The organism is Massilia rhizosphaerae, from assembly GCF_016093545.1.
In the GTDB taxonomy this organism is placed as follows: Bacteria; Pseudomonadota; Gammaproteobacteria; order Burkholderiales; family Burkholderiaceae_D; genus Telluria; species Telluria rhizosphaerae.
Map to the genome: position 1 here is coordinate 169,184 of NZ_JADKYX010000004.1, position 57,671 is coordinate 226,854.

Sequence of the window (57,671 nt, forward strand, 5' to 3'; positions counted from 1 at the left end):
ACGAAGTGGCGGGGCCGTTCGCGGGGAACATGGTCGTGTCCATGCGTCCCTTGAAGGCCAGGGACGCGATCCGGGCCATCCAGATCACGAGCCGCTATCCCGCAATCCACGGGGCGCCGGTGCACCTGGGCGATCCGCGCCTGATCGGCATCGCCGACCTGGCGCGTCCGGACTACGGCGACGCCGTCGAGGTGATGGCGGACGAGGTGCCCGTGTTCTGGGCCTGCGGGGTGACGCCGCAGGAAGCCATCCGCGCCGCGCGCCTGCCGTTCGTCATCACGCACCGCCCCGGCTACATGCTCGTCACCGACGTGCCGAACGCGGCGCTGGCGACGCTATAAGAAACACCTGACGTTAAAACAAGGAGACATCATGAATACCCAAGAGATCGTACAAGAGCGTGTGGACACAGGCCATTTCGGCTGGCTGCGCGAACTGACCAAGGCCGAGCGCCGTACCTTCATCGGCTGTAAGGTGGGTTATGCGCTGGACGCGATGGACACGCAATTCCTCAGCTTCGTCATTCCCACCTTGATCGCCACGTGGGGCCTGTCGAAGGGCGATGCCGGCTTGATCGGCACCGTCACGCTGCTCACGTCGTCGGTGGGCGGCTGGCTGGCCGGCATCCTGTCGGACCGCATCGGCCGCGTGAAGACGCTGCAGCTGACGATCCTGTGGTTCGCCTTGTTCACCGTCCTGAGCGGCTTTGCCCAGACCTTCGGCCAGCTGCTCGCGATGCGCGGCCTGATGGGCTTCGGCATGGGCGGCGAATGGACGGCCGGCGCCATCCTGATGGGTGAAGTCATCCGCGCGAAAGACCGCGGCAAGGCGGTCGGCATGGTGCAGGCCGGATGGGCGCTGGGCTGGGGCGCATCGGCGCTGCTGTACGCGCTGATGTTTTCGCTGCTGCCGGCCGAACTGGCGTGGCGCTCGCTGTTCCTGCTCGGGATCATCCCCGCCGCGTTCGTCATCTACATCCGCCGCTTCGTGGACGAGCCGGACGTCTTCATGGCCGAGCGGCGCCGCAGCGAGCACGCGGAACAGACGCGGTTCACCGAGATCTTCTCGGCGCGCATGATCTCGACGACGCTGCGCGCCGTCCTGCTGACGACCGGCGCGCAAGGCGGCTATTACGCGATCGCGACCTGGCTCCCCACGTTCCTGAAGACGGAGCGCCACCTGACGGTGCTGGGCACCGGCGGCTACCTGGCGATGGTCATCGTCGGCTCGTACATCGGCTACATCGTCAGCGCCTACCTGACGGACCGCCTGGGCCGCAAGCGCAACTTCGTCCTGTTCGCCGTGGGCTCGATGCTGATCGCGCTGGCCTACACCCGGCTGCCGGTGACGGACAACGTGATGCTGGTGCTGGGTTTCCCGCTCGGCTTCCTCATGTCCGGCGTCTTCAGCGGCATGGGCGCGTTCCTGACCGAGTTGTTCCCGACCCGCATGCGCGGTTCCGGCCAGGGCTTTTGCTACAGCATGGGGCGTGCGATCGGTTCGCTGTTCCCGTTCGGGATCGGCGCCGTCGGCCAATCGATCCCGCTGGGCCACGCCATCGGCCTGTTCGCGGCCGGCGCCTACGGCATCATGATCCTGGCCGCGCTGACCCTGCCCGAAACCCGCGGCAAGCGGCTCGAATCCTGATCCGGCGGCCGCCGCGGCCGCATCCCGATTTCACAGACAGTCACACGAGCGCCCTGCGCGCCAGGGCCGCGCTTTGCCCGCGCGCGCCCCGATATTTTGAAGAGGTAAGACCATGAACCAAGAGACCATCCACAACGACACGCCGCGCCCACGCTGGCAATTCTGGATCGACCGCGGCGGCACGTTCACCGACATCGTCGCGCGCAAGCCCGACGGCGCGCTGGTGACGGCCAAGCTGCTGTCCGAGAACCCGGAGCAGTACCGCGACGCCGCCGTCGCCGGCATCCGGCGCCTGCTCGGCATCGCACCCGACGCCCCGATCACGCCCGACCTCGTGGAAGCCGTCAAGATGGGCACGACGGTCGCGACGAACGCCCTGCTGGAACGCAAGGGCGAGCGCACCGCGCTCCTCATCACCCGAGGCTTCAAGGACGCGCTGCGCATCGCCTACCAGAACCGTCCGCGCCTGTTCGACCGCCATCCCGTGCTGCCGCAGCTGCTGTACCAACGCGTGGTCGAGGTGAATGAACGCATCGGCGCCCAGGGCGAGGTGATCGTTCCGCTGGACGCCGCCGCCGTGCGCGCCGACCTGGAGAAACTGCATGCGGACGGGTTCCGCTCGGTGGCGATCGTGCTGATGCACGGCTACCGCTATGGCGACCACGAACGCACGGTCGCCGCCATCGCCGCGGAACTGGGCTTCACCCAGGTGTCGGTGTCGCACCAGGTCAGCCCGATGATGAAGCTGGTGTCGCGCGGCGACACGACGGTCGTCGACGCCTATTTGTCGCCGATCCTGCGCCGCTACGTCGACCAGGTCGCGGCCGAGATGGAAGGCGTGCGCCTGCTCTTCATGCAGAGCAATGGCGGCCTGACGGGCGCGCACCGCTTCCAGGGCAAGGACTCGATCCTGTCCGGCCCGGCCGGCGGCATCGTCGGCATGGTCGGTACGGCGCGCAAGGCCGGTTTCGACAAACTGATCGGCTTCGACATGGGCGGCACGTCCACCGACGTGTCGCACTACGCGGGCGAACTGGAACGCGAATTCGAGACCCAGGTGGCCGGCGTGCGGATGCGCGCGCCGATGATGAGCATCCACACGGTGGCGGCGGGCGGCGGCTCGGTCCTGCATTTCGACGGCAGCCGCCTGCGCGTCGGTCCGGACAGCGCGGGCGCCAACCCGGGCCCGGCCAGCTATCGCCGCGGCGGTCCGCTCACGGTCACCGACTGCAACGTCATGCTCGGCAAGATCCAGCCCGCGCACTTCCCGGCCGTCTTCGGCCCGCACGCCGACGAGCCGCTCGATAGCGCCGTCGTGCGCGAGAAATTCACGGAGATCGCCGCGCGCATCGAACGCGAGACCGGCCAACGCCGCACCCCGGAGGAGGTGGCAGAAGGTTTCCTGGAAATCGCGGTCGGCAGCATGGCCAATGCCATCAAGTTCATTTCGGTGCAGCGCGGCCACGACGTGACGGACTACACCCTGGCCACGTTCGGCGGCGCCGGCGGCCAGCACGCGTGCCTGGTGGCCGACGCACTCGGCATGACCCGCATCTTCGCCCACCCGTTCGCCGGCGTGCTGTCCGCGTACGGCATGGGCCTCGCGAGCCAGACCGCGATGCGCGAGCGGACGATGGAAACGATACTGGCCAACGAAACGGCCGGGGCACTGCGCGTCGCGCTCGATGCGCTGGCGGGGGAAGCGACCGATGAACTGCTGGCGCAGGGCATCGAGGAGGAGGCCGTGCGCGTCGTCAAACGGGCGCACCTGCGCTACGAAGGCACGGATTCGGTCATCATCGTGCAGCACGACAGCGTGGCCTCGATGCAGGTGCAGTTCGAGGAGGCGTACGGCAAGCGCTATTCCTTCCTCATGCCGGACAAGGCGATCGTCGTCGAGGCGATCTCGGTGGAAGCGATCGGCGACACCGGCGCCGCCGCCGCCCGTCCCGCCGATCCGGCGCCGCGCACCGGGCCGCTGGCGCCGTCCGAAACGGTGTCCGTGTACTCGGGCGGCCAGTGGCACCGCAGCGCCTTGTACCTGCGCGCGCAGACGCGGCCCGGCGACCGCATCGCCGGCCCCGCGATCATCGTCGAGGCGAACGGCACCAACGTGGTGGAACCGGGCTGGGTGGCGGAGGTCACGGAGGACGACAACCTCGTGCTTCAGCGCGTCGCGCCGCGCGTGCGCCGCAAGGCCATCGGCACCGACGCCGATCCGGTCATGCTCGAGGTCTTCAACAACCTGTTCATGAGCATCGCCGAGCAGATGGGCCTGCGGCTGCAGAACACGGCGGTGTCGGTGAACATCAAGGAGCGCCTGGACTTCTCGTGCGCGCTGTTCGACGCCGAGGGCAACCTGATCGCCAACGCGCCGCACATCCCCGTCCACCTGGGCTCCATGGGCGCCAGCATCAAGACGGTGATCGAGGCCAACCGCGGCCGCATGCAGGCGGGCGACGTCTACATGCTGAACGACCCCTATCATGGCGGCACGCACCTGCCGGACATCACCGTGATCACGCCGGTATTCGACCGGGCCGGGACGGACATCCTGTTCTACGTGGCGTCGCGCGGTCACCATGCCGACGTGGGAGGCATCGCGCCGGGCTCGATGCCGGCGAACAGCCGCAGGGTCGAGGAAGAGGGCGTCCTGATCGATAACTTCCAGCTGGTGCGGGCGGGGCGCTTCCGCGAACGCGAGACGGCGGCCCTGCTGCTGTCGGGCGACTACCCGTGCCGCAACGTGGCGCAGAACATCGCCGACCTGCAGGCGCAGGTGGCCGCGAACCAGAAGGGCGTCGAGGAACTGCTGAAGATGGTGGACCAGTTCGGGCTCGACGTCGTGCATGCCTACATGCGGCACGTGCAGGACAACGCCGAGGAAGCCGTGCGCCGCGTCGTCGGCGCGCTCAAGGACGGCAGCTATACGTACCGGCTGGACAACGGCGCCGTGATCAAGGTGGCGATCCGCGTCGACCATGCCGCGCGCACGGCGGACATCGACTTCACCGGCACGTCGCCGCAGCTCGACAACAATTTCAACGCCCCGAGCTCGATCTGCATGGCGGCCGTGCTGTACGTGTTCCGCACGCTCGTCGACAACGACATCCCGCTCAACGCCGGCTGCCTGAAGCCGCTGAACGTGATCATCCCGGAAGGCTCGATGCTCAATCCGTGCTACCCGGCGGCCGTCGTCTCCGGCAACGTGGAGACGTCGAGCTGCATCACGAACGCCCTGTACGGCGCGCTCGGCGTGCAGGCGTCGTCGCCGGGCACGATGAACAACTTCACGTTCGGGAATGCGGAGTACCAGTACTATGAGACTATCTCGGGCGGCTCCGGCGCGGGCGAGGGTTTCCATGGCACGGACGTCGTCCAGACCAACATGACGAACTCGCGCCTGACCGATCCGGAGGTGCTCGAGTGGCGCTATCCGGTGCGCCTGGACAGCTACGAGATCGCACGGGATTCCGGCGGCCGCGGACGCTGGAACGGGGGCAACGGCGGCGTGCGCCGGATCCGCTTCCTGGAGCCGATGACGGCGTCGATCCTGTCGAACAACCGCATCGTGCCGCCGTTCGGCATGGCGGGCGGGGAGCCCGGCCGGTGCGGCCGCAACTACGTCGTGCGGGCCGGCGGCAAGGTCGAGGAACTGGGCTTCGTCGCGACCACGGAAATGCAGGCTGGCGACGTGTTCGTCATCGAGACGCCGGGCGGCGGCGGGTATGCGCCCGCTCCCCAGGATGCGCCGGCGGCGGTTGCCCGTCGCTGCGACGGCATCCCCGCATAAACAACCATAACGACATAACCTGAAAGAGACAATGATGAAAACAATCCTGTGTGCCAGTGCGCTGGCAGCGATTTGCACGAACGCCGTCGCCGCCGACAGCGCGGTCAACGTGTATGGCCTGGTCGACGTCGCCGTCGTGCGCGAAACCGGCGGCAGCGCCGGTGACGTCACCAAGATCACGAGCGGCGTGGGTGCCGGCTCGCGGCTCGGCTTCAAGGGGCGCGAGGACCTGGGCAACGGCCTGGCCGCGATCTTCCTGCTGGAGAGCGGCTTCCAGGCCGATACCGGCGCGCTGGGGCAGGGCGGGCTGCTGTTCGGACGCCAGGCCTATGCGGGGCTGCAGGGCGGCTTCGGCACGCTGACGGCGGGCCGCCAGTACACGCCGCAATACCTGACGGTGGTGATGGCCGATCCGTTCGGCTCCGGCTACGCGGGCGACACGAAGAACCTGATGGCCCCGACCGGCAACTCGACCAGCCGCATGGACAATTCGCTGAAATACGTGTCGCCCGGCGTCGGCGGCGTGAGCGCGGAAGTCGTGTACGGCGCCGGCGAAGTGGCGGGCGACAGCGCGGCGGGCCGGCAATTCGGCGGCGCGCTCGACTACAAAGCCGGCCCGCTGCATGCGCGGCTCGGCTACCACAACCGCAACAACGGTACGGCGGCGGTGCGCAACGCGGGCAATGCGAAGAACACGGTGCTGGCTGTCGTCTACGACTTCGGCATCATGAAGCTGCATGCCGCGTACGGCATCAATAAAGGCCCGAACAGCTCCCTGCTGCGCAACGGGGCGAACCCGTACGGCAGGGCGAGCGTGCCGGTCGCGTCGAGCGACAGCCGCGACATGCTCATCGGCGCCACGATCCCGTCCGGCCCGCACACGTTCATGGCGTCGTTGATCCACAAGGACGACCGCGGCGCCCTCGACCAGGACGCGACCCAGTTTGCGCTGGGCTACCGCTACGCGCTGTCGCGCCGGACCGAGCTGTATACCGCGATCTCGCACATCGTCAACCGGAACGGGGCAAGTTACACGGTCGGCGGCTCCATCGAAGGAGGATCGGGGAACGGGGCGGTCGACCTGGGGATCCGGCATGCGTTTTGATCGGTGATGCGTGCATGGTGGGCGCGGGGCGCCCACCCTACAGCAATCACTCGTAAGGTGGGCACCCCGTGCCCACCTTTTTTTTGCGTTGGCACAAAACGAACCTGACAACTTGGCATCCAACAAGATCAACCTTGCCAAAACCTGATGAGAATAGTACTGTATGTTTATACAGTATTTCTTCGCATCATACATGAATTGCTCAGGTTCAATATCTGCAGCGCCGGAGTCCGTGCATCCGTCGCTCTGGCTGGCTTCGCAGCTGGCACGCGGCGGCACGCGCTGCATCGATACCGGCCATCTCGCCCTGTCGGCGCACTTGCCCGGCGGCGGCTGGCCGGCCGGGACATTGGTCGACCTGCTGCTGCCGCAACCCGGCATCGGCGAGATGCGCCTGCTGCGGCCCGCGCTGGCGGCCGTCGCGCAGCGGCGCGTCGTATTGCTGCAACCCCCGCATCCGCCCCAGGCGCTGGCGCTGGCCACGCTCGGGGTGCAGCCTTCGCAACTGATCTGGCTGCGCGCCGACCGCACGGCGGACGCCTTGTGGGCGGCGGAACAAGTACTGAAGAGCGGCAGTTGCGGCGCGCTGCTGTTCTGGCAAAACCACGTGCGCGGCGAACATCTGCGCCGGCTGCACCTGGCGGCGCAGGCGGGGGAGACCCTGTTCTTCATGATGCGCCCGCTGGCGACCGGCCAGGACGCGTCGCCGGCGCCGCTGCGCCTGGCCCTGCGGCCGCAATCCGGCGGCATCGAGATCAGCTTCCTGAAACGCCGGGGGCCGCGCCGCGACGCGACCCTGTTCCTTCCCTTGACTTCCTACCTGCCCAATCGCCATGCGCCTGTGGATCGGACTACACCTGCCCCGGTTACCGCTCGAGGTCTTCACACCGAACTGGTGCACTGACACGGGCTGCGTCGTGCTCGAGCAGGAGCGCGTGCTGGCGGCTTCGCAGGCGGCGCTGGACGCCGGCGTGCGCACCGGCATGCGCCGCGGCGGCGTGCTGATGCTGCTGCCCGACGCGCGCATCCACGCGCGCGCGCCGGCGCTCGAGGCGGACGCGCTCCAGGCCGTGGCGCTGGCCCTGCTGCAGTACACGCCGCAGGTGACGGAAACCGAGGAAGCGACGCTGCTGATGGACGTGGGCGCCAGCCTGCGCCTGTTCGGCGGCATCCGCGCGTTGTGCCGGCGCGTGCATGCGAACGTGCGCGCGCTGGGCTTCACGGCCTCGCTCGCGTGCGCGCCCACCGCGCGCGGCGCCTGGCTGCTGGCGCGCGCCGGGGCCGGCCGCGCCGTGCGGATGGAATCGCTGCTGCGCCGGCTCGACCGGCTGGCCGTGCTGCTGGCGCCGCCCGCGCGCCCGTTCGCGGACTGGTTCGACGGCATCGGCTGCCGGACGCTGGGCGACCTGCGCCGCCTGCCGCGCCCCGGCCTGCAGCGGCGCTGCGGGCGCGACCTGCTCGACCTGCTCGACGCCGCCTACGGCCTGAAGACGGAGCTGCACGCGTGGATCGCGCCGCCCGACACCTTCCGCGCCCGGCTGGAACTGTACGACCGCATCGACGACGCCGCCCTGCTGCTGGCGGGCGCCCAATGCCTGCTGGTGCAGCTGACGGGCTGGCTGTGCGCGCGCCAGCTGGCGGTGGAGCGCATCGTCCTGCAACTGGAGCACGAACGGGGCCGGGTGGCGCGTGCGCCGACCGGCATCGAGATCGCGCTGGCCGAGCCGGCGTGGCGCGACGAGCACCTGGTGCGCCTGCTCCGGGAGCGCCTGGCCAAGCTGACGCTGGACGCGCCCGTGATCGGCCTCATGTTGGAAGCCCGGCAGGTGCGGCCGATGGCGCCGCCGAACGAAACGCTGTTCCCCGAACCGGGCGGCAGCGAGGAAGACCGCATGCGCATGCTGGAACTGCTGGCGGCGCGCCTGGGGCCGGAAAACGTCCTGCAGCCGCTGCCTCTGGCCGATTACCGCCCGGAGCATGCCAACGTCTGGGTGCCGGTGCGGCACAACGTCAGCGACAAGGCCCGCAACGCGCAACTGCCGCCCGACGTCATGAGTTTGCCGCGCCCGACGTGGCTGCTGGCCAGGCCGATCGCGCTATTGATGCGCGACCGCCGCCCGTTCTACGGCTCGCCCTTGCGCCTGGCCTCGAACCCGGAACGCATCGAGGCCGGCTGGTGGGACGGCCCGGAAACGCGCGATTATTTTATCGCCGAGGGACAGGATCACACGCTGTACTGGGTGTACCGGGAACGCCTCGGCACGGGCGAGGACGGGCCGAAGTGGTATTTGCACGGGCTGTTCGGGTGATCAGAAGCCATGATGAGACCAAGCCTGTTCACTGCCCAGGAGTGCGATGCCAAACGGAACAAGCTGGGCGATACGCTGCACGATCCTCATACCGAGGAAATTAACTTCGCACCGCAAGCGGTGAGATCGCTGTCATAGGCGTAGGCGCGCCCCTTGTGTTTGGCGCCGGCACCGTCTGGCTTGATAGGAAACTTTCCTTTGCATTTGGGACAGAAGGTGACATCGTCGGCAAGCGCCGCTTCAGTACCCATCACAATTGTGCCCGACGAAACGGAAATGACTTGGCCGCCATGGTCGGTTTTGTCATTCAAGCGAACTACGCCCCGCCCCTCATGCTTCATGTTCAATCACCTCCCGATGCTGATTGATGGCCGGCCTGCCGCAGTGCGCTGTCCAGAGCAACGGAGTTGCACGAGCGACCTTGCGACATGGCCAGTGTGAGTCATTTCTCCGTTGGCTTATCTACCTCCAGCAGGTGCCATTTCAACTCGGCACTGTCCAGCGGCAACATCCAGTCGCGCTTGGGATCGGGGAAGGATTGTCCGGCGGTCAGCCAGCGCTGCCGCCACGCTTGATTGACTTCCTGTTCCAGCGGATGGCCTGGCGCGAGCCATGGCTGCCAGGTTCCCGTGATCGGACAAACCTTGTTCCCGCTACATTCCACGGGCGGTGATAACCGTGGGACTTGCCGCGACAGCCTGAGCGCCGTGCGCGGCGCGACCATGCCGCCGTTGTTGTGGATGGTAAGCACGCGCTGCCAGACGATCCCGGCAATAGCTCCCCGTCCCGTGCCGCTCGGGTAGCGCGGCTGTTCGAATGCCTCGCCCCTGCTGTACAGGCCGGGCGGAATCGTGGCCAGGAAGGCGCGTACCTCGGCGGATTCCTTTGGCGCTGTCGGTTGCCAGTAGCTGGCGAAAGGCGCCTGGGGCGCGTCGGTCGTTTCCGCTACAGGGCGGAACGCATAGGCGCTGTCGAGGAAGTAGCGGCCCTTCCTGAGCGAAGCTTCGGTCGGTGCCGGCGTCTCTGTCGCGGGCACGACGGCCATGGCTGCGGCGAGCAGGCTTTCGCGGGTGCCGTCCCATGGCGGTAGCGGGGCCGGCGGCAGGGGCAGGATCTTGTCGAGGTTCGGGAAGCGGCGGTCGGGGTTGGACTCGAGTGCGTTGCCGAGCATGTAGTAACGTTGGGCGCGAGCCTTGTCGATGAAAGGCACGAACATTCTTTCGGTATGCATTGGATGGTCGAACTCGATCCACAAGCTGATAGCGCAGTTCTCGCAGCCGCCCTTCACCCCCTCGTGCAGGGCGCGCATCACACGATCTCGGGTTTGTGGAGTCGCCCTGCCGAGTTCCGAGCCATCCGGTGCCCTTGGCACGTCATACATAAATTCCAGTTCTTCGGCGGCCGGGCCGTAACCCTGGGCCAGCGCGCATTCGAACATCTTGATCGCAATTGGGATATTTCCCCAGTAGCCCGGTTTCAGGTTGTCCGCACCCGCATCCATTTTCTCGCCCAGGAAAGCCATCGCGTGTGGGCTGCCCATCGCTGCCGCCTTCTGGAAAAATGCGTAGGCCCGGTCGGGATCGCCATTCACGCCTGTGGCGTTGAGGTAATACGTACCCATCCTGTCGTAGGCGGCGGGCACGCCCAGTTCCATGGCCTCGGACACGAGGGCCACGGCCTCGGTCTCGCCACGCGGCGGGTCGTGTCTTTCCACGTACAGGCTGGCCAGGTTCAGCATCGCTTTCCAGTGATGCCGTTCGGCGGCCTGCCGGGTCAGCTGGACGACCTTCTTGTAATCCACGTCGATATAAAACGTTAGATCCTCCAACGCGCGTGCCTCGAGGAACCAGTCCTCGGCCTGGGCGTCGATCGGCGGTACCTTGCTCGCCTCGGTCTGGCATTCGAAAGAGGCAATGTGGGGATTGAACGGCGGCAGGGGTTGCATGTGGGGGGGAACCTTCGTCTTGTCCATATCGCAGGCCACCAGGAAAGTAAGAGTCATCAGAAAAATTGCCAAATTGCGGCAACGCCGTAGGGGAAAAGCGGCAGGGGCGCGCATGGTTCAACCGTAGCGGATGGTCGAGCTTCGGCCATCGTCCAGCGGGGCGATGAAACCTTCCATCTGTTTCTTTGCCGGGTCGGTCGACTGCGACTTCTGCCTTGCCTTGTTTATTTTCATGAGCGCTACCCAATGTTTAAAGGTTTGTTCGATTTCCTGTGGTGTAGCATTTCCGCCGTCATATTTCCCTCCGGTGAGCTGCGACCAGATTCTCTTCCGCAGAGCAGTCGCATGACGCGGATCGTTCGTGGCGACGTTGATCTCGCTATCCACCGCCATGCTGCGCTGGTTCAGGTTCGCGCTGCCGAGCGTGAAAAAGCCATCGTCAACCAGCAGCAGCTTTGAATGGATATAGATTTCGCGGTAACGCCACTGCCGCAGCGCCTGGTTGAATTCGCAGGCGTTGAGCACGGCGACGCATACGCGCAAGCCGAATGTGTCCTTGAGGATCGGTTCGGAAGGTTTGTTGATCGCGTTTGCAGCCGGAATCACATCTGTTAATGCTTGCGGCACGCTTGCCACTCTGTCAGCAACGTTTCTTAAGAACGACTGTTTTGACGCTGTTCCCTGAGCCCTGGCCCTTTCCTTTTCATTCGCTTCCTCGATCATCTTGACCTGGCCGGTCATGCCATTCTGCTGGCCCAGCGTCGCCAGAGTGTCGTAGGTGCGGGGAACCATCTGCGCCATTTCAGGTGCGGGAATGACGACGAAGACGTGCATGATCGGCAAGTCCTCGATGCCCTTGCCGATCTTCGCGCAGTTGCGCTTCCACCCTGCGATCACGTTTTTCCGGATCGCCAGCAAGTGCTCGGCCCAGTCCTGGTACTGGAAATACTGGTTTTCCAGGTACAGGTAGCCCGTACCCCCGGCGGCCACGCGGGTCGCATTGAAGTAGATGTCCTTGACCGTGAAGTCCTTTTCCTCGGGCTGGGTCCTCACGATCTGTACCGTCGAGTCGCCGCTTGCGGCTTTGCGCAGCAACGCGGACGGCGGCTTGTCGCAGATATATTGGCTGGCCTTCGTATCGCCACCCGCGCGCGCCCACGCCCGCTCGAAATTCTCATGGATCGGTATCAGTGCCCGGCCGCCTTCGATACGGCAGGCGTAGTCGCGGTAGGGCTTCAGGGTTTCGAAGTCGAAAAAGCCATCGACGCCCTGTGCATGCTCCTGTTTCGTCTTGGCGGCGCCTTGTTCTCGCAACGGATTCTCGACGCCATGTTCGGGGGTGTCCCAGTAGTCGGTCACGGAGTTCAGGCCCATGACGTAAGCGACTGCCTTCGAGCCGTCGTCATGGGCGAAGTCGATCAGGACTGGCTTTTGATGATGGGTCCCGGCACCTACCTCCAACCCGTACTCGATGGCATCGGGCTTTCTCGTCTCGTGGCCGAGCGACGCTGCGATGCTGCTGGAATCGCCGTCACGCGTGCGAATGGCGATGCCCTGCAGGCGTCCCGCAAATGCCGCTTTGTACCAGCTGCAGCAATACTCCTCCCTGGCCATGGCCGCGAGCTTGTCACCTGAAAGGTTCCATTCCTTTTTGTGGCGATTATCCCGGGCATGCTCGTGTATCAGTTGCACGCTGCGCTTGGAATCGATTTGCTGGACTTCCACATCACTGTCCAGGATGCGCCAAGGACTCGTCCCATGGGTATGCCCCGGCATATGCTTCTGCTTCTTGCCGCCGGAATAGCTGTACCAGACCAATAGCCGCACCTGCACGCCCCGTCGTCCCGCTGCAATCAAGAGATCGCCATACGTTTCGGCCCGTGGCCAGTTGTATCCATTTCGCACCAGTTCCATTCCAGGGTCGAAGCCCCAGCACACCAGGTCGATGCTGCCTTTCGCTTCCTGGATGTCCTTGGCGATGGCGGCGAAGCCCTCTTTGCCGCAGAAATGAAGGCTGAGCTTGTTATTGTGCGTAATGGGATGAGTGGCGTTTCCCTTCTTGTTCTTGTTTTCCGCAAACCACTGGATCGTGCTTGTGGCTGCGCAGCTGACTTCATCGATGTGAACCGTTTCGGTGCGCAGATAGTTTTCGGAGCTCATGAGGTTCCCCGTTCTATTCGTTGCCGTTTCAGGAGTGAATGCGGCCGTCTGTCGAATCATCGAAGGCGCGCGCGCCCTGGTTCGACAACACCTGCTCGTTGTGCAAGGCTTTGTCCTTGGGATCGAACTTCTCCCAAGCCTTGAGATCGAATTTTTCGCCGTTCCCCAGCTCCACCGTGTAGCCCGGTGTCCCGCGCGTATGCTCGATGGCGATACGTCCGAGGTCGTCGGTGATGCCTTCGTCGACCTGGCTGCCGTTCTTGTAGAGGGTGTAAGGCACGTTTGCAAACGGGCGTCCGTTCTCGGGGTGGGTTTGCAGCAAGAAGAGCAGCTGCTTCGGATCGTCCGGCGTCTTCGGCTCCGCAATGGTGACCTTGTGCTCCGTCGACGGTTGCGGCCGATTCTGGGGCGCGAGGGTTTCGAGGTTGCCGTGGAATAGTGCCGGCTTGGGTGCGAAGACCTGCATCCGGTCGGTGATCTCGACCATGCATTCGGGGCCGTGCAGCCGCACGCCTTTTTTCCCCTTCAGGTCGATCCAGTCGGTTTGGCTGATCAGGGACAGGACCTTGTTGGCGATGAGCTGGATGTCGTCGTCATGCGCCTGCACCGTGATCTTGCCGGCCGCCGCAATCAGCTTCATGCCCGCCTTGTGGACGAACAGGCGGAACGTTTGCTTGATGCTGGCGAACAGGCTGTCGCCTGTTGCGATCGAGATGCTGCGTCCAGCCGTCAGCGCCGTGTGCTCGGCGCTGGCGATATGGGTCGATTGTGCCGAGGTCGTTTCGATGCCCGCCGGGCTCGCCAGGACGAGATGGGGTTCGGAAAGCTCGGGAAATTTTTCACCGCTGCCGCGTACGGCGTCGTTTTGTGCTTTCAGCGAATCGGCCACGTCGTGCTGCTGTCCGCTTTCCTGCGCCAAACCTTGCAGTGCGGCTGTCGCCTGGTCATCGTGCAGCTTGTGCGCGGCATCCAGCCGGCTTGCCGTTTCGCCCATGTCCTTGATCGGCCCGCGCGCTGCCTGCCGCGCCTCGGTCGTGATCAACAGGCCCTTGGCAGCGCGTGCCACGCCGTGCCCATCCGTGCGCAGTTCCCAGCCTTCCCCGCGAGCGTCCTTGCGGCCCGCATTGTCCTCGATGCGTGTGATGTGGCCGAGCGACAGTTGACTGCACTGGTGATCGCTTTTCAGCTGTGCCTGGATTTTATCTGGCGTGTCATCCAGCACGAGATGGTTGCCGCGCGCCCCGCCGCCCAGCTCCCGGCTGCGCAAGCCAGCGAGCGTCTTCTGCTCTGGCAAGGACCACGGCGGCATATGCGTTTGGTTGTAGAGCGCACCAAGGATGAGTGGATGGTCGATATTTCCATTCGCGTACACAACGGCCACCTCCTCACCAACGCGGGGTAGCCGGATCTGTCCGAACTGGTCGCCGGCCGCCGGCGTCATCACCCGAATCCACGGCGAGCTATGTTCGTTGTAGTCCCCCAGCCGGTCCCAGTGGGACTGCAGCTTGACGCGCCCGTAGCCGTCCGTGTGGATGTCGGCGCCGGCCGGGCCGACGACGGTGGCCGTGTGCAGACCCGTGTAGGTAGCCGGTTCGCTGTTGTAGTTGCGGCCGGGACGCCAGCGGATGTCCTGGCGGATGCACGTGAAGCGATTCTCGTAGCGCGAGGGTGCGCCAGGGCCAGCCTGGTAATTGTTCGAAACCTCGTGGTCGGCGGACAGGATCAGGTAGTAACGATCTTCGATACTCTGGCGCGGTTCGGGGTCGTATTCACGCGAGCGCGGCTCGGCGCTGAAGTGGCCGCCGAGCTTGAACCTGCGGCCGGGCAGCACGAAGCGTTCGTTGCCCTTCGCCTCGAAATACTGCGTGTCCTTGTCCGCTTCCTCCATGCGCCGGGCCGCCAGCCGTTCGCCGTCGGCGCGCAAGCGAAAGCCATAGGAGCCGGTGTCCTCATAGACCTCGTAAGGGAAAATATCGCCTTGTTCGTTAACCGAATCGGCTTCGGCGCGTTGCGCCCCTGGATTCTTGTAGTCGAAAGTCGCCAGCGTGGTCCGGCCTGAACCCAGGCGCCGCGTTGCCGTCCACTCGTGAATGCCGTCGTCCTCGCGCGAGCCGCCCGTGTCATGGAACGAGATCACGTACATTTCCTCGTCGATGGGCGCGGCCAGGAAGCTGTTATCCGAAATCATGAGCTGGTGGCCATCGAACCTGTGCTCGTACCAGTAGTACAGGCCGAGCGCTTCCCAGCGCCGGTGCAGGTGGTTGTAGTCGGTCTCGTTGTACTGGTTGGCGACGGTCAGCTTCGACTCGTCGATCGGGTACAGCTGCCAGTCGGCCTGACGGTAGTGCCGCAGGGTTTCCTCGGTGATCTCCCGCACGTTCTTGTTGTGGAACGAGACGCAGTTTTTGCGCAGGCGTGCGAATGCGAGCCAGGGCTCGAGCACCATCTGGTAAAAGGCGAAGCCGCCATCGCTGCGCAGGAAGCGGAATTCGGTGATGTAGCCGTTGAAGTAGCGCAGCGACCCGTCTTCCCGGACCAGGGAGATCGTCACCAGCCGGCCCATCAGCATTTTCAGCGGGATGCGTGCGTCGTCCGACAGCACTTCGACATCGAAGCGGAAACTCCGCGAAACTTCCTCATGAGCGACCAGCTTGTTCGGCAGCAGGATCGCGGGCGGCCCATCCTTCAACGGAAAATCGAGCCGCATGAGCCGGTTGTGCTGGGATGCACCGCTGAACGCCGACCACGCGGCACCCGCCGCGATTTCCTGGCTTTCGCCCATTGCTTGCCTCCCGTTGCCCGTGGCCTTGGCCGAAGTGAAAAATGTTCAGCGAACACGTTACCCGGAGGCTGCCAAAAGGAACTTAATCAGTATCAATACGTTTCCCTGCGCCATACCTAAAGTCTTCCTGACATTTTTCCTGAGGGAGACCGGCAATGCCGAAAGACCTGAAGCGGTACGGACAAGCATGTGCCGCAAGCATGGTTGCCCAACAACCCGCACGGATGGATGGGTTCGTCAACATCAGACCGGCGTTGGTTCGCAGTCACGTGACGCGTTTCTTTGGCCGGCCCTATCCCATACAGTTCCGGGCACAGGGCGCGCTCGACGCTTGGGCGAATGCGCTCGGGAACACCGGGCTGTGGTCCATCTGGCAGGCTCCCGGCACGCTGTGCTGGCAGATCAGGCAGGAAATCCTCCGGCAACTGGAATGCGCTTTCCCCTCATTTTCAGTAGCTGGGCAGATAAGCGATGGGGATCGTCAGCGGCTTGCGTTCGAGGTCAGCACGAACCTCAAATACCATTTGAGTGATGGGACCGTGATCGAGGCCACGGCGGCGCTGGAAACGCTGCTGGCGAATTCGGATGTCGATCTCAGTCTTCCGATGAGCATGGTCGCGCCGCCCTACCGGGCTCAGTACTTGCGATTCGGAGAAGTGGCCACACGGTATCTGAAAGTGCCGGACCCGCAATCTCCCGATCACTGCTTCGACGGGGTTTTCTGTTTCCTGACCCGGCATGCCTCATCTGGTGCCCCAGAGGAGAAGTGCTGGACGCTGGAGCTCGTCTTCATCAGCAAGCGTCAGGACAGCCATGGTGGCCATGTCTCGCTGCTCGGCGAAACGGATCGCGGGGACACCACGGTCGGCGAATGGTTGGCTGAGATCCTCTGCAACGTCCAGGCGGCGGACGAGAGTGAAATCCATCGGTCGATGCACGCCGCGGTCAGCTACGTGGTACGTGTGTTTCTCTACATGGCTTTGAAGCAGGCACGCGTGACGCCGCATTGCGAATACGACGAGGCGCTACGCCGCGCTGCCGGCCTGGGGGAACGGAAGCGCGCCAAGCTGTTGCAGAGATCGGCCTCACTCTATAACGGCATCCTTGTCGGCCCCGAGTCATTACCGCCGGACGTTTCAGAGGGTGTAGCGGGAGCTGGCGTGGCGCCGCACTGGCGCCGCGGGCATTTTCGTATGCAGCCTTTCGGAGCAGGCAATCAGCAGCGCAAACTCATTTTCGTCGCGCCGGTCCTGGTTCATGCGGAGCAATTGCAGGGCGATCTGCCCGCACCGAAACCGTACCGAGCCGGCGCCGCTGTCGTTAGTACGGCTTGACATACTGACAGCCGCTGTCGAGTGTCTAGAAGAGCGGTGGCGATTCACACTGGTGTACCGGGAACGCCCAGCCACGGGCTGTTCGGATGACGCCTCACATCAGCAACTGAAAGCCCACGACGGCCGCGTTGTAGACCGCATGCACCAGCATCGGCGCCAGCAGGCCCTTGCCGCGCTCGTAGGCGAACGCCGTGCACAGCCCCACCACGAACACGGGCACCATCGACAACGGCGGGTGGACGATTGCGAACAGTCCGGCGGACAGCGCGGCCGCCGGCAGGAAGGCCATCGAGCGGCGCAGGCCGCCGAACAGCAGGCCGCGGAAGATGAATTCCTCGCACAGCGGCGCCGCGACCACGGTCAGCGCCAGCAGCCAGATTGCGTGGACGTGCGGACCGGCGGCGGCGGGCACGACGTGCGGCCACCAGGGCGTCCGGTGCAGGATCACCAGGTAGCCCAGGCCGAACGCGGCGGCGACCAGGCCGACGCCGAGCCCGAGGCCGAGCGTGGCCCCGGCCGGGCCGCCGCGCAGCGCCGGGACGCCGGCCGTCTTGGTACGCCAGTAGACCAGGCGCGCCAGCAGGTACACGATGGCGCCGGCCAGCGCGAACGCGATCAGCATGGCGGTCCGGGCATCCATTTTCAGCACGTACAGCATGAAAAAGACGCCGATGGCCTGCAGCACGAAGAACAGCATCACGGCGATCATGCCGTCCGCGATCGATACGCGCGCGGGCGGCGCGGCGGCCGGGTCGAGCAGGTAGGGCAGGGCGTCGCGCGCCTTTTGCCAGAAGGCCTGGGCCAGGCCGGCGGTCAGCACGAGCAGCACGAGCGCCTGCCACCAGACGCGCGTGTAGATGGCGTAGGCGTACAGGCTGGCCAGCAGCATGTACAGGTAGATGTAGTTGGGACGGATCCGGACCCGCGCGTCCTGCGCCAGCGGGTCGCTGGCAAACACGCCGAGCGCCACCGCGATCGTCGAATACAGCGGGACGCCGGCCAGGACCAGGGCAGCCATGCCCGCCATCTGCCAGTCCAGGTGGCGGGCCATGCCCAGGCCGATGCCGAACAGGACCAGCGGATAGACGAGGGCCAGCACGGCCCACAGCTTCGCCTTTTCCTTCAGGACCTGCTCGAGCGTCGTCGGGAACGTGTACAGCAGCCACAGCGCCTGGCCTTCGTTGTTGATGGTCTGGAAGGCCGACAGCATCAGCATGTAGGCACTGACGCCGAACGCGATCAGGCCCAGCGCGACGGCGCTGACGCCGGTCGTGGACAGCGAGCGCAGGCTGCCGTTGATCATCATCTGGCTGCCGGCGATCATGATCGGCATCAGGAGGCTCTGGACGAGGAAGTTGCGGTCGCGGCCGAGCAGGCGCAATTCGCGCCGCTGGACCGGGGAGCGCGGCAGCAGCGCGTGCCACGCGGGCGTGCGCACGGCCGCGGACGCGGCAGCCGGGGCGGTTTGCCGGCTTTTGCGCGTGCTCTCGCGCACGCCGTCGCCGACCACGCCAAAGCGCAGCTGGCGGCCCAGGATCGCGAGTCCGAGCGCGACGCCCGCCGCCAGCTCGGCCAGCAGCAGGCCGAGCGCCTGCGCCGCCGGGACCGGACCGGCGGCCGTGATGGCCGAGACGACCAGTCCGGGCGGCGTCCAGAAGAGCCAGCCCGGCGCCCCGGCCGCCAGCGGTTCCAGGAGGTCGCCGCCCGTCGGCATGCCGAAGCCCATGGCGAGATAGAGCAGCGGCAGGCACAGCACGCCGCAGATCGCCTGCAGGTTGCGCAGCTGCGAAGGCGGCAGGTTCATGCGCAGGCCGGTGTCGGCGATGGTGCGCAGCACCGCGGCGATCGGCAGCAGCAGCAGCGCCACGCCCAGCGCGACCAGCGGCGCGCTCCAGCGGCAGCCCGCGTACCAGGCGATCATCACGGACGGCGCCATGATGGCCATCAGGCCGGTCGGGTTGGCGACGCTGCGCTCGGCGATGCGCGCCGCGAGCAGCGTGCGGCGCCGCACCGGCAGCGTGACCAGCCATTCCAGGTCCCAGTCGGCGCTGGCCAGTTCCTTGCTGCCGAGCGGCATCACGAAACTGATCACGAACAGCAGCGCCAGCTGCAGCGCGAGCGCGCGCGCCACCGGTGCGCTGTAGCCGTCGCGTTCCAGCGCGCGCACCGCGAGCGCGTTGCCGTCGGTATCGCGGCCCGGCGTGGCCGTGGCGCAGACGTGGCCGGGCGCCAGCTGGCACTCCAGGGTGAGGACCGACTGGCGGCCGATGTTCACGAACGAGAACGACATCAGCGCCAGCATCAGGATGGAGAGAACGGCGCCGGCGCTGCGCTTGGCCGGCGTGGCGGCACGCACGGGCGTGTCCGTCTTGCGCCGGAAGCGCAGGGTGAGCATCAGGTTGGCCAGGCGCTGCAGGCGCAGGCGCGACAGCAGCCAGATCGCGCGCCAGGTGCCGACGGGGCTCATCGTTCCGTCCCGGCGGCTTCGTCGGTCATCTTGAGGAACACGTCCTCGAGCGAGCCGGTGCTGGCGGCGGCCGCGCGCACCTCGTCGACGCTGCCGGTCGCCGCCAGCGCGCCGCGGTGGATGATGCCGACCCGGTCGCACAGTTTTTCCGCCATGTCGAGCAGGTGGGTGGACACGAAGATGGTGGTGCCGCGCGCGGCCTCGGCCAGCAGACGTTCGTTGACGTCGCGCGTGGCGCGTGGATCGAGGCCGTTGATCGGCTCGTCCAGGATCAGCACCGACGGTTCGTGGATGAGGGCACAGGCCAGGCCCAGCTTCTTCTTCATTCCCAGCGAGTAGTTGACGGCGAATTCCTCGGCCGCCTCGTCCAGGTCGAATTCATCCAGCATGCGCGCGGCGCGCGTGCGGGCGTCGGCCTTGGAAAAGCCGTGCATCTCGGCGACGAATTGCAGGATCTCGCGCCCGCGCAGGAAGTCGTAGAAGATCGGCGCGTCGGGCAGGTAGCCGACATGCCGTTTGACCTCGGTTGCGTCGAGGTGGCAGTCGTGACCGTGGATCAGCACCCGTCCGGACGACGGCACCAGGATGCCCATCATCATGCGGATGGTGGTGGTCTTGCCCGCGCCGTTCGGCCCCAGGAAACCGAACACCTCGCCACGCCCGACTTGCATGGTCAGGTCCTTCACCGCGTCGAAGCCACCATAGGATTTGGTGAGCTGCTGGAATTCGATCATGTCGCTCGGGTAAAAAAAGAAGAAAAATTCATTTTAGCGATGCCAGGGCGAAACTTTTTCACTAAATTTCACATCGGCCGAACAGTTTTTCGTGACCGGTCCATGAGCAGGCGGCTCGTTGGGACAGGCCGGCACGGCATGCGGCAGCGACGCGGCCAGCGCGAACAAGCGGTCGCGCAGCAGCGGAACGCGCGCGACGTTGGCATCGATCCAGAGCTGGTACTCGCGCCGGCCGTCGAACCACGACAGCAGCGAGACCGCCGTTCCCGGCGCGGCTTCCAGCACGACCAGCCTGGCCGGCAAGCCGTTGATGCGCTCCGGTTCGTCCTCGGGCGCGCGCGAGCTCCGGCTGCCGTCGGCCGACATGTCGTGTTCGTACAGCGTGACTTGGTGCCCGTCCGGCATGCGGAAGCCGCGGTACAGGATCGACGGCACGCCGACCTCGAATTCGGCCTGGCCGCCCAGGCTCTCGAATTGCGCGAACGGCGTGTGCGCCAGGTCGACAGGCGTGAACGCCAGTTTGCGCACGCTGGATGCGAGCGACTCGAACGCGATGTCGAACCGCGCCAGATCGCCTTCGCAGACGCGCTCGAAGCCGTTCCTGCGCGTTTCGGCCGCGTGCGTCGCCCAGTTGCGGGACCGGTCGACGCTGCATTGGTATTCTTTGAGTCCGCTGCGCACGAGCGACGCGCAGGCGACGACGAAGACGATGCCGGCGCCGGCGAGCAGCCACCGTCGCGCGGGCGAGGGCGAGGGCGAGGGCGAGGGCGCGGCTGCGGGGAGCGTTCCCCGCAGGCGTTTCCCGACCGTCCGGCACGCCCAGGCCAGCGTCAGCGGCAGCACGGCCATCGCGGCGGTCATGCCCAGCGCGCCCAGGAGCGGGGCGTGCATCCAGACGACGACGCCGAACAGATAGACGACGGCCCCGAACACCGTCAGGACGTTGACGACGTGCCCGGCGAGCCACAGCAAAAGGCCGAGCGCATTCTTCATTGATTACAAGCCGCACAGCGGCCAGCTGTCCATTCCAGGAAAGCACTTCATCGCGTGTTCCACCGACGCGCAACCTGCAAGTCCCAGGCAGACGGCAACGAGGGCGACGAATAAAAACGTCGAGCGGCGCATGATCGACTCAGGCCCGCTGCCGCAGCGCGCGCTCGATCTTCTGGTCGGTTTTGTACTGGCTGAGCGAATACACGGCCCAGATCGCGGCGGGCAGCCAGCCGATCAGGGTGAGCTGCAGGATCAGGCAGATGATGCCCGCGAACGGACGGCCGATGGTGAAAAAGGTCAGCCACGGCAGGACCAGGGCAATGATGAGGCGCATGCGTTTCTCCTTGAATCGAGGGCCCCCAGCATAGCAACTTCGTGCCGCCGAAAGCTCACGCATTCCCACCGTTCCTGGCAAAGATGCGCGGCTTGTTCCACAATGCGCCTGTCAGCCACCGCAATCCACACCATGCACACCGAACGTATCGACTTCCCCGGCCCGCACGGCAAACTCTCCGCCAAGCTGGACGCCCCCGCCGGCACCCCGCGCGCCTACGGCATCTTTGCCCACTGCTTCACGTGCAGCAAGGACGTGCTGGCCGCCACGTACATCGCGCGCGGCCTCGCAAACCTCGGCGTGGCCGTGCTGCGCTTCGACTTCGCCGGCCTCGGGGCCAGCCACGGCGATTTCGCCGACACCAATTTTTCGTCCAACGTCGAGGACCTCGTCACGGCCGCCGACTACCTGCGCGCCAGATTCGCGGCGCCGCAACTCCTGATCGGCCACAGCCTGGGCGGCGCGGCCGTGCTGGCGGCGGCGCATCGCGTGCCGGAAGCGCGGGCCGTCGTGACGATCGCCGCGCCCAGCGAGCCGCACTACGTCGTCAACAAGCTGCTGTCCGAGCATCTCGACACGATCGCCCAAGAGGGCGAGGCGCGCGTGAACCTGGCGGGGCGCGATTTCAACATCCGCCGGCACTTCGTCGAGGACGCCGGCAAGCATCGCCTGCACGACAGCATCGCCACGCTCGGACGCGCGCTGCTCGTGATGCAGGCGCCGCAGGACGACACCGTCGCCATGGACAACGCCACCCGTATCTTCGAACTGGCGCAGCATCCGAAAAGCTTCATCTCGCTGGACGGCATGGACCACCTGATCACGCGGCGCGAGGACGCGGCGTACGTGGCCGGCGTCATCTCGGCGTGGAGTGCGCGCTACCTCGCAGCGGAGACGAAGCATGCATGACTTCGAACGGCGGCGCGACCGCTTCGACCTGTTCGAGCGCATGGAAAGCCCCGCGGTCAACTTGTGCTTCACGCTCGACGTGCCGGATTTCCGGCCCTGGTGCAAGGCCCAGGAACTGGCGCCTTTCCACGTGATGCTGTGCGCCGTGCTGCGGGCCGTGCTCAAGGTCGAGAACTTCCGCTACCGCGTCGTGGACGGAGAGGTCGTCCGCATCGACCGCCTCGCGCCGTCGTTCACGGTGATGAACCAGCACGGCGACCTGAATTTCGCCACGTTCGACTGGTCCGACGACGTGCGCGAATTCGTCGCGCGCGGCCTGGCGGCGCGGGATGCGGCGTCGAACATGACTGAGCTGAACATCCGCTACCGCTCGCCGTCGTCGCGCGCCGCGAAGGAGCAGGTGTTCGTCACATGCATGCCGTGGCTGGCCTTCACGTCGATCCAGCATCCGATGGCATCCCTGGCCACGCCGGACATCCCGTCGCTGGCGTGGGGCCGCTTCCGCGACGGCCCCGACGGCCTGCAGCTGCCGTTTTCCGTGCAGGCCCACCACGGCTTCGTCGACGGCTGGCACATCCACCTGCTGGGGCGCCAGGTGGCCGCCGAGCTGGCGGACATCATCGGCTGACGCGCGCTCAGTCGCCGCCGCCGCAGGAGCTGCCGCAACTGCTGCCGCTACCGCAACTGCTGCCGCCGCCATCGCAGCCGCCGTCGCCGCTTCCACCGCCATCGCCGCCATCGCTGCAGGCGTCCGCGAACGCCAGGCCGCCGATGCCGCCGCAGGAGCTGCCATCCGTCGCCGCCGCGCGCCGGCGCTCATGCACGATGAGGAAGCGGTGCTCGACGAGACCCTCGGCGACGAGGCGCGCCAGCGCCAGTTCCGGATGCGGCAGCGCGCGCCACATGCCGCGGCCCTGCTCGTTCAGGCGCGCATAGCGGATTTCGCCCGCGCGGTTCCAGTAGCCGTGCCCGCCGGGCATGCGCAACGCGGAGTCCAGGCCGAACAGCCCGGGCACGCGCGTGCGGCCCGGATCGAAGCCGTCGCGCGCGCAGCAGGCCGCGAACGTGTGCAGCAGGGCGTCGGGCGCGAGCGCGGCCCGCTCGACGTGCGGCACGGCGATGCCGAAGTGGCGCCGGCAGTAGCGGTCGAGCGACGTCGGGCTCCAGCGCAGCCACGCATGCCAGACCGAATCGGCCGCTTCCGACGGCAGGGCGCAGGGCCGGCCGCCGTGGCGCACGGCGTCGAAGAACCGCAACAGTCCTTCGGCCGCGCGGGCGAAAAAAAAGGCATCCGTCCGGATGCCCTTGTATTCGCGCGGCGCGCTCGTGCGCCAGTAAATCTCCAGTCCCGCCGGCAGGTCCGCCAGCGCCGCCCGCCAGGGCGAGGTGCGCCGCAGCCGTGCGGCGCGCAGTTCATTTATCCACTTCATGTTGCCCCCCTGTTGTTGTTGTCGGCACCTTCAGGTTAGGCGGTTTTCATGACAGTTTGATGACATGGGCCGCGCCCGCGCTCGCGCACGTCACTTCAGCGCCGCGAAGATCGCCTCCAGGCGGTCCTTCGTGCCCGGGATGCGTTCCAGGCGCGGATAGCGCAGGCCGCCGCGGTAGTCGAGCGACACGGTGCGCAGCACGTTGCCCTTCCTGACCAGCAGGCGGATCGGCTTGCCGTCCTTGGCATCCCTGATCGCGGTCTTCAGCAATTCCGGCTTGTAGACGCGGTCGCCCACGGCCATGACGGTCGTGTTGGCGGCGAGGCCGGCGCGAAAAGCCAGGCCGTCCCACACGACGTTGCGGACGGCGCCGTCCTGCCCGACCGTGAAGCCGAGCGAATACGTCAGGTCCAGCGCCTTCAGGCGCTCGTCGTAGCCCTTCATGTAGTCGGTCGGCGTATCCGTGTAGACGAGCTTCCAGCCGGCGCGGGCCAGGCCGTCCAGCGGGGCGCCCGGGCCGTGGCCGTCCAGCTTCGCGCGCAGGAAGGCCGCCCAGTCGTACGGCTGGATCTTGTTGAGGGTCGCGACGACGTCGTCGAACGTGTAGAACGCGGGCAGGTGGCTGCCGTTGTCGATGCCGTAGAAGGCGCGCGCGAAATCGTCCAGCGAGCGCTTGTCGTCCGACAGTTCGCGGATGCGCGTGTCGACGTCCAGCCAGATCAGCATGCCCTCGACGTAGTAGTCCTCGCTGCGCTGCCAGTTGGGCCAGCCGAGCGGACGGCGCGCGTTCAGGATCGGGTCGTAGACCGTGTCCTGCAAGGCGCGCCACGCGCGGCCCGCGACGCTGTCGTAGCGCGCGGCCATGGCGGCCAGCGCGTCGCGCGCGCCCGCGGGCGAGACCAGGCCGGAGCGGGCGGCCAGCACATTGCCCCAGTACTGGGTCTGGCCTTCGTACACCCACAGCAGTTCGTCGTTCATCGGCGTGTTGAAGTCGGGGACGTTCTGGCCGGCCGGGCGCCGGAACTTGCCGTTCCACGAGTGCGTGAATTCGTGCGGCAGCAGGTCGCGGCCCGCCTCGCCCTTGGCCCAGTCGGTGAAATAGCCCGGCTTGACGGCGTTCTCGCTGGACTGGTGGTGCTCGCGGCCGATGCCGCCGAATTCGTCGGACAGCGCGAGCAGGAAGTCGTAGTGGTCGTAGTGATACGAACCAAACAGTTTATACGCTTGCTGCACGAGCGCGCGGTGCCGGGCGATCTGGTCGGGTTTCGCTTCCAGGCTTTGCGGATTGTCGGCGAAGACGTTCAAGGTGACGCGCAGCTTGCCGTCCGGGTCGAGGTCGAAGCGCTTGCCGTAGCGGCCCGCGAACAGCGGGGAGTCCATCAGCGTCTCCAGGTCGCTCGTCTTGAAGTGCACGTCGTCGCCGGCCCGGCTGTCCGTCTCCAGCGCGGTGGCGTACTGCCAGTTCGCGGGCAGCTTGAGGTTGGCCTGCACGTTGATGCCGCGCGCGACGTAGCCGGCCGGGTACAGCGTCGTCGAGATCCACTGCACGCCGAGGATGTCGTCGGTCATCGTGATGCGGCCCTGGCCCGGGTCGAGCGGCGACAGGTACTGGTATTCCGCCTCCAATGTCGTCGCGCCTTCCGGGACGGTCAGGTGGAACGCGAACAGGTGGATCGGATCGCGCGTCCATTCGACGGGCTTGCCGTTGGCCGTGAATTTCAGGCCGGCGAGCTGCGTGATCGGACCGTTCGGCGCGTGGTTCGCCGGCAGCCATTGGGGGTACAGCAGCGTGAGGGGACCGGGCTTCACCGGGATCGTCATGTGCATGCGGAAGACCTGCTGCGACAGATCGGTCGCATCGACGTCCAGCACGATGGTGCCGGGGTACGGCTGGTCGACGGGCACGGGCACGTCGGCACGGGCCGGGAAGGCCAGCGCCAGCGCGAGCGCGGCGGCCGAGACGGTGGAAGCGAACTTGAAGGCGGTCATGGCTGAAACCCTGGGAAGGAACACAAACGGCCGAGTGTAGCACCGTGCGGCAGGCCGGCATTCCCGTCGGCAGCGATCCAAATAAAATTTAAAAACGATACTTTAAAAAGATATTTTGTACGGCTTGAAAAGGGGCGAGGGGGCCATTAGATTGGTCTCAACGGATGCTCACGATGAGGTCCGTCAACTTATCGCTTGTACTTTTTAGAGGATATCGAATCATGCGTACTTTTGACCTGTCTCCCCTGTACCGTTCCGCCATCGGCTTCGACCGCCTGGTGAACATGCTCGAACAACGCGCCGAAGCCGCGCCGAGCTACCCGCCGTACAACATCGAACTGGTGGCCGAAGACAAATATCGCATCGTGATGGCGCTCGCCGGTTTCACCCGCAACGAGATCGAGATCACCTCCGAACGCGACACCCTGCTCGTGACCGGCCGCAAACAGAAGGACGACGTGCAGCGCACCTTCCTGCACCGCGGCATCGCCCAGCGCGATTTCGAGCAACGCTTCCAGCTGGCCAACCACGTGAAGGTCGTCAGCGCCGGCTTCGACAACGGCATCCTGACCATCGAACTGGTACGCGAGGTGCCGGAAGCCTTCAAGCCGCGCAAGATCGCGATCGCGGATGCCAACGGCAACACCGACAACGTGCAAGTGCTGGAGCAACCGGGCCAGCAACAGCAAGCCGCGTAATCGCGACACCGCGAGACGCATTCGGCAAAAGGCGCTGCGGCGCCTTTTGCCGTTTACCGCGCCCCATTCACACCGCCGTCACATCCATCCGGTATGGTCGTCGGCGCAGCCGCCGCGATCCGTCGCCCGGCCACCATGCCGACCTTCTTCCACATCGAGCCGAGATCCCCATGCGATATACCGACCATCCCGACCTGGTGCAACGCGTGCGCCGCGACATCGCCGACAGCTACGACGAGGAACTCGAACTGGAGCTGGACGACCGCGACCTCGATCCGGACACGCTGCTGCCGGCGCGCGCGCAGACCGACGAGGAGCGGCAAGCGCGCCTCGATTACTTCCGCGAGCTGTTCCGCCTGCAGGCCGAACTGGTCAAGCTGCAGGACTGGGTCGTGCACACGGGGCACAAGGTCGTGATCCTGTTCGAAGGGCGCGACGCGGCCGGCAAGGGCGGCGCCATCAAGCGCATCGTCCAGAGGCTCAATCCGCGCGTATGCCGCGTGGCCGCGCTGCCCGCGCCGAACGACCGCGAGCGCACCCAGTGGTATTTTCAGCGCTACGTGTCGCACCTGCCCGCGGCCGGCGAGATCGTCCTGTTCGACCGCAGCTGGTACAACCGCGCCGGCGTCGAGCGCGTGATGGGATTCTGCACCGATGCCGAGTACGAGGAATTCTTCCAGACGGTGCCGGAATTCGAGCGCATGCTGGCGCGTTCGGGCATCCAGATCATCAAGTACTGGTTCTCGATCTCGGACGAGGAGCAGAACGCGCGCTTCCTGAGCCGCATCCACGATCCGCTCAAGCAGTGGAAGCTGAGCCCCATGGATCTCGAATCGCGCCGCCGCTGGGAGGAATGCACGAAGGCGAAGGAGAACATGCTGGAACGCACCCACATCCCGGAAGCGAAATGGTGGGTGGTGCAGGGCATCGACAAGAAACGGGCGCGCCTGAACTGCATCCACCACCTGCTGCGGCAAATCCCGTACGCGGAAGTCGACCGGCCCGCGATCCAGCTGCCCGAGCGCGAATACCACGACGATTACGTGCGGCGCCCGGTGCCGCAAGAGATCATCGTCCCCGACGTGTATTGAGCGGCCGGCGCCGCACCATCCCCCGGCGCAGGCGGCCTCCGGCATTTTTAAGGGAGGTCTAAGACTGCTGCGCCAATATACTCCCTACGAAAAGAGCACTCCTCAAACCACTTTTTCCAACCTGGGAGCACGTACATGTCTCACGAAGGTACCGTTACTGCCATCACCGCAAAACGCCTCACGCTGGCCCTGTTCGCGGCCGGTGTCATCGGCGGAGCGGTAGGTACGATCGCAGTCGAACACAAAGACGCCACGGCCGCCGCAGCGGCAGCCTCCATCGCGGCTACGCCGGCCACGCCGGCGCCTGTCGCCGCCGCGCCGGCACCGGTGGCGGGCAATCCGGCCGGCGTGGCCTTGCCCGATTTTACCAAGATCGTCTCGCGCAACGGCCCGGCCGTCGTGAACATCCGCGTCGTCGGCACGACCAAGGTGTCGCAACGCCAGATGCCGCAGTTCGACGAGGACGATCCCTTCTTCGAATTCTTCCGCCGTTTCCAGCCGCAGCAACCGCGCGGCGGACGTGGGGAACTCGTTTACGGCGCCGGATCGGGCTTCATCGTCAGTCCGAACGGCGTCATCCTGACCAATGCGCACGTGGTGCGCGATGCCGACGAAGTCACGGTCAAGCTGCAGGACCGCCGCGAATACCGCGCGAAAGTCCTCGGCTCCGATCCCAAGACCGACGTCGCCGTGCTGAAGATCGACGCCAAGAACCTGCCCGTCGTCCCGCTCGGGACCACGCGCAACCTGCAGGTCGGCGAATGGGTGCTGGCGATCGGTTCGCCGTACGACCTGGAATCGACCGTGACCGCGGGCGTGGTGAGCGCCAAGGGCCGCAACATCGACCAGAACGGCGTGCAGTTCATCCAGACCGACGTCGCGGTCAACCCGGGTAACTCGGGCGGGCCGCTGTTCAACACGCGCGGCGAAGTGGTCGGCATCAACTCGCAGATCTACAGCCAGACGGGCGGCTACCAGGGCCTGTCGTTCGCGATCCCGATCGACGTCGCCGTGCGCATCAAGGACCAGATCCTCGCCACCGGCAAGGTGCAGCACGCCAAGCTGGGCGTGAGCCTGCAGGACGTCAGCCAGGGCTTCGCCGACGCGTTCAAGCTGCAGTCGCCGGACGGCGCGCTGGTGGCGAACGTGGAGCGCGGCAGCGCGGCCGACAAGGCGGGCCTCAAGTCGGGCGACGTGATCCGCAAGGTCAACGGCCAGCCGCTCGTCACGGGCGGCGACCTGTCGGCGATGGTGGCGGTGGCCAAGCCGGGCGACAAGCTGGCGATGGACGTCTGGCGCGACGGCAAGGAGATGCAGGTGACCGCGACGCTGGCCAATGCCAAGGACAAGCCGGACCTGGCCGACCGCGACAACCTGGCCGGCAACGACAACGGCGCCAAGCTGGGCCTGGCCCTGCGTCCGCTGGATCCGGCCGAGCGCAACCAGGCCGGTATCGCATCGGGCCTCCTGGTCGAGGATGCGGGCGGCGCGGCCGCGATCGCCGGCGTGCATCCGGGCGACGTCCTGCTGGCCGTCAACGGCAAGCCGGTGAACTCGGTGGGCCAGGTGCGCGACGTCGTCAGGAAGTCCGCGAAGTCGGTGGCCTTGCTGGTTCAGCGCGGGGATGACAAAATATTCATCCCCGTGCCGATCGGCTGACGCATCGTGACGTCTCGAATCGGCATGGTTTCTGAGAATCGGGGGATTTGATGCGGCTGCTGCTGGTGGAAGACGATACGATGATCGGCGAAGTGGTGCTCGACCTGCTCAGGGCCGAGCACTACGCCGTCGACTGGGTCAAGGACGGCGAGATGGCCGACACGGCCCTGATGCAGAACCAGAACTACGACCTCGTCGTGCTCGATCTGGGACTGCCGCGCAAGGACGGGCTCGAGGTGCTGCGCGCGATGCGCGCGCGCAAGGACCGGACGCCCGTGCTCGTCGCCACCGCGCGCGACGCCGTCGCAGAGCGCATCGCCGGGCTCGATGCCGGCGCGGACGACTACGTCCTCAAACCCTACGATCTCGACGAACTGCTGGCGCGTATCCGCGCGCTGCTGCGGCGCGCGGCCGGACGCGCCGAACCGATATTCGAATACAAGAACATCGCCATCAATCCCGCCACGCGCGAAGTGCTGGTCGACGGCCAGCCGGTCGTGCTGTCGGCGCGCGAATGGGCCGTGCTGGAAGCGCTCGTCGCGCGTCCCGGCGCCGTGCTGTCGCGCGCCCAGCTCGAGGAAAAGCTGTACAGCTGGCGCGACGAAGTGTCCAGCAATGCCGTGGAAGTCTATATCCACGGCCTGCGCAAGAAGCTGGGCAGCGACTTGATCCAGAACGTGCGCGGCGTGGGCTACATGGTGCCGAAGGTGTGAAGGATTCCGCATGAAAGTGAGGGTCACGCATTCCCTGCGCGGGCGGCTCTTGTGGTTCCTGCTGGCGGCGATCACCATCGCGGCGGTCGCCCAGGCGTCGATCGCCTACCGCACCGCCCTCAACGACGCCGACCAGATCTTCGACTACCACATGCAGCAGATGGCGCTGTCGCTGCGTTCGCGCGTGCCGCTGACGAGCGCCGAGGATGCGGCCAGTGCCGACACGCCCATCAGCGGCAACGACGATCTCGTCGTGCAGGTGTGGTCGCCGGACGGCGTGCGCGTGTTCCGCAGCGCTTCGCACGCGCACCTGCCGCAGCGCGCCGTGCTGGGTTTTTCCAACGTGCGCGCCAACGGCACGACGTACCGCATCTTTTCGATCCAGACGGATAACCAGACCGTGCAGGTCGCGCAGGACCTCGCCGTGCGGCGCAGCATGGCGAGCAATCTCGCGCTGCGCACGCTGGGACCGATCGCCGTCATGATGCCGATCCTGATGCTCGTCGTGTGGTGGGTCGTCAGCGGCTCGCTGGAACCCGTCGCGCGCGTGCGCAAGCAGGTGGCGTCGCGCCAGGCGGACGACCTGTCGCCCGTGTCCGAGGCCGGCCTGCCGGACGAGGTGCGGCCGCTCGTGCAGGAACTCAACCTGCTGTTCGGCCGCGTGCGCACGGCGTTCGCCGCCCAGCAGCATTTCGTCGCCGACGCCGCGCACGAGCTGCGCACGCCGCTCGCCGCATTGAAACTGCAGGTGCAGAGCCTGGAGCGGTCGGACGGTCCGGACGCGAAACGCCTGGCCGTGAGCCGCCTGACGGCCGGTATCGAACGGGCCACGCGCCTGGTCGAACAACTGCTCGTGCTCGCGCGCCAGGAAGCGAGCGAGGCGGGCGGCGCGCCGCGCCAGAACGTCGACCTCGCCGGCGCGGCCAAGCGCGCGGTCGCGGACCTGGCCGGCGTCGCGTCCGCGAAGCAGATCGACCTCGGCCTGCAGCGCGCGGACAGCGCCGAGGTGGAAGGGCAACCGGATGCGCTGATGATTTTGCTGCGTAACCTGATCGACAACGCGATCAAGTACACGCCGGGCGGCGGCACGGTCGACGTGTCGGTCGTGGCGGAATCGGCGGGCGTGCGCGTGTCCGTGGAAGATAGCGGACCGGGCATCCCGCCGGCGGAACGCGAGCGCGTGTTCGACCGTTTCTATCGCGTGCCGGGCAGCGACGCGGCGGGCAGCGGGCTCGGTCTCGCCATCATCAAGTCGATCGCGGAGCGGCACGGGGCGACGTTGGCGTTGGGCGAATCGAAGCGGCTCGGCGGGCTCGAAGCCACCGTCACGTTCCCGGTCTCTACGTAGCGTCAACGCTTGGTGGGCACGGGGTGCCCACCATTCAATGAATCGCCACGTACAAGCGAATGTTTGCCCCATTCCCCTCGATCGTCCGCACGAGCCGATACCGCCTCCCCAACTCGTTCATCACGATCCCCCGCGGATCGTACAGATTCGCCAGCCGCTCGATCAACCACACGCGCGGATGCCCGGCCGTCAGCGCGCGGATCCGCGCGACGTCGTCGGGCGCGATGTTCGGCGCGCCGGCATTGCCCGTGTACGTGCGCGGCAGGTGCAGGGCGGGAAACGGGCCGGGCAGGTAGGCGACGGCCGGTCCCGTCTTCAGGTAGTACGTGACCGGCATCTGCACCTCGTTCGGAAACGCGAGCACGACGTCGCCCGGCCGGCTGTCGCGCGCCACCCGGGCCAGCATGCCGCGCCAGTCTTCCGTGCGCGAGCGGTAGAAGCCGAGCACCGCGTGGGCCGACAACGCCAGCACGACGGCGACCGCGGGCAGGCGCCAGCGCGGCGCGAGCTGGCCGACGCCCAGCGCCAGCAACACCATGCCCAGCGGCCCGAGCCACAGGAACAGCCGCGACAGGAACACGGGCTTCACGACATAACTGTAGCCGGCGAGCGCGAGGATCGGCACCACCAGCACGCACGCGAGCAGCCAGAAATGGGCGCGCGCATGCTTCCACAACCACGCGAACCCGAGCAGCACGAGCAGCGCGGCGGGATAGTGCAGCACCCGGCCGCCGCTGATGACGGTCCAGGCCGAGGTGACGTTGCGCGGCGTGAAGCGGATCCAGTACGACAAATGCGCCATCGCCGCGTTCTGCTTGACGAGCATCGGGACGAACGGCGACCACACGAGCAGCGCGCCGACGCCCGCGAGGCCGACGGCCAGGATCTGCGGGCGGCGCGGGCCCGGCGTCGCCGCGAGCAGCGCGACCGTCATGCCCGTCCACAGGCCCAGCGCCGCGAACACGCCGGTGTCGTGCAACCACATCGTGAGCCCCGCGCCGGCGGCGAGCCCGGCGACCCACCACCACATCCGCGCCCGTGCGGCGCCGCTTGGGCGCGCGAAGGACAAGACGAGCATGCCGGCAAAGAACACGGCCAGCGAGCCGGCCAGCGCCTGCAGCGCGTACGGCCGGGCTTGCTGCGCATACTGGATGCTCGCCGCGTTCAGCGCGAGAAACAGCGCGGCCAGCAGCGCGACGCGCTCGGCCCGTGGGCCCAGCCGCGCCAGCCGCGCGCCGGCCGGCAACGCGAACACGGTCAGCACGCTGGCGAGGACGGACAGGCTGCGCATGGCCGCCTCGCCGTTGCCGAACAGCGCGGTCCAGCCCTTGAGCACCGTGTAGTAGAGCGGCGGATGCGTCTCGTACAGCGGCACGCTCGTCCACAGCGCATGCAGCGGTACGGCGGCGAACCACGCGCTGTACGTCTCGTCCAGCCACAGCGAGCGGCTGGCCAGCGTGGGCAGCCGGACCAGCAGGGCGAGGCCGGTGACGAGCATGGCCAGCGTCCAGAAGCGGGCGAGCGGGGCGTCGCGTTCGAACCGGGCGCCCGCGCTTGCGGCCGGCCGGCCGGGATTCAGCGGGCTTTGCTGGCCTGAAATGTCCATAGCGAATTGACGACATAGGTGACGCACAGCAGGGTGCCCGTCACGAGCACCTGGGCCAGGCGATAGTCGAGGCGTACGCCGTTCACCAGCACGGCCATCGCGGCGCCGTTGACGGCCACTGCAACGCCTGCCGTCGCGAAGAAGCGCGCGGCCGTGCGCGAGGTCAGATGGGAATGCGGATGCGCGTGCGAGTGCGCGTGGGCACGGAAGGTGACGACGGCGTTCAGCACGAAATTGACGACGGCCCCGACGAGCGCGCCGACGACGGACGCCGGCACGGGCGCCAGCATGCCCAGCGAGACGGCCGTGAGCAGGAAGGCGTAATGCCCGGCCGTCCCGGCGGCGCCCACCGCGGCATACGTCAGGAACCGGCCCACGCCGCCCCGTTCACGCATGGACCGTCGGACTTTCATAGCGCTTGCGCACGAGATATACGGGCCGTCCCTTCGATTCCAGGTAGATGCGGCCCACGTATTCGCCGAGCACGCCGATGCCGATCAGCTGGATGCCGCCGAGCAGCAGGATCGCCGTCGCCAGCGACGCATAGCCCGGCACGTCGACGCCGTAGAGGATCGTGCGGATCACGAGCCAGAACGCGCGCGTCAGCGCGAAGATCGCCACCGAGACGCCGAGGTAAGTCCAGACGCGCAGCGGCAGCGTGGAAAAACTGGTGATGCCTTCCAGCGCGAAATTCCACAGCTTCCAGCCGGAAAACTTGGACTTGCCGGCCGCGCGCGGCGCGCGCTTGTAGTCGACGGTCGCCGTCTTGAAGCCGACCCAGGCGAACAGGCCTTTCATGAAGCGGCAGGATTCCGGCAGCGCCTTGAGGGCGTTGGCGACGTTACGGGTGAACAGGCGGAAATCGCCGACGTTTTCCGGGATCGGCAAGTCCGCCATATCGTTGTGGATGCGGTAGAAGAACAGCGCCGTCCACCGTTTCAGCAGCGAATCGGCATCGCGGTCGGCGCGCTTGGCCAGCACGACGTCATAGCCTTCGCGCCATTTCTCGACCAGCTTGCCGATGACGTCGGGCGGGTCCTGCAGGTCGGCGTCGAAGGGCACGATCAGGTCGCCGCGCGCTTCGAAGATGGCGGCCGTCAGCGCGGCTTCCTTGCCGAAATTGCGCGTGAGGTCGACGACGCGCACGCGCGCATCCGCATGGGCGTAGGCGACGAGGCCGTCGAGCGTGCGGTCGCGGCTGCCGTCGTTCACGCACAGGATTTCGAAGCGGATGTTCTGGATGCGTTCCAGTTCGGGGATCACGCCGCCGAAGAAGTGCGGGAGCATGTCCTGCTCGTTGTAGAACGGCACGACGAGCGACAGCAGGGGCAGGTGGTCCGTGTCGCGCCGCGCGAGCTCGGCGCCGCCCGGCATGGGGTCAACGGGAAGGGATTCTTTGGGGAAGCTCATGGCGATCCGTCGACAACCTTGTTATGCATCAGCGGTACGAAACATAACATAGGTTTAACGGACGCGATTTTTCGTTTCGTGTGCGTTACGCGAAGATGTCGGCGGGATGCGCTCAGTTCGCTTCGGAAGCGGCGTGAAAACGTCGTCCCCGCGCAGGCGGGGACGACGGCATCTATCGACGATCGTTATCAGAACTTATGCGACAAGCGCGCAAAGTAGGCCGCGCCGTTCAGGCCGAACTGCACGCTTTCGTATTTGAAACCGTTGTCCGTCTCGTCCGGATTCTGCTGGGTCGGATGCACGTTGAAGATGTTCGTGCCGCCGACGGTCAGCTTGGTCTTGTCGCTGAATGCCCACGTGAACGCGAGGTCGGCCGACGTCTTCGACTTGTAGTACTGGTCCGGCACCGGCGGACCGTCGAACGTGCCCAGCGTCTGCGGACCGTAGTGGATGATGCGGAAGTCCGATTCCAGCTGGCCGAGCGTGTAGTCGAAGTCCAGCGTGGCCTTGCGGCGCGGGCCGCCCTGTTCGATGAACAGGCGCTCGCGTTCGGACAGCAGCACGTCCTCGTGGCCGGCCAGCGCGGCCGGGGCGTGCACGCCCGTCACTTCGGTCTTGCTGAAGTTCATGGCGAGGTAGGTGGCCAGCTTGCCGCCGCCCACGGTCGTGTGGTGCGACGCCGTCAGGTCCAGGCCGCGCGTGCGCGTGTCGACGGAGTTCACGAAGAACTGCGCCTGGCCCACGCCCAGGTTCTGCAGGATGGCGCCCAGGGCCGGATAATTGTCGGCGTCGAAGCGGCCCGACAGCACGATGCGGTTGTCGATGCGGATCTGGTACAGGTCGGCCGTGACGGAGATGTTCTTGGCCGGCGTCCACGTCGTGCCCAGCGTGTAGCTCTTCGATTTTTCCTCATGCAGCTTCGGGATGCCCGCCGCGTTGGCGACGCGGCCGCCGTTCGGCGCGAGCACGACGTCGGTCGGCACGCCGGCGACGAAGTCGGTGAAGGTGGACGAGAAGTAGATCTGCTGCAGCGACGGCGCGCGGAAGCCCGTGCTGGCCGAGGCGCGCAGCAGCAGGTCGTCCGTGGCCTTGAAGGCGCCGGCCAGCTTGCCGGTCGTCGTCGAGCCGAAGTCGGAGTAATGCTCGTGGCGCACGGCGGTCTGCAGCTTGGCGCGTGGGGTGATGTCCGCTTCGAAATCGACGTAGGCGGCCGTGCTGTGGCGATCGCGGTTGGCCGCGTCGCTCGGCTGGAAGCCCGGGAAGCCCTGGCTGCCGGCATTGCCGCCGAAGCCGATGCCGTCGGCGTCGTTGTACGAACCCGGCTCGCCGGCGAAGATCTGGTAATTCTCCTTGCGGTATTCGAAGCCGAATGCGGCGTTCAGGCCGCCGAGGATGTCGTCGTAGAAGCGGCTGAAGTCGGCGTTGGAGGTCAACTGGCGGAACGAGAAGCCGCCGGCGTCGAACTGCGACGGGCTCACGCCCTTGCCGCCGTTGATCAGGTCCAGGTTCGCGATCGACGCGTTGAGCGTGTGCGAAATGTTGTAGCGCATGCGGTTGTAGCCATAGGTCTGCGAGAAATCGCTGGCCCATTCGCCGATGCGGGTGCGGTAGCCGACGATGCCGTAGCGGTCGTCGATGTCGCCGTTGATGAACGGGACGAAGCCGTCCGGGTACATGGCGGCCGAGTTGCGCGACGGGATGTCGTCCGAACCGACGCCGCCGCGCGCCCAGGCGGCGGAGGAGGCGTCGCGGGTCTGGGCGCCGGCCGTCAGGTACAGCTTGCCCGGACCGGCGGGGAATTCGCCGTTCACGTACACGGTCTCGTTCTTCGACTTGGTGTCGCCGATGATGCGCAGGCTGCCCGGATCGGAGCGGTTGGAGCGGCCGCGGTCATAGTATTCGCCCGTGATGCCCAGCACGCCGTTGGCGACGGCCACGCCGCAGTAGGCGGACGCCAGCCAGTTCTTGCCGTCGTGCTTCGAGTATTCGCCGAAGCCGGTCACGGCCTCGCAGCCCAGGTCCTTGCGCAGCTCGACGTCGATGACGCCGGCGATGGCGTCCGAGCCGTATTGCGCGGCGGCGCCGTCGCGCAGCACCTGGATGTCCTTGATGGCGAGGACGGGAATCGCGTTCATGTCCGTGCCCGTATTGCCGCGGTTGCGCGCGCCGAACAGGTTCACGAGGGCCGTCGTGTGGCGGCGCTTGCCGTTTACCAGCACGAGGGTCTGGTCGGAACCGAGGCCGCGCAGGGCGGCCGAGTCGATCAGGTCGGCGCCGTCCGCGCCCGTCTGGCGCGTCGAGTTGAACGACGGCGAGATGTTGGCCAGGGTCTGGGCCAGGTCGAACTGGCCGCTTTGCTCGGCGGCCTTCGTCAGCGGGATGTAGTCGACGGGAACCGGGGTATCGGTGGCCGACGTGTTGCCGACGCGGCGCGAGCCGACGATGTTGACGGTCTGGACGTTGTTGTCCGTAGCGACGGGGCCCGTGGCATTTTGTGCGAAGGCGGCCGGCGCGAAAGCCAGCGCCGCGCTGCCGTACAGGCCGAGCAGGACGGAGTGGCGGATCGGTGTGAGTTTCAAGGGGTTTGCTCCGTGGGAAAAATTGCATATTAAAGAATTTCCATCTAAGCAACCATTTGAACGTCTCATAAGTACAACAAGGAACGATTACAATGCGGTCACCCATCCACCAACCCGAAAGGAACCAGGATGAGCATGCTCCCGCTCCCCACCTACGATGATGTCGTCCAGGCTGCCGGACGCATCGCCGGCGTCGCCAACCGCACGCCGGTGCTGACCTCGCGTACCGTCGACGAGGCCTTCGGCGCCCAGGTCTTTTTCAAGTGCGAGAACATGCAGCGCATGGGCGCCTTCAAGTTCCGCGGCGCCTACAACGCGTTGATGAAATTCACGCCGGAGCAGCGCCGGGCCGGCGTCGTCGCGTTCTCGTCCGGCAACCACGCGCAAGCCATCGCCCTGTCGGCGAAGCTGCTCGGCATTCCTGCCACGATCGTGATGCCGCAGGACGCCCCCGCTGCCAAGGTCGCCGCCACGCGCGGCTACGGCGGCAACGTCGTGCTGTACGACCGCTACAAGGAGGATCGCGAACAGATCGGCCGCGACCTGGCGCAGAAGCATGGATTGACCTTGATCCCGCCGTATGACCACCCGGACGTGATCGCGGGGCAGGGCACTGCCGCCAAGGAATTGTTCGAGGAAACGGGGCCGCTGGACGCCTTTTTCGTCTGCCTGGGCGGCGGCGGCCTGCTGTCCGGTTCCGCACTGGCCACGCGCGCGCTGGCGCCGGAATGCCGCCTGTACGGCGTGGAGCCGGAGGCCGGCAACGACGGGCAGCAATCGTTCCGCACGGGGACGATCGTGCACATCGACACGCCGCAGACCATCGCGGACGGCGCCCAGACCCAGCACCTGGGCAACATCACCTTCCCGATCATCCGGCGCGACGTGGACGACATCCTGACGGCGACGGACGACGAACTGGTGCAGTGCATGCGCTTCTTCGCCGAGCGCATGAAGATCGTCGTCGAACCGACGGGCTGCCTCGGCTTCGCGGCGGCGCGGCGTATGCGCGATGCATTGCGCGGCAAGAAGGTGGGCATCCTCGTCAGCGGCGGCAACATCGACCTGGCGAAGTTGAGCGGTTTCCTGGCCGGTTGAGCGACGAAAATATTTTTCGGACGTTGTCGATTTGGCGCTGCCCCGTTCGTCGTACGAATGCGGCATCCACTTCCACCCAAACACCCAAAACTCAGGAGGCATCATGAACAAACAGATATTCGTCAACCTGCCGGTCAAGGACCTGGACAAATCCAAGGCGTTCTTCGAGGCGCTGGGCTACACGTTCAATCCCCAGTTCACCAACGAGAGCGGCGCCTGCATGGTGATCGCGGACGGCAGCATCTACGCGATGCTGCTCACGGAACCGTTCTTCAAGACCTTCGTCGACAAGCCCATCGTGCAGGCGAAGGAAGCGACCGAGGTGCTGGTCTGCCTGAGTTGCGAGAGCCGCCAGGAAGTCGACGACCTGGTGGCGAAAGCCGTCGCGGCCGGCGGCCGGGCGCCGCGGCCGCCGCAGGATCACGGCTTCATGTATGGCCACGGGTTCGAAGACCTCGATGGCCATGTCTGGGAACTGGCCTGGATGGCGCCGCAGTCCTGATTCAAGCCATCGAGTGCAGGCCGATGACGTTGCCCTCGGTATCTTCGACGAGGGCGATGTGGCCGTACTGCCCGATCGAGAACTTGTCCTTGAAGATGCGCCCGCCGTTCGCGGCGGCGCGTGCCGCTTCCACGGCGCAGTCGGCGCAGCTGAAATACACGATCGTGCTGTTGCCGCCGGCCTTGCAGCCTTCCATCTGCACGATGGCGCCGGCCGCGCCGCCGGCGTTCGGGTCGCCCGTGAAGGCCCACATCTGCAGGCCGGAGGCGTCCCCTTCCGGTGCGAGGTTGGACAGCGTCACCTGGAATACGGCTTCATAAAAGGTGCGGGCGCGCGCCATGTCGTCCACATAGATTTCGAACCAGCCTACGACGTTCCGTTCCATTTCGGTCTCCTTGATGAAGAAGGTTGAGGGGGGTACAACAGCGGTGAATCAAACCGTTTCCGCCAGGCCGCCGACGAGGATGGCGGCGCCGTCCCTGCGCGTGCGGATCAGGCAATCGGCGCCCGTGGCGCGGCCCTGGCGCAGCAGGAGGCCCAGTCCGAGCAGCGCCGTCAGCGCGCCGGCCGCGACGCCCGTCGCGCGGTCTTCCAGCCTGGGGTCGAGATGGTTGAAGTTGCGGCCCTCGAACGTGCCGTCGCCGCGCCGGCACCAGGCATAGATGCCGTTCACGCCCGCCTCCTTGCCCCAGGCGGCGATGCCCGCGAGGTCGGGCGCGAGGCCGTGGAGCGCGTCCGGATCGGCCACCTTGACGAGCAGCTTGGGACTGCCGACGGACGCCACGCGCGACGGCGCGGCCAGCGACGCCGCCGGCACGCCCAGCAGCCGCGCGGCCGTGGCGGTATCGACGTCCGGCGCGGCCACCGGCTGGGCGGCCAGGCGCACGAAATAATCGTTTTGCGCGCGCACCAGTTCCAGCACCTGTCCCTTGAGCGCCGTGCGCACGGCGATGGCGCCGGCATCCGGCGTGCGCGCGAACAGGACGGCCGCCACGGCCAGCGTCGCGTGCAGGCACAGCGGGCTGCGCATATGCGGGTAATAAAAATCCACGGTCGGCGTGCCGTCGCCGTCCAGGTCGACGAAGACGCAGGTCGTGTCGCGCGCGCGGGCCAGGGCCAGGCGGGCATCGGGGTCGTGCTCCCCGTCTTCGATGACGAGGGCCGGGTTGCCGGTGCCCGGGCGGGCACCGAAGCAGCGCAGGGAATGGATGTGCATATTTGGCAAGGTCGGGTTCGTCGGTTATACTGTGTTTATATACAGTATTGCATGATACACCATTTTAAAAAAAATGCTATGCCCGATCTTCCGCCAACCCGATTGACGCCGCCCGCCACCGATCCTCATGCCGGCGCGGCGGCGGGGTTGCCGGCTTATGCGGAACTGTATTGTCTATCGAATTTCTCGTTCCTGCAGGGCGCGTCGCATGCGGAAGAGCTGGTGGACCGGGCCGTGCAGCTGGGCTACACGGCGCTGGCGCTGACGGACGAGTGTTCGCTGGCGGGCGTCGCGCGCGCGCACGCGGAGGCGAAGCGCTCGCTGCTCCCGCTGATCGTCGGCGCCCATTTCCACCTGCAGCATCCGGACGGGCGCCGCGGGCCGTCGCTCCTGCTGCTGGCGCAGAACCGCAACGGCTACGGCAACCTGTCCGAGATGATCACGCTCGGGCGCACGCGTAGCAGCAAGGGCAGCTACCTGCTGCATCCGTCCGATTTCGATGCGCCCGTAGGCGACCTCGAACACCTGCGCGGCATGCCGGACTGCCTGGCGATCCTGCTGCCCGCGTATCCCGGCCACCTGGCCGAGGACGTCGACCGGCTGCACGAGCAGGCCGCGTGGCTGGCGCAGACGTTTCCGCGCCGCGCGTGGCTCGGCCTGACCCTGCTGCACCGGGCGTTCGACGACGTGCATCGCGCGACCATCGAGGAAGTGGGCTGGCAGCACCGCCTGAACATCGTCGCGTGCGGCCACGTGACGATGCACGTCCGCTCGCGCAAACCCTTGCAGGACACGATGACGGCCGTCCGCCTCGGCAAGCCGGTGGCGCAGTGCGGCTACCAGCTGGCGCCGAACGCGGAGCAGCACCTGCGCTCGCGCATGCGCCTGGCGAACATCTATCCGCGCGCGGCGCTGGAAGAGACGGTCCGCATCGCGCGCATGTGCACGTTCTCGCTCGAGGAACTGCGCTACGAATACCCGGACGAGGTGGTCCCGCCCGGCCACACGGCCGCCAGCTACCTGCGCGAGCAGACGTGGATCGGCGCGCACCGGCGCTTCACGCAAGGCATCCCGGTCAACGTGCAGGCCCAGATCGAGCACGAACTGGCGCTGATCGCCGAGATGCGCTACGAGCACTACTTCCTCACCGTGTACGACATCGTGCGCCACGCGCGCTCGCAGGACATCCTGTGCCAGGGCCGCGGTTCGGCCGCCAATTCCGCCGTGTGCTACTGCCTGGGCATCACGGAAGTCGATCCGGCGCAGGGCAACCTGCTGTTCGAGCGCTTCATCTCGAAGGAGCGCAACGAGCCGCCCGACATCGACGTCGACTTCGAGCACCAGCGGCGCGAAGAAGTCATCCAGTACATCTACCAGAAGTACGGCCGCACCCGCGCGGCGCTGGCGGCCGTCGTCATCAGCTACCGGCCCAAGAGCGCGCTGCGCGACAGCGGCCGCGCGCTCGGCGTGGACCTTGCCATCGTCGACAAGGTCTGCAAGCAGCACCACTGGTTCGACGGCAAGGCCGACCTGTTGAACCGCCTGGCCGAGAGCGGGCTCGATCCGGCGGCGCCGCTGTCGCGCCAATGGGCGTCGCTGGCCCAGCGCCTGCTCGGCTTTCCGCGCCACCTGTCGCAGCATCCGGGCGGGTTCGTGATGGCGCGCGGGAAGCTGTCGCGCCTCGTTCCCATCGAGAACGCGACGATGGCGGACCGCAGCGTCATCCAGTGGGACAAGGACGACCTCGAGGAACTGGGCCTCATGAAGGTCGACGTGCTGGCGCTCGGCATGCTGTCGATGCTGCGACGCGCGTTGGAACTGGTCGGACTGCGCCGCGGCACGGCGTTCGAGATGCAGGACATCCCGCACGACGACAAGCCGACCTACGACATGATCTGCCGCGCCGACACCGTCGGCGTGTTCCAGATCGAATCGCGCGCGCAAATGAGCATGCTGCCGCGCATGAAGCCGCGCCGCTTCTACGACCTCGTGATCCAGGTCGCGATCGTGCGCCCGGGGCCGATCCAGGGCGGCATGGTGCATCCCTACCTGCAGCGGCGCGAGCAGAAGGAACCCGTCAAGTATCCGAGCCCGGACATGAAGGTGGCGCTCGAACGCACGCTGGGCGTGCCGATCTTCCAGGAGCAGGTGATGCAGGTGGCGATCCTCGCGGCCGGCTTCACGCCGGGCGAGGCCGACCAGCTGCGCCGCGCGATGGCCGCGTGGAAGCGCAAGGGCGGCCTCGAAAAATACTACGAACGCATCGTCGGCGGCATGCTCAGGCGCGGCTACGACCTGGCCTTCGCGGAGCAGATCTTCAGCCAGATCCAGGGCTTCGGCGAATACGGCTTTCCCGAATCGCACGCGGCCAGCTTCGCGCTGCTCGCGTATGCCAGCTCCTGGCTCAAGCGCCACGAACCGGCCGCGTTCTTATGTGCGCTGTTGAACAGCCAGCCGATGGGTTTCTACAGCCCGTCCCAGCTCGTGCAGGACGCGCGCCGCCACGGCATCGAGGTGCGCCCCGTCGACGTGATGGTGAGCGGCTGGGAATCCGCGCTCGAAGACTTGGAGGCTCAGTGTGCCGACAATGCGCGCGCCCAGCCGGCCGTGCGCCTGGGCCTGCACATGCTGCGCGGGCTGGGGCAGGACGCGGGCGACCGCATCGAGATGGCGCGCGCGATCCGGCCGTTCGCCGACGCGACCGACCTCGCGCGCCGCGCCCGGCTCGACCGGGGCGACCTGCAGGTGCTCGCCGCCGGCAATGCGCTGGCGCCGCTCGCGGGACACCGCCGCCAGGCCTTGTGGCACGCGGCGGGCGCCGTGCCGGACAAGGACCTGCTGCGGCCCACGACGCCCGTCGAGGAGGTGCCGGTGCTGGCCGCGCCGCGGGAAGGCGACGAGATCGTCGGCGACTACCGCGCGCAGGGCCTCACGCTGGGCCGCCATCCGCTGGCGCTGCTGCGCGAGCGGCTGCTGGCCAGGCGCTTCCTGCCGGCCGACGTGCTGCACGACTTCCAGAACGGCCAGCTGGCGCGCGCCTGCGGCATCGTCACCGTGCGCCAGCGTCCCGGCACGGCGAAGGGCGTGCTGTTCCTGACCCTCGAGGACGAGACGGGCAACATCAACGTGATCGTCTGGCCGCAACTGGTCGAACAGCAGCGGCGCGAAGTGCTGAATGCGTCGCTGCTGGGCGTGTACGGCGTGTGGCAGCGCGAAGGCGAGGTGCGGCACCTCGTGGCCAAGCGGCTCGTCGACATGTCGGACTGGCTGGGCAAGCTGGATGCGCGCAGCCGTGACTTTTGTTAGCGATCGTTTATCATCGCGGTTTTCGCGCCCGCGCGGCTCACGCCCGCCCTCCACGACATGACACCTGAAAAACGCCCACGCTGGGGCCTCGCCATCGACACCGAACGCTGCATCGGCTGCCACGCCTGTTCCGTCGCCTGCAAGGTCGAGAACTCGGTCTATCTCGGCATGTTCCGCACCAAGGTCTATTACCACGACTTCCACGGCAAGAACGCCGCCGGCAAGGACGCGCCGCGGCGCGCCTTCCTGCCCGCGCTGTGCATGCAGTGCGAGGACGCACCGTGCCTCAAGGCCTGCCCCACCGACGCGATCAGCCGCGGGCAGGACGGCATCGTGCGCATCGACGCGGACGCCTGCGACCGCTCGCGCGACTGCATCGCCGCCTGCCCGTACGGCGCCATCCACATCGACCCGGTCGCGCAGGTGGCCGACAAATGCGACTTCTGCAGCCACCGCCTCGACGCCGGCCTGCAGCCGGCCTGCGTGGAAGCCTGTCCCGCCGACGTGTTCGCGTTCGGCGACGTCGGCGATCCGGGCAGCGCCGTCAGCCGCTTCACCGCCAGGCACCGGACGGAACTCGCGGTCCTGAAGCCGCAGGAAGGCACGCGGCCGGCCGTCCATTACCGCGGCATCGGCACCGTCGTGCCGCGCGCCGTCGAGAACAAGCTGCCGAAAGGCCGCAACCACGATCCGTTCACCTACGAGATCGACACGTGGGCCGAACTGCGCGCCGACTACGGCACCGTCGTCGGCAACGCGCCGGCCAAGGCCGCCAAAGCGAAGGGAGGCAAGTGATGGAGCGCCGCCATTTTCTCAAGTCCGGACTCGGGGCACTGGCCACGCTGGCCGTCGGCGAGACCATCCTGCTGGCGCCCGGCGATGCCAGCGCGAGCGTGGCCGAGCCGCTTAACTACACGGTCGCGCCGGACGGCACGGCGCGCAAGCGGCAGATCGACTACCGCACGGCCAGGGCGGTGAAAAGCGTGTGCCTGAACTGCTCCACCGTGTGCGGCATTGAGGGCTTCGTCCAGGACGGCAAGGTCGTCAAGATCCGCGGCAATCCGCTCGACCCGAACCTCGGCAACTTCATGACGTGCGCGAAGGGCCAGAGCGGCCCCACGATCAACACCTACCCGGAACGCCTGCTGTATCCCCTCAAGCGCGTGGGCAAGCGGGGCGAGGGCCTGTGGAAGCGCATCACGTGGGACGAAGCGTACGACGAGATCGCGGCGCGCATCCGCAAGAGCATCGCCGACGGGCACCCGGAGCGCGTGGCGATCCACCAGGGCCGCTCGCGCTACGCGTCCGAGTTCGCGCGCTTCCTGAACGCGATCGGCTCGCCGGTGCTGCTGAACCACCGCGCCCTGTGCTCGGCGAACAAGCGCGCGGCCAATTACGTGAGCCTGGGCGAGACGGACTGGGAATCGATCGACGCCGAGCGTTGCCGCTACTTCCTGAACTTCGGCTCCAATTTCTACGAAGCGCACCAGGGCGGCCTGCACCTGGTGAAACGCGTCGTCAAGGCCCGCTTCGACCACGGCGCCAAGCTCGTGACGTTCGACGTGCGCATGTCGAACACGGCGGGCCGCAGCGACGAGTGGTTCCAACCGCATCCCGGCACCGAGGGCGCGATCGCGCTGGCGATGGCCCACGTGATCCTGCGCGAGAACCTGCACGACCGCGCCTTCGTCGAGGACTTCGTGCAGCCCGGCGAAGCGCGGCTGCGCGCCTGGCTCGCGGATTGCACGCCGGCGTGGGCGCAAGCGCAATCGGGCGTGCCGGCCGCCGACATCGAGCGCATCGCGATCGAGTTCGCGCGCGCGCGCCCGGCCGTCGCCGCGTTCACCAACCGCGGCACGGGCGCGCACTACAACGGCTTCAACAACGAGCGCGCCGTCGTCATGCTCAACGCGCTCGTCGGCTCCGTCGGCAAGCCGGGCGGCTACTGCTACGGACTCGAGGAAAAGCTGGCGCCGGCCAGGTATCCCGTGCCGCAGCCCGCGCCGCCGAAGGCCGCGCTCCGCACCGACCTCGAAGATCCGCCCGAGTGGCCGCTGGCGAACCGCTGGCAGAAGATGAAGGTGGGCCAGGTGGTGTACGACTACCTCGAGCAGGGCCGCGCCAGGCTCGACGTCTACCTGAGCTACACGATCGTCTCCCCGATGACATGGCCGGAGGGCCGCGCGACGGCCGCCCGCGTGCTCGCCGACGAGAGCCTGATCCCGTTCCACGCCTGCTCGGACATCGTGTATTCCGAGATGGCGCATTGGGCCGACCTGATCCTGCCGGATGCCACCTACCTCGAACGCTGGGGCATGGACATCCGCAACAACCTGGAACTGCAGCACTACGTGATGCTGCGCCAGCCGATGGTGCCGCCGCCGGGCGAAGCCGTGTCGTTCCCGGACGTGCTGTTCAACGTGGGGCGCCGCCTGGCGCCGGAACAGGCGAAGTATTTCGCGTTCGGCACCCACGAGGACTACGTGCGGACGCAGTGCTCGAAGCTGCCGACGACGGGGCCGGACGGCCGCGCGTTCGCCTCCGGCTTCGACTACATGAAGCACTACGGCGTGCACGTCGACACGAGCCAGCCGAAAACCTACGAGGTGTACCGCCGCAAGCTGGCCGCCGACCAGATGGCCGGCGCCCGCGTCGACGCGGACGGCCGCATCCTCAAGGCCGACAAGGCGGGCAAGGAGCGCGCGATCGGCCTGATGGTGCGCGGCGAACCGCTGCGCGGCTTCGCGACGCCGTCGCGCCGCTTCGAAATCTTCGCGCCGGAAGTGGCGCACGTGGCCGCGCAGGTGGGCATGCGGGACGACGGCATGCCGGCATTCCGCCACGTGCCGGGCCTGGACAAGCTGGCCGACGACCGCTTCGTGCTGACCACGTTCAAGTGGAACGTGCACACGCAGGGCCGCACGGCGGCGCAGAAATACCTGTCCGAGATCGTGCACGACAATCCGATGTGGATGCACCCGACGGTCGCGGCGCGCATCGGCGTGAAGTCGGGTGACATGGTCGAACTGACGACCTACCGGCCGCATTCGGGGACGCAGGGCGACGCCGCGTTCAAGGCCGCGCCGGCCGGGCGGGAACAGGTCGTGGGACGCGCGCGCATCCGCGTGTTCGTCACCGACGGCATTCACCCGAAGGTGCTGGCCGTGTCGAACTCGCTGGGCTGGCAGATGGGGGGACGCGCCGCGCAGGGCCGCGCGGGCCTGCGCGACGCGGTCCTGGACGAGTCGGGCCAGGCCGCCGTGCGCAAGGTGCTCGGCCCCGCGCCGCGCATCGACGACCTGAAGAACGGCGTGTGGTGGGACGCGCGCAACGGCGGGCGGGGCAACGGGGTGAACGTCAACGCGATCCTGCCCGTCAATCCGGCGCCGCTGGTCGGCATGCAGTCGTGGTTCGACACGGTGTGCGGCGTGCGCAAGGTGTAGGCCGCGTCAGGCGGGCTGGGTGCCGTAGTAGTCGTGCACCTCGCCCATCCAGCGCGTATCGGCCATGTCCGGCCAGTGGTCGGTATCGAACCCGGGCGCGCTCTCGATGCGCTCCTTGGGGATGTCCATCGTGAAACGCTTGTGCCGTGCGTCGAGCCTCAGGGCCTGCCACGGCACGGCGAAGAGTTTTTCGCCCAGCCCGAGAAAGCGGCTGGACGACATCACGGCATAGGCGATGGTGCCCGTGCGCATGTCCACCATGAATTCCTTGATGACGCCCAGGTGCTCGTTCTGCAGGTTGTGGACGTGGTCGCCGATCAGGGTGTTCGCGCCCATCAGTTCGGGGCCCGGTCCCTTGCCGTGCTTGTTCCTGTACATGCCGTAATCGTCGCGTTCCTCGTAGGACATTTTTCCTCTCCCTCGCAGCGTTTTTCCGGAAGCAGAAGAATAACCCGAGTCAGGCGGTTCGGTTCGGCCGCGCACGCGCACGCGCACGGCCGCACGGGCTCAGAAGGTTTCCCACTCCTCGCTGGGCGCGTCCTGCTTGGCGGCCTTGGGCGCCTTGGCAGCGTTGGCAGCGTTGGCAGCGGGCCTGGCGCTGCGCGGTTTGGCCGGCACGGCCACGACGGCGCGCGTGGGCGCCGGCGCGGGCACGGCCCTGGGCGCGGCCGCAACCTGTCCGTCGATGTGGAACAGGCTGACCACTTCGGCCAGCTTGTCGGCCTGGTCGCGCAGGGCGGTCGCGGCGGCCGCCGATTCCTCGACGAGCGCGGCATTGTGCTGGGTGGACGAATCCATGTCGGCGATGGCGCGGTTGACCTGCTCGATGCCGGCGCTCTGCTCGCCGCTGGCGCTGGCGATCTCGGCGACGATGTCGCTCACCTTGCGGATGCTGTCGACCACTTCGCTCATCGTCGCGCCGGCCTGGTCGACCAGCTTCGTGCCGTCTTCGACCTTGCCGACCGAATTCACGATCAGCTCCTTGATCTCTTTCGCGGCCGCGGCCGAACGCTGGGCCAGCGTCCGCACCTCGCCCGCCACCACGGCGAAGCCGCGGCCTTGTTCGCCGGCGCGCGCCGCTTCGACGGCCGCGTTGAGCGCGAGGATATTGGTCTGGAAGGCGATGCCGTCGATGACGCTGATGATGTCGACGATCTTCTTCGACGAATCGTTGATCGCGCCCATGGTCTGCACGACCTGGTCGACGACGGCGCCGCCCTGCGTGGCGATTTCCGACGCGGCGATCGACAACTGGCTGGCCTGGCGCGCATTGTCCGCGTTCTGGCGCACGGTGCCCGTCAACTGCTCGACCGTGCTGGCCGTCGTGCCGAGCGAGCCGGCCTGTTGTTCGGTGCGGGACGACAGGTCCATATTGCCGGCCGAGATTTCCGCCGACGCGGTGGCGATGGTATCCGTGCCGCTGCGCACCTGCGAGACGATGGCCACGAGGCCGTCGTTCATGTGGCGCAGCGCGCGCAGCAGGGCGCCCGTTTCGTCGTTGCCCTTCGCCTCGATGCGCTGGGTGAGGTCGCCGGCGGCGACCTTCTCGGCCACGTCGACGGCCTGGCGGATCGGATCGACGATGGCGCGGGCCAGCAGCCACGCGCAGACGGCGCCGAACAGCACGGCGACGCCGGCCAGCACGATGATCATGCGCGCGCTGTCGCGGTTGGCCGCATCGATGTTCCTGGCGATGGTGTCGATGCGGTCCTGCTGCATCTTGACCAGTTCGGCCTGCTTGCCTTCGTAGGCGTCCGACGCCGGCATGTATTCCTGGTTCAGGATGCGCTCCGCCACGGCGGTATCGCCGCTGGCCTTGGCCTTGATGGCGTTGACCTTGGAATCCGTGTAGGCCTTGCGCAGTTCGACGATGCGGTTGAACAGCGCATGTTCTTCCGGTCCTTCGAGCAGTTTTTCGAGTTGCTTGAGCAGTTCGGTCGTGCGCGAGGCCGTCTTCACGCCGTCGGCCTTGAAGAATTCGACGAGGCTCGGGTCCGCGCTCTTGACGATGGCGGCGGTGCGGCGCACGGCGGCGAACGTCTGCATATGCCATTCCGTCATCAAGCGTTCCTTGGCCAGCGGCGCGGCCATCATCGTGCGCGTCGCGTCCGCGATCGCATTCAGGCGCCACACGGCGGCGGCCGCGATGACGAGGGTCAGGCCCAGCACCAGGGCGAATCCGATACCCAGACGTTTCGCGATGTTCATGTTGGCGAGAAAGCCCATATGATTCTTCCTTACTTCAAGCGTGATTGTTCTGTAACCGGCCGGTGGCGCGGCCCGGGAGCCATGCCAGACGGTGTCCCCGGTTCCGATTCTACTTACGGAAAGGCAAAATTTGTTACTTTTGGGAATACAGCGCGCGAAATCAGCGAGTGTTATCGCTATATTGTTGTCGGCAGGTGACAGCTTCATGTCTCTCAATTAAGAACATGGGATTGCCGTGATTCCGCTCAGTGACGAGAATGGCAACGAGGTGTATGGACGCACTCGTGACCCCCAACCGGTCCAGTCGTTGCCGAGCGGTCATGTTGCCAAGGTGGAATGAGGAAGTATTTGCGGGTTTAAGGTATAATTTCTATTTCCCGCGCGTGCCGTTCGGCACCTTCTGCACAATGACCAAATTCGTATTCGTCACTGGCGGCGTCGTGTCTTCCCTGGGTAAAGGGATCGCGGCCGCCTCCCTCGCCGCGATCCTCGAATCGCGCGGTCTCAAAGTCACCATGCTCAAGCTCGACCCGTACATCAACGTGGACCCGGGCACGATGAGCCCCACCCAGCACGGCGAAGTGTTCGTCACCGACGACGGCGCCGAGACCGACCTGGACCTGGGCCACTACGAGCGCTTCATCAGCACGCGGATGAAGAAGGTGAACAACTTCACGACCGGCCAGATCTATGAATCGGTGATCCGCAAGGAACGCCGCGGCGAGTACCTCGGCAAGACCGTGCAAGTGATTCCGCATATCACCAACGAAATCCAGGACTACATCCGCCGCGGCGCCGAAGGCGTGGACGTGGCGCTGGTCGAGATCGGCGGCACCGTCGGCGACATCGAATCGCTGCCGTTCCTGGAAGCGGCGCGCCAGCTGTCGCTGCGCCAGGGCCGCAAGGGCGCCGCGTTCGTGCACCTGACCCTGGTGCCGTACATCTCGTCCGCCGGCGAACTCAAGACCAAGCCCACGCAGCACTCCGTCCAGAAACTGCGCGAGATCGGTATTTCGCCGAACGCGCTGCTGTGCCGCGCCGACCGCCGCATCCCGGACGACGAGCGCGCCAAGATCTCGCTGTTCGCCAACGTGGAAGAGCAGGCCGTCATCTCCGTGTGGGACGTCGACACGATCTATAAAGTGCCGCAGGTGCTGCACGACCAGGGCCTGGACGACATCATCCTGGACGCCCTCGGCATCGACGCGCCGGCGGCCGACCTGTCGATGTGGACGAAGCTGATCCACACGCTGGAAAACCCGAAGCACGAAGTCACGATCGGCATGGTCGGCAAATACGTCGACCTGATCGAGTCGTACAAATCGCTGACGGAAGCGCTGCGCCACGCCGGCATCCACACGGAAAGCCGCGTCAACATCGAATACATCGACTCGGAAGAGATCGAGTCGACCGGCTGCGACCACCTGGGCAAGTACGACGCGATCCTGGTGCCGGGCGGCTTCGGCAAGCGCGGCGTGGAAGGCAAGATCATGGCCGCCCGCTATGCCCGCGAAAACAAGATCCCGTACCTGGGCATCTGCCTGGGCATGCAGGTCGCGCTGATCGAATACGCGCGCCACATGGCCGGCCTGCCGAACGCCAACTCGACGGAATTCGATCCGGAGACCGACCAGCCGGTCGTCGCCCTGATCACCGAGTGGCAGAACCACGACGGCAAGGTCGAGAAGCGCGACAACAATTCCGACCTGGGCGGCACCATGCGCCTGGGCGCGCAGACCTGCGCCGTGAACCCGGGCACCCTGGCCGCCGAAATCTACGGCAACGTCGTGACCGAGCGCCACCGCCATCGCTACGAAGCGAACAATTTCTACCTGCCGAAGGTCGAAGCTGCGGGCCTCGTCGTGGCCGCGCGCACGCCGAACGAAGACCTGTGCGAGATCATGGAACTGCCGAAGAGCAGCCACCCGTGGTACATGGGGGTCCAGTTCCACCCGGAATTCAAGTCGACGCCGCGTAACGGCCACCCGCTGTTCACGTCGTTCATCAAGGCCGCGCTGGCCCACCAGGCGGCCAACGCCAACCCGCAGGCGGCCAATACGCCCGCGGCCCTGCAAGGAGACGCGGCATGAAGCTTTGCGGATTCGACGTCGGCCTCGACCAGCCCATCTTCCTGATCGCCGGCACCTGCGTGATCGAATCGCGCCAGATGGCGATGGACGTCGCCGGCCAGTTGAAGGAAATCACGAGCGCGCTGGGCATCCCGTTCATCTATAAATCGTCGTTCGACAAGGCGAACCGTTCGTCCGGCACGTCGTTCCGCGGCCCGGGCATGGACAAAGGCCTGGAGATCCTCGCGGACGTGCGCCGCGAACTCGGCGTGCCCGTGCTGACCGACGTGCACACCGTGGAAGAGATCCCGGCCGTCGCGAGCGTCGTCGACGTGCTGCAGACGCCGGCCTTCCTGTGCCGCCAGACCGACTTCATCAACGCCTGCGCCCGTTCCGGCAAGCCCGTGAACATCAAGAAGGGCCAGTTCCTGGCGCCGGGCGACATGAAGAACGTGATCGACAAGGCCCGCGCCGCGGCCTTCGAGGCGGGCCTGCCCGACCAGTTCATGGCGTGCGAGCGCGGTGTCTCGTTCGGCTACAACAACCTGGTGTCCGACATGCGTTCGCTGGCGATCATGCGCGAATCGAACTGCCCCATCGTGTTCGACGCCACCCACTCGGTGCAGCTGCCGGGCGGGCAGGGGACGTCGTCCGGCGGCCAGCGCGAGCACGTGCCCGTGCTGGCGCGCGCCGCCGTCGCGGCGGGCGTGTCGGGCCTGTTCATGGAAACCCATCCGAATCCCGCGTGCGCGCTGTCGGACGGCCCGAACGCCGTGCCGCTCGCCCGCATGAAGGATTTGCTGACTACCCTGGTCGATATCGATCGCATCGTCAAGAAGGCGGGTTTTATCGAATCCGATTTTTCTTGATAATCGGGGTCGGAGCCCGAATTTCACGGGTGGGCTCTGACGCCGACTGACTAGATAATCGGGGTCAGAGCCCGAATTCCACGGGTGGGCTCTGACCCCGACTGACTAGATAATCGGGGTCGGAGCCCGAATTCCACGGGTGGGCTCTGACCCCGACTGACTAACGGCGCGCCCAGCGGCTCGGCGCGCCTGTATCGATTCATACTTTCTGGAGATTAAAGAACCATGAGTGCTATCGTTGATATCATCGGCCGCGAAATCATCGACTCGCGCGGCAATCCGACCGTCGAGTGCGACGTGCTGCTCGAATCCGGCGTGATGGGCCGTGCCGCCGTCCCGTCGGGCGCGTCGACCGGTTCGCGCGAAGCCATCGAGCTGCGCGACGGCGATCCCAAGCGTTACTTCGGCAAGGGCGTGCTGCAGGCCTGCGAGAACATCAACACCGAGATCAGCGAAGCCATCATGGGCCTGGACGCCAACGAACAGGCATTCCTGGACCGCACCCTGATCGACCTGGACGGCACCGAGAACAAGAGCCGCCTGGGCGCGAACGCGATGCTGGCCGTCTCCATGGCCGTCGCCAAGGCCGCCGCGGAAGAATCGGGCCTGCCGCTGTACCGCTACTTCGGCGGATCGGGCGCGATGCAGATGCCGGTGCCGATGATGAACGTCATCAACGGCGGCGCGCACGCCGACAACAACCTGGACATCCAGGAATTCATGATCATCCCGGTCGGCGCCCCGTCGTTCAAGGAAGCCGTGCGCTACGGCGCCGAGGTGTTCCACACGCTGAAGAAGATCCTGCACAGCAAGGGCCTGAACACCGCGGTCGGCGACGAAGGCGGCTTCGCACCGTCCGTCGCGAACCACGAAGAAGCCATCAAGCTGATCATGCAGGCGATCGAGCAGGCCGGCTACGTGGCGGGCCAGGACATCGCCATCGGCCTCGATTGCGCCGCCAGCGAGTTCTACAAGGACGGCAAGTACGTGCTGGAAGGCGAAGGCGGCCTGCAGCTGACGGCCCAGGACTTCACCAACATGCTGTCGACCTGGTGCGACAAGTACCCGATCGTCTCGATCGAGGACGCCATGGCCGAAGGCGACTGGGACGGCTGGGCCACCCTGACCGCCGCCCTGGGCAAGAAGGTGCAACTGGTGGGCGACGACCTGTTCGTCACCAACACCAAGATCTTGAAGGAAGGCATCCAGAAGGGCATCGCCAACTCGATCCTCATCAAGATCAACCAGATCGGCACCCTGACCGAGACCTTCGCCGCCATCGAGATGGCCAAGCGCGCCGGCTACACGGCCGTGATCTCGCACCGTTCGGGCGAGACCGAGGACTCGACCATCGCCGACATCGCCGTCGGCATGAACGCCCTGCAGATCAAGACGGGCTCGCTGTCGCGTTCCGACCGCATGGCGAAGTACAACCAGCTGCTGCGCATCGAGGAAGACCTGGGCGACATCGCCAGCTACCCGGGCCGCGACGCCTTCTATAACTTGAAGTAATCGGGTAGTATCGACACGGGTCCGGATTGCCGGGCCCGTGTTTTCATTCCTGCCAGCCGTTTTACTCCCATGCGCATCATCACCCTCGCCCTGGCAGCCCTGCTGCTGCTGATCCAGTATCCCCTGTGGCTGGGGAAGGGGGGCTGGCTCACCGTGGCCGACCTGGAGGCCCAGGTGGCGGCCTCCCGCGCCAAGACCGAGCAGCTGAAGGCGCGCAACGCCAAGCTCGAATCGGAAGTCCGCGACCTGAAGGATGGCCTCGGCGCCGTCGAGGAACGCGCGCGCTACGACCTGGGCATGATCAAATCGAACGAGATCTTCGTGCAGGTGCTGCGCAAGGACGAGAAGCCGGCCGTCATGATGACGGTGCCGCCGCCCCCGCCGCCGCCGAAGCCCAAGAAGGGCGCCCGGAAAGGCGAGGATTGAGCGCCATGTCTCCCGCAGAACCGTTCCCGCCGGCGCTCGATACGCTCGAAGCCGTGGCGGGCTACCTTGCCGACGCGTTCGACGCCGGCGATCCCGACACCATGACGCAAGCCCTTGCCCGCGTCGCGCGCGCGCCGGGCCTGGCGCACCTGGCCGCGGCCGCCGGCCTGCCGCGCGAACTGCTCGCCGCCTCGATGAATCGCGGCGAGATGGGCCTCGACACGCTGCTGGCCATCATGAAGGTCATCGACCAGAATTCGCAAGATGACTTTTCACCTGATAGTTAAAAGCCGGCTGCTCTTTATTTGCTCAAGTTGAACTAATTTAACGGTGCACTATAGGGGGGTGTGTGAATAAATCAAGCTCTGCAAAGTTCTGGGATATCGATCCTCAAGATGATTTGCTCAATCCGGTAAATGAAAACAATGGGGCATCTCCTAGGTTCGAAGCCTTATTGAATGCTCATGGGATGTATGAGACCCTTAAATTTGTTCTTCGGCTAAGTCCTCGCAATCATGAGCTAATCGATTCTTTAGAATTTGGCATCTACCAAGGAAGTGAAATTTCTGCGGAAGCTTTGCAAGCGTATTCAACCTACCTTCATGAGACAGTGCACTGGTGGCAGCACGTAGGTTCGTCATCAGGATTGTTGTTGAGCTTAAGCTATTTGGCGCAGACGCATGCAAATATTGCGGACCTTCGTAAGGTTATTTCTCAGTTTGGTCTGAAAAAATCGTTAAAGCGTTGGGCTGATGAGACGCTGCTAAGAGAAGGGCCTTCCGTACAAGAAAAATTGGCTAACGCCAATATCGCAGTGAATAATGCATTGGATGTGGAGTACTACAAAATATACGCTTTCAATCCAAAAAAAACTGCATCTTGGCTGAGAGGGGAAAAGCACTTCGAATCCGTTGGGCATAATTATCATATTGCCTACGGTCAACTTATTGGGCTAATCTCCGCTTCGATGGACCCAGAATTGCATGTGCTCCCTAATGCTAAGAAGTGGGATGAAGAGTTTTTGCGTCTCAATCGCAGCCGGCATGAAGGATATTATTGGCAATCTCCAATGAGGGTCGCTCCCGTGGGCCTACATGCAATTTATGAAGGACAGGCGCGCTTCATTCAGCTTCAGTTCTTGAACAATGCATTTGAGAGCGGTCCTTCATGCGAAGACTGGCGCGAGATGGGGTATCTTAGCGGCATTTATGTGGAAGCTTTTGAAAATTTTCTTAAGCTAAGCAAGTCTGTGTGGCCTACGGATATAACCGACCCAATCGTTGGACTGTTTTTGTTGATTTGTGACCTAGCTATTAATCCTACACGCGGGCTTCCTCTCGATATTGAAGTCTACGAAGACTTTATTCGCGATGTGGATGTTGGGGCAAGGTTTACACTGTTGTGCTTGGCTGTTGGAGAGTTGCCTCATCTTAAGACTGCGATCAAATTATATAGCCGCGACGAGTATTGGGAAATATCTGAGGCATTAACTGATTGTCTGGGTTATGATCACCCGCGTTTAGCGCTGCAGGAAATTAAGTCTTGGCTTGAGAGATCAGAAGGCCTAAAAACCCTCATGGCAGAGTATGAAACATTTGATTACGATTTGCACAATTTGCCAATTCGGGTTTTCTTTTCTCATTACATTTCTTTTTGTGTCGACAAACTTGAACGGCCTGAGTTTTTTTGCTGGTCGGGTGTTTGGATGACAGGCGAGAACGCTGACGACGAGATAGCTAATTTATGGCTGCGTCATCTTTCTTTGTTTACAGATCGCGCTGACAAACCAGGGGTATATCCTCGCAAATGGCCTGGTCGTGATGAGCGTAAAGTCCAAATGATGTTTGAAAATTTTTACGGCACAATGGCTCTTTACGACCTAACTCATCAATGGATTCTTAAGGAAGGGCCGTTTGTCTGTAATTATGAGTGGATCTCTGCAAATTATTCCCAAGACGATGCTGATGCTTGGGCAAATAATAGCTTTAGGCAAACCTATGGGGTTGACTTAAAAGACTTCGAATTTTAAAAAATAGGAGGCAACTAACTGCGGCAACCCGTTCGTCGCTCTCAGCTTTCCGATGCTGAATGTTCATAATATAAAAAAGCATGGTGAGCATAAATACGATGGCCGTTGACTTGCTTCATCCGGCGATCGGAGGATTTCGCTGACTTCTCCGACGCATCATCGCGCCGCCGGCGTGCGCTGCCGCCCGGGGCAGCGCCGCACGCCGGCGGCGCGCGCCTCAGGCGCCCGCGCCCGTGGCGGGCAGCGCATAGCCCGGTACCAGCAGGCCGGGAATCGGTTCGCCTTCCACGACGACGATCTCGCCGATGCTTTGCGCGCGCGCGACGATGCGGTCGCCGTTCGCGATGTGGCTGCCGACGAGGGCGATCGGCCGGTTCGCATACGTCGACGCATGGCCGGCGCCCGACACGATCACGCTCTCGCTGCCGTCCGGGTAGCGCACCCTGTCGCCGACGCAGGCGATGCGGAAATCGTCCGCGGGCTCGCCCTGGGCGGCCAGGACGACTTCGCCGCCGCGGCGGGTGCGCGAGCCGATCGTCGCGATCGGATAGCGGGCGATGACTTTGCGCGGCACGGCCGCGGCCTGGCTTGTGGCTGTGTGATTGACGAGGGCTGCTTCATTGGCACGTACTGATTTCATCCGGTTCTCCAAAAGTTTGCAAAACGGGACGCGAAAAAGCGACACATTCCCGATAACAAGTGCACGCGTTCGTACACTGGAGCACATTGAAGCGCGGAGTTGATTTATGCCAATTGATGCAACGCAAGTTGAACTGGCCGGTCATCCGGAATCAGGAGATTCCGACAGGGGTGCCCAGCTAACTTCCGATCAGCAATAAAGACGATGCCGCATCGGCCGGTCGTCACCCGGTCGATGCGGCGGAAAAAGAGGGGATCAGGCGGCCTGGCCGTTCTCGAGGAAGGAACGGAGCATCCAGGCGTTCTTTTCGTGGATTTCCATCCGGTCGCTCAACATGCCGGCGCTGGGCTGGTCGTTGGCGTCGTCGGCGATCTTGAACGCTTCACGCACGGTGCGGATCAGCGCTTCCTGGCCGTCGACCAGCTGGCGGATCATTTCCTGCGCGTTCGGCACGCCGGCTTCTTCCTTGATCGACGACAGTTCCACGAAGCGGGCATACGTGCCCGGCGCGAAATGGCCCAGGGCGCGGATGCGCTCGGCGATATTGTCCAGCGCATTCCACAGTTCCGTGTACTGCTCCATGAACATGATGTGCAGCGTCTGGAACATCGGCCCGGTGACGTTCCAGTGGAAGTTGTGCGTCTTGAGGTACAGCATGTAGCTGTCCGCCAGGACGCGCGACAGCGCGGCGGCGATGTTGGCGCGGTCTTCCGTGCTGATGCCGATATTGATCTTGCTCATCGAGTCCTCCTGTGGTTTGTCATTGAGGACAGCTTAACAGGATCGCTCGATAGTTGTTGTTTATATTTCCAATCAAATCAATAGAAAACGACGATCATCGCCGGCACCTCGATCAATGCTTGACCTTGGATGCGGGCGCCACGGCGTCGGCCGTCGTGTCGCTGGCGAACAGCTGGGCGCAGTCGACGGCGTCGAAGCCGTAGTGCTTGCCGCAGAAGTCGCAGTTGACGCCCAGCTCGCCCAGGTCGTGCAGGGCGGCTTCCACTTCGTCCTTGCCCAGCGTGCGCAGCATGTTGGCGACTTTTTCGCGCGAGCACGTGCAGTGGAACGCGGGATGCAGCGGGTCGAACACGCGGATCGTCTCTTCCCAGAACAGGCGCTTGAGCAAGGTTTCCACGTCGGCCGTGAGCAGCTCTTCCTGCTTCAGCGTCTGGCCCAGCATGACGGCGCGGTTCCACGTGTCGAGGTCTTCTTCCTCGCTGGCCTGCTTGACCTGGCCCTCGACGGCACTGTTGCGCGGCAGTTTTTGCAGCAGCAGGCCGCGCGCGACGTTCTCGTCGGCCGCCAGCCACAGCTT

The 57,671-nt window shown here is 65.8% G+C and carries 46 protein-coding genes (2 of these 46 running past the window's edge); 25 read left to right on the forward strand and 21 right to left on the reverse strand.

Annotated elements, in window-relative coordinates; genetic code table 11:
* From ISF28_RS08550 to ISF28_RS08575, 6 genes are all read left to right on the forward strand, one after another.
* A protein-coding gene (locus ISF28_RS08550; RefSeq protein ID WP_198116740.1) for a putative hydro-lyase crosses the window boundary here: on the forward strand, positions 1-341 show its 3' end. It extends 433 nt beyond the left edge of the window; the window shows 341 of its 774 coding nt (coding positions 434-774); its start codon lies off the left edge, out of view; it ends in the stop codon at positions 339-341.
* Positions 342-372: 31 nt separating this feature from the next.
* Positions 373-1,647, forward strand: coding sequence for an MFS transporter (locus ISF28_RS08555; RefSeq protein ID WP_198116741.1), 1,275 nt, complete (start codon positions 373-375; stop codon positions 1,645-1,647).
* Between the two features lie 112 nt (positions 1,648-1,759).
* Positions 1,760-5,440 carry a hydantoinase B/oxoprolinase family protein gene (locus tag ISF28_RS08560; RefSeq protein WP_198116742.1) on the forward strand — a complete coding sequence of 1,227 codons (3,681 nt, stop codon included), beginning with the start codon at positions 1,760-1,762 and terminating at the stop codon, positions 5,438-5,440.
* Positions 5,441-5,471: 31 nt separating this feature from the next.
* Positions 5,472-6,545 carry a porin gene (locus ISF28_RS08565; protein ID WP_198116743.1) on the forward strand — a complete coding sequence of 358 codons (1,074 nt, stop codon included), beginning with the start codon at positions 5,472-5,474 and terminating at the stop codon, positions 6,543-6,545.
* Positions 6,546-6,738: 193 nt separating this feature from the next.
* On the forward strand, positions 6,739-7,449 hold the full coding sequence (gene imuA, locus ISF28_RS08570) for a translesion DNA synthesis-associated protein ImuA (RefSeq protein WP_198116744.1): 711 nt from the start codon (positions 6,739-6,741) through the stop codon (positions 7,447-7,449).
* Positions 7,379-8,854: a Y-family DNA polymerase gene (locus ISF28_RS08575; protein ID WP_198116745.1), complete on the forward strand. Its 1,476-nt coding sequence runs from the start codon at positions 7,379-7,381 to the stop codon at positions 8,852-8,854. Before imuA ends, ISF28_RS08575 begins: the two co-directional genes overlap by 71 nt.
* Before the next feature lie 86 nt (positions 8,855-8,940).
* Here ISF28_RS08575 and ISF28_RS08580 read toward each other — a convergent pair whose 3' ends face one another.
* The 4 genes from ISF28_RS08580 to ISF28_RS08595 form a co-directional block, all read right to left on the reverse strand.
* A complete protein-coding gene (locus ISF28_RS08580; protein ID WP_198116985.1) occupies positions 8,941-9,195 on the reverse strand; it encodes a PAAR domain-containing protein in 255 nt (84 codons plus the stop codon).
* Between the two features lie 101 nt (positions 9,196-9,296).
* The gene (locus ISF28_RS08585) at positions 9,297-10,826 is read right to left on the reverse strand and encodes a tetratricopeptide repeat protein (RefSeq protein ID WP_198116746.1); all 1,530 of its coding nucleotides are present in this window, start codon (positions 10,824-10,826) and stop codon (positions 9,297-9,299) included.
* 90 nt (positions 10,827-10,916) lie between these two features.
* Positions 10,917-12,959: a phospholipase D-like domain-containing protein gene (locus ISF28_RS08590; RefSeq protein WP_198116747.1), complete on the reverse strand. Its 2,043-nt coding sequence runs from the start codon at positions 12,957-12,959 to the stop codon at positions 10,917-10,919.
* A gap of 28 nt (positions 12,960-12,987) precedes the next feature.
* Positions 12,988-15,741 (reverse strand): type VI secretion system Vgr family protein, encoded by a 2,754-nt coding sequence (locus ISF28_RS08595; protein ID WP_198116748.1) that lies wholly within the window; start codon positions 15,739-15,741, stop codon positions 12,988-12,990.
* Positions 15,742-15,896: 155 nt separating this feature from the next.
* On the opposite strand from ISF28_RS08595, the gene ISF28_RS08600 reads away from it, so the two are divergent.
* Positions 15,897-17,075, forward strand: coding sequence for an AcrVA2 family anti-CRISPR protein (locus ISF28_RS08600; protein WP_198116749.1), 1,179 nt, complete (start codon positions 15,897-15,899; stop codon positions 17,073-17,075).
* Between the two features lie 94 nt (positions 17,076-17,169).
* Here ISF28_RS08600 and ISF28_RS08605 read toward each other — a convergent pair whose 3' ends face one another.
* The 4 genes from ISF28_RS08605 to ISF28_RS08620 form a co-directional block, all read right to left on the reverse strand.
* Entirely contained in the window at positions 17,170-19,542 is a 2,373-nt protein-coding gene (locus tag ISF28_RS08605) for a CPBP family intramembrane glutamic endopeptidase (protein WP_198116750.1), read from the reverse strand.
* Positions 19,539-20,276 carry an ABC transporter ATP-binding protein gene (locus ISF28_RS08610; protein ID WP_198116751.1) on the reverse strand — a complete coding sequence of 246 codons (738 nt, stop codon included), beginning with the start codon at positions 20,274-20,276 and terminating at the stop codon, positions 19,539-19,541. The genes ISF28_RS08605 and ISF28_RS08610 overlap by 4 nt, the downstream gene beginning before the upstream one ends.
* Positions 20,277-20,309: 33 nt before the next feature.
* Entirely contained in the window at positions 20,310-21,269 is a 960-nt protein-coding gene (locus ISF28_RS08615; protein ID WP_198116752.1) for a hypothetical protein, read from the reverse strand.
* A 139-nt stretch (positions 21,270-21,408) separates the two neighbouring features.
* On the reverse strand, positions 21,409-21,603 hold the full coding sequence (locus tag ISF28_RS08620; RefSeq protein ID WP_198116753.1) for a YqaE/Pmp3 family membrane protein: 195 nt from the start codon (positions 21,601-21,603) through the stop codon (positions 21,409-21,411).
* Between the two features lie 132 nt (positions 21,604-21,735).
* Here ISF28_RS08620 and ISF28_RS08625 point away from each other — a divergent pair, with 132 nt between their 5' ends.
* Positions 21,736-22,512, forward strand: a complete 777-nt coding sequence (locus ISF28_RS08625; protein WP_198116754.1) for an alpha/beta hydrolase family protein — start codon at positions 21,736-21,738, stop codon at positions 22,510-22,512.
* Entirely contained in the window at positions 22,505-23,140 is a 636-nt protein-coding gene (locus ISF28_RS08630) for a CatA-like O-acetyltransferase (RefSeq protein WP_198116755.1), read from the forward strand. The genes ISF28_RS08625 and ISF28_RS08630 overlap by 8 nt, the downstream gene beginning before the upstream one ends.
* A 7-nt stretch (positions 23,141-23,147) precedes the next feature.
* Here the strand turns inward: ISF28_RS08630 and ISF28_RS08635 are convergent, their stop codons facing one another.
* Positions 23,148-23,942 carry a UCP032817 domain-containing protein gene (locus ISF28_RS08635; RefSeq protein WP_198116756.1) on the reverse strand — a complete coding sequence of 265 codons (795 nt, stop codon included), beginning with the start codon at positions 23,940-23,942 and terminating at the stop codon, positions 23,148-23,150.
* A 90-nt stretch (positions 23,943-24,032) separates the two neighbouring features.
* Positions 24,033-25,931, reverse strand: a complete 1,899-nt coding sequence (locus tag ISF28_RS08640; RefSeq protein WP_198116757.1) for a M61 family metallopeptidase — start codon at positions 25,929-25,931, stop codon at positions 24,033-24,035.
* Positions 25,932-26,152: 221 nt separating this feature from the next.
* Between ISF28_RS08640 and ISF28_RS08645 the strand changes: the two genes are divergently transcribed.
* The 5 genes from ISF28_RS08645 (at position 26,153) to ISF28_RS08665 (ending at position 31,440) form a co-directional block, all read left to right on the forward strand.
* The gene (locus ISF28_RS08645) at positions 26,153-26,629 is read left to right on the forward strand and encodes an Hsp20 family protein (protein WP_198116758.1); all 477 of its coding nucleotides are present in this window, start codon (positions 26,153-26,155) and stop codon (positions 26,627-26,629) included.
* A gap of 170 nt (positions 26,630-26,799) precedes the next feature.
* Positions 26,800-27,720 carry a polyphosphate kinase 2 gene (gene ppk2 / locus ISF28_RS08650; protein ID WP_198116759.1) on the forward strand — a complete coding sequence of 307 codons (921 nt, stop codon included), beginning with the start codon at positions 26,800-26,802 and terminating at the stop codon, positions 27,718-27,720.
* Between the two features lie 135 nt (positions 27,721-27,855).
* A complete protein-coding gene (locus ISF28_RS08655; RefSeq protein ID WP_198116760.1) occupies positions 27,856-29,379 on the forward strand; it encodes a Do family serine endopeptidase in 1,524 nt (507 codons plus the stop codon).
* A gap of 50 nt (positions 29,380-29,429) precedes the next feature.
* A complete protein-coding gene (locus ISF28_RS08660; protein WP_198116761.1) occupies positions 29,430-30,092 on the forward strand; it encodes a response regulator in 663 nt (220 codons plus the stop codon).
* Positions 30,093-30,102: 10 nt separating this feature from the next.
* Positions 30,103-31,440 carry an ATP-binding protein gene (locus ISF28_RS08665; RefSeq protein ID WP_198116762.1) on the forward strand — a complete coding sequence of 446 codons (1,338 nt, stop codon included), beginning with the start codon at positions 30,103-30,105 and terminating at the stop codon, positions 31,438-31,440.
* 34 nt (positions 31,441-31,474) lie between these two features.
* Here the strand turns inward: ISF28_RS08665 and ISF28_RS08670 are convergent, their stop codons facing one another.
* From ISF28_RS08670 to ISF28_RS08685, 4 genes are all read right to left on the reverse strand, one after another.
* Complete coding sequence (locus ISF28_RS08670) at positions 31,475-33,046, reverse strand: glycosyltransferase family 39 protein (protein ID WP_198116763.1); 1,572 nt, start codon at positions 33,044-33,046, stop codon at positions 31,475-31,477.
* A complete protein-coding gene (locus ISF28_RS08675) occupies positions 33,016-33,441 on the reverse strand; it encodes a GtrA family protein (protein ID WP_198116764.1) in 426 nt (141 codons plus the stop codon). The genes ISF28_RS08670 and ISF28_RS08675 overlap by 31 nt, the downstream gene beginning before the upstream one ends.
* Positions 33,434-34,420 carry a glycosyltransferase family 2 protein gene (locus ISF28_RS08680; protein ID WP_307727431.1) on the reverse strand — a complete coding sequence of 329 codons (987 nt, stop codon included), beginning with the start codon at positions 34,418-34,420 and terminating at the stop codon, positions 33,434-33,436. The genes ISF28_RS08675 and ISF28_RS08680 overlap by 8 nt, the downstream gene beginning before the upstream one ends.
* A 224-nt stretch (positions 34,421-34,644) precedes the next feature.
* Entirely contained in the window at positions 34,645-37,035 is a 2,391-nt protein-coding gene (locus ISF28_RS08685) for a TonB-dependent receptor plug domain-containing protein (RefSeq protein WP_229518955.1), read from the reverse strand.
* A gap of 129 nt (positions 37,036-37,164) precedes the next feature.
* Between ISF28_RS08685 and ISF28_RS08690 the strand changes: the two genes are divergently transcribed.
* Both ISF28_RS08690 and ISF28_RS08695 read left to right on the forward strand, forming a co-directional pair.
* The gene (locus ISF28_RS08690) at positions 37,165-38,133 is read left to right on the forward strand and encodes a threo-3-hydroxy-L-aspartate ammonia-lyase (RefSeq protein ID WP_198116766.1); all 969 of its coding nucleotides are present in this window, start codon (positions 37,165-37,167) and stop codon (positions 38,131-38,133) included.
* Positions 38,134-38,236: 103 nt separating this feature from the next.
* The gene (locus tag ISF28_RS08695; protein WP_198116767.1) at positions 38,237-38,635 is read left to right on the forward strand and encodes a VOC family protein; all 399 of its coding nucleotides are present in this window, start codon (positions 38,237-38,239) and stop codon (positions 38,633-38,635) included.
* Between the two features lies 1 nt (position 38,636).
* Here ISF28_RS08695 and ISF28_RS08700 read toward each other — a convergent pair whose 3' ends face one another.
* On the reverse strand, positions 38,637-39,020 hold the full coding sequence (locus ISF28_RS08700; protein ID WP_198116768.1) for a VOC family protein: 384 nt from the start codon (positions 39,018-39,020) through the stop codon (positions 38,637-38,639).
* Between the two features lie 48 nt (positions 39,021-39,068).
* Positions 39,069-39,851 carry a PhzF family phenazine biosynthesis protein gene (locus ISF28_RS08705; protein WP_198116769.1) on the reverse strand — a complete coding sequence of 261 codons (783 nt, stop codon included), beginning with the start codon at positions 39,849-39,851 and terminating at the stop codon, positions 39,069-39,071.
* A gap of 78 nt (positions 39,852-39,929) precedes the next feature.
* Between ISF28_RS08705 and ISF28_RS08710 the strand changes: the two genes are divergently transcribed.
* Genes ISF28_RS08710 through ISF28_RS08720 form a run of 3 tightly spaced genes read left to right on the forward strand, consistent with a single transcriptional unit; the run spans position 39,930 to position 46,600 of the window.
* Entirely contained in the window at positions 39,930-43,157 is a 3,228-nt protein-coding gene (locus ISF28_RS08710) for an error-prone DNA polymerase (protein ID WP_198116770.1), read from the forward strand.
* A gap of 57 nt (positions 43,158-43,214) precedes the next feature.
* Positions 43,215-43,952, forward strand: a complete 738-nt coding sequence (locus tag ISF28_RS08715; protein ID WP_198116771.1) for a 4Fe-4S dicluster domain-containing protein — start codon at positions 43,215-43,217, stop codon at positions 43,950-43,952.
* The gene (locus ISF28_RS08720) at positions 43,952-46,600 is read left to right on the forward strand and encodes a molybdopterin-containing oxidoreductase family protein (protein ID WP_198116772.1); all 2,649 of its coding nucleotides are present in this window, start codon (positions 43,952-43,954) and stop codon (positions 46,598-46,600) included. The genes ISF28_RS08715 and ISF28_RS08720 overlap by 1 nt, the downstream gene beginning before the upstream one ends.
* A 6-nt stretch (positions 46,601-46,606) precedes the next feature.
* Here ISF28_RS08720 and ISF28_RS08725 read toward each other — a convergent pair whose 3' ends face one another.
* Positions 46,607-47,008: a PRC-barrel domain-containing protein gene (locus ISF28_RS08725; protein WP_198116773.1), complete on the reverse strand. Its 402-nt coding sequence runs from the start codon at positions 47,006-47,008 to the stop codon at positions 46,607-46,609.
* Between the two features lie 99 nt (positions 47,009-47,107).
* Positions 47,108-48,826: a methyl-accepting chemotaxis protein gene (locus ISF28_RS08730; protein WP_198116774.1), complete on the reverse strand. Its 1,719-nt coding sequence runs from the start codon at positions 48,824-48,826 to the stop codon at positions 47,108-47,110.
* 389 nt (positions 48,827-49,215) lie between these two features.
* On the opposite strand from ISF28_RS08730, the gene pyrG reads away from it, so the two are divergent.
* From pyrG to ISF28_RS08760, 6 genes are all read left to right on the forward strand, one after another.
* Positions 49,216-50,898, forward strand: a complete 1,683-nt coding sequence (gene pyrG / locus ISF28_RS08735; protein ID WP_198116775.1) for a CTP synthase — start codon at positions 49,216-49,218, stop codon at positions 50,896-50,898.
* Positions 50,895-51,746 (forward strand): 3-deoxy-8-phosphooctulonate synthase, encoded by an 852-nt coding sequence (gene kdsA, locus ISF28_RS08740; RefSeq protein WP_198116776.1) that lies wholly within the window; start codon positions 50,895-50,897, stop codon positions 51,744-51,746. Before pyrG ends, kdsA begins: the two co-directional genes overlap by 4 nt.
* 225 nt (positions 51,747-51,971) lie before the next feature.
* Positions 51,972-53,258, forward strand: coding sequence for a phosphopyruvate hydratase (gene eno, locus ISF28_RS08745; protein WP_198116777.1), 1,287 nt, complete (start codon positions 51,972-51,974; stop codon positions 53,256-53,258).
* 69 nt (positions 53,259-53,327) lie between these two features.
* The gene (ftsB, locus tag ISF28_RS08750; protein WP_198116778.1) at positions 53,328-53,684 is read left to right on the forward strand and encodes a cell division protein FtsB; all 357 of its coding nucleotides are present in this window, start codon (positions 53,328-53,330) and stop codon (positions 53,682-53,684) included.
* A gap of 5 nt (positions 53,685-53,689) precedes the next feature.
* A complete protein-coding gene (locus ISF28_RS08755) occupies positions 53,690-53,971 on the forward strand; it encodes a helix-turn-helix domain-containing protein (RefSeq protein ID WP_198116779.1) in 282 nt (93 codons plus the stop codon).
* 62 nt (positions 53,972-54,033) lie between these two features.
* The gene (locus tag ISF28_RS08760) at positions 54,034-55,713 is read left to right on the forward strand and encodes a hypothetical protein (protein WP_198116780.1); all 1,680 of its coding nucleotides are present in this window, start codon (positions 54,034-54,036) and stop codon (positions 55,711-55,713) included.
* Between the two features lie 217 nt (positions 55,714-55,930).
* Here the strand turns inward: ISF28_RS08760 and ISF28_RS08765 are convergent, their stop codons facing one another.
* The 3 genes from ISF28_RS08765 to hslO form a co-directional block, all read right to left on the reverse strand.
* Positions 55,931-56,353: a PAAR domain-containing protein gene (locus ISF28_RS08765; protein WP_198116781.1), complete on the reverse strand. Its 423-nt coding sequence runs from the start codon at positions 56,351-56,353 to the stop codon at positions 55,931-55,933.
* A gap of 255 nt (positions 56,354-56,608) precedes the next feature.
* Entirely contained in the window at positions 56,609-57,094 is a 486-nt protein-coding gene (locus ISF28_RS08770; RefSeq protein WP_198116782.1) for a Dps family protein, read from the reverse strand.
* 112 nt (positions 57,095-57,206) lie between these two features.
* Positions 57,207-57,671, reverse strand: the final stretch of a protein-coding gene (gene hslO / locus ISF28_RS08775; protein WP_198116783.1) for an Hsp33 family molecular chaperone HslO. The gene runs 492 nt beyond the window's last position; the window shows 465 of its 957 coding nt (coding positions 493-957); its start codon lies off the right edge, out of view; the stop codon is at positions 57,207-57,209.

What these genes read in the sequence shown, in the direction of transcription:
- ISF28_RS08555 (WP_198116741.1), top strand. Translation starts at nt 373, where the DNA reads ATGAATACCCAAGAGATCGTACAAGAGCGTGTGGACACAGGCCATTTC.
- ISF28_RS08560 (WP_198116742.1), top strand. Translation starts at nt 1,760, where the DNA reads ATGAACCAAGAGACCATCCACAACGACACGCCGCGCCCACGCTGGCAA.
- ISF28_RS08565 (WP_198116743.1), top strand. Translation starts at nt 5,472, where the DNA reads ATGATGAAAACAATCCTGTGTGCCAGTGCGCTGGCAGCGATTTGCACG.
- imuA (WP_198116744.1), top strand. Translation starts at nt 6,739, where the DNA reads ATGAATTGCTCAGGTTCAATATCTGCAGCGCCGGAGTCCGTGCATCCG.
- ISF28_RS08575 (WP_198116745.1), top strand. Translation starts at nt 7,379, where the DNA reads ATGCGCCTGTGGATCGGACTACACCTGCCCCGGTTACCGCTCGAGGTC.
- ISF28_RS08580 (WP_198116985.1), bottom strand. Translation starts at nt 9,195, where the DNA reads ATGAAGCATGAGGGGCGGGGCGTAGTTCGCTTGAATGACAAAACCGAC.
- ISF28_RS08585 (WP_198116746.1), bottom strand. Translation starts at nt 10,826, where the DNA reads ATGGACAAGACGAAGGTTCCCCCCCACATGCAACCCCTGCCGCCGTTC.
- ISF28_RS08590 (WP_198116747.1), bottom strand. Translation starts at nt 12,959, where the DNA reads ATGAGCTCCGAAAACTATCTGCGCACCGAAACGGTTCACATCGATGAA.
- ISF28_RS08595 (WP_198116748.1), bottom strand. Translation starts at nt 15,741, where the DNA reads ATGGGCGAAAGCCAGGAAATCGCGGCGGGTGCCGCGTGGTCGGCGTTC.
- ISF28_RS08600 (WP_198116749.1), top strand. Translation starts at nt 15,897, where the DNA reads ATGCCGAAAGACCTGAAGCGGTACGGACAAGCATGTGCCGCAAGCATG.
- ISF28_RS08605 (WP_198116750.1), bottom strand. Translation starts at nt 19,542, where the DNA reads ATGAGCCCCGTCGGCACCTGGCGCGCGATCTGGCTGCTGTCGCGCCTG.
- ISF28_RS08610 (WP_198116751.1), bottom strand. Translation starts at nt 20,276, where the DNA reads ATGATCGAATTCCAGCAGCTCACCAAATCCTATGGTGGCTTCGACGCG.
- ISF28_RS08615 (WP_198116752.1), bottom strand. Translation starts at nt 21,269, where the DNA reads ATGAAGAATGCGCTCGGCCTTTTGCTGTGGCTCGCCGGGCACGTCGTC.
- ISF28_RS08620 (WP_198116753.1), bottom strand. Translation starts at nt 21,603, where the DNA reads ATGCGCCTCATCATTGCCCTGGTCCTGCCGTGGCTGACCTTTTTCACC.
- ISF28_RS08625 (WP_198116754.1), top strand. Translation starts at nt 21,736, where the DNA reads ATGCACACCGAACGTATCGACTTCCCCGGCCCGCACGGCAAACTCTCC.
- ISF28_RS08630 (WP_198116755.1), top strand. Translation starts at nt 22,505, where the DNA reads ATGCATGACTTCGAACGGCGGCGCGACCGCTTCGACCTGTTCGAGCGC.
- ISF28_RS08635 (WP_198116756.1), bottom strand. Translation starts at nt 23,942, where the DNA reads ATGAAGTGGATAAATGAACTGCGCGCCGCACGGCTGCGGCGCACCTCG.
- ISF28_RS08640 (WP_198116757.1), bottom strand. Translation starts at nt 25,931, where the DNA reads ATGACCGCCTTCAAGTTCGCTTCCACCGTCTCGGCCGCCGCGCTCGCG.
- ISF28_RS08645 (WP_198116758.1), top strand. Translation starts at nt 26,153, where the DNA reads ATGCGTACTTTTGACCTGTCTCCCCTGTACCGTTCCGCCATCGGCTTC.
- ppk2 (WP_198116759.1), top strand. Translation starts at nt 26,800, where the DNA reads ATGCGATATACCGACCATCCCGACCTGGTGCAACGCGTGCGCCGCGAC.
- ISF28_RS08655 (WP_198116760.1), top strand. Translation starts at nt 27,856, where the DNA reads ATGTCTCACGAAGGTACCGTTACTGCCATCACCGCAAAACGCCTCACG.
- ISF28_RS08660 (WP_198116761.1), top strand. Translation starts at nt 29,430, where the DNA reads ATGCGGCTGCTGCTGGTGGAAGACGATACGATGATCGGCGAAGTGGTG.
- ISF28_RS08665 (WP_198116762.1), top strand. Translation starts at nt 30,103, where the DNA reads ATGAAAGTGAGGGTCACGCATTCCCTGCGCGGGCGGCTCTTGTGGTTC.
- ISF28_RS08670 (WP_198116763.1), bottom strand. Translation starts at nt 33,046, where the DNA reads ATGGACATTTCAGGCCAGCAAAGCCCGCTGAATCCCGGCCGGCCGGCC.
- ISF28_RS08675 (WP_198116764.1), bottom strand. Translation starts at nt 33,441, where the DNA reads ATGCGTGAACGGGGCGGCGTGGGCCGGTTCCTGACGTATGCCGCGGTG.
- ISF28_RS08680 (WP_307727431.1), bottom strand. Translation starts at nt 34,420, where the DNA reads ATGCCGGGCGGCGCCGAGCTCGCGCGGCGCGACACGGACCACCTGCCC.
- ISF28_RS08690 (WP_198116766.1), top strand. Translation starts at nt 37,165, where the DNA reads ATGAGCATGCTCCCGCTCCCCACCTACGATGATGTCGTCCAGGCTGCC.
- ISF28_RS08695 (WP_198116767.1), top strand. Translation starts at nt 38,237, where the DNA reads ATGAACAAACAGATATTCGTCAACCTGCCGGTCAAGGACCTGGACAAA.
- ISF28_RS08700 (WP_198116768.1), bottom strand. Translation starts at nt 39,020, where the DNA reads ATGGAACGGAACGTCGTAGGCTGGTTCGAAATCTATGTGGACGACATG.
- ISF28_RS08705 (WP_198116769.1), bottom strand. Translation starts at nt 39,851, where the DNA reads ATGCACATCCATTCCCTGCGCTGCTTCGGTGCCCGCCCGGGCACCGGC.
- ISF28_RS08710 (WP_198116770.1), top strand. Translation starts at nt 39,930, where the DNA reads ATGCCCGATCTTCCGCCAACCCGATTGACGCCGCCCGCCACCGATCCT.
- ISF28_RS08715 (WP_198116771.1), top strand. Translation starts at nt 43,215, where the DNA reads ATGACACCTGAAAAACGCCCACGCTGGGGCCTCGCCATCGACACCGAA.
- ISF28_RS08720 (WP_198116772.1), top strand. Translation starts at nt 43,952, where the DNA reads ATGGAGCGCCGCCATTTTCTCAAGTCCGGACTCGGGGCACTGGCCACG.
- ISF28_RS08725 (WP_198116773.1), bottom strand. Translation starts at nt 47,008, where the DNA reads ATGTCCTACGAGGAACGCGACGATTACGGCATGTACAGGAACAAGCAC.
- ISF28_RS08730 (WP_198116774.1), bottom strand. Translation starts at nt 48,826, where the DNA reads ATGGGCTTTCTCGCCAACATGAACATCGCGAAACGTCTGGGTATCGGA.
- pyrG (WP_198116775.1), top strand. Translation starts at nt 49,216, where the DNA reads ATGACCAAATTCGTATTCGTCACTGGCGGCGTCGTGTCTTCCCTGGGT.
- kdsA (WP_198116776.1), top strand. Translation starts at nt 50,895, where the DNA reads ATGAAGCTTTGCGGATTCGACGTCGGCCTCGACCAGCCCATCTTCCTG.
- eno (WP_198116777.1), top strand. Translation starts at nt 51,972, where the DNA reads ATGAGTGCTATCGTTGATATCATCGGCCGCGAAATCATCGACTCGCGC.
- ftsB (WP_198116778.1), top strand. Translation starts at nt 53,328, where the DNA reads ATGCGCATCATCACCCTCGCCCTGGCAGCCCTGCTGCTGCTGATCCAG.
- ISF28_RS08755 (WP_198116779.1), top strand. Translation starts at nt 53,690, where the DNA reads ATGTCTCCCGCAGAACCGTTCCCGCCGGCGCTCGATACGCTCGAAGCC.
- ISF28_RS08765 (WP_198116781.1), bottom strand. Translation starts at nt 56,353, where the DNA reads ATGAAATCAGTACGTGCCAATGAAGCAGCCCTCGTCAATCACACAGCC.
- ISF28_RS08770 (WP_198116782.1), bottom strand. Translation starts at nt 57,094, where the DNA reads ATGAGCAAGATCAATATCGGCATCAGCACGGAAGACCGCGCCAACATC.